Below are 54,946 nucleotides of genomic sequence, written 5' to 3'. Positions count from 1 at the left end.
GCCGCAGCCGGGGCGGGATAGCGCCGCTCGAGCGCCTCGGCGATCCGCTGCAGGCTCTGCGCGGCATCGGCCCCGAGCGCGCCGCTCACGTCCGGCCCTCGCCGTCCTGCACCGCAGCCCCGTCCTCTTCCTCGTCATCGTCAAACCAGAGGCCCTGGGCGCGCAGCTCCTTTTCGCGGACTTTCTCGCCGCGCCGCACGAGAAGGATCGAAATCTCGTAAAGCCCGTAGACCACCGTGAAGAGGATCACCTGGGTGATCACGTCGGGAGGTGTCACGATGGCGGCCAGCACCAGAATGCCCACCACCGCGTATTTGCGCACCGACGAAAGCCCCGCGGCCGAGACCAGTTCGGCCTTGCCCATCAGCGTCAGCAGCACCGGCAACTGGAAGCACAGCCCGAAGGCCAGGATGAACTTGATCGTCAGCGAGAGATACTCCTGCACCGATCCGTGGAAGGTGATGCCCGCGGTTTCCGAAGCGCCCCCGCCATCGGCCCCGAGCGAGCCGACCTGCTGGAAGCCCAGGAAGAAATCGAAGGCCAGCGGCGTGATGATGAAATAGGCGAAGGCCCCGCCGAGGATGAACATGAAGGGCGAGGCCAGCAGGAAGGGCAGGAAGGCGCGCTTTTCCGAGCGGTACAGCCCGGGCGCGACGAAGCGCCAGAGCTGGAAGGCGATGAACGGAAAGGCCAGCGCAAAGCCGCCCACCAGCGAAATCTGGATCGCGACGAAGAAGCCTTCCTGCAGCTTGATCAGGTAAAGCCCGCATTCCTGCCCGCGCTCGGCCAGTGCCGAACAGATCGGATGGGTCAGGACGTTGAAGATCGGATTCCAGACCGTGAAGCAGGCCACCATCGCCGCGACGAAGGCCGCCAGCGCATAGATCAGCCGGGTGCGAAGCTCGGCCAGATGCTCGATCAGCGGCGCCGAGGTATCATCGATGTCATCGCTGCTCATGCGTCGCTCGTCTTGTCGGAGGTCGGCCCGGGCGTGTCTCCGGGGGCGGCCGCGCCTTCGGCGGCGCGGTTGGCCGCGCCCTTCTCGGCCATCGCCTTGCGGATCTTCTCGGCCTGGGCGGCGCGCTCTTCGGTCATCTGCGCGGTCGCCTCACCGGCCTTGGTCTCACCGGCCTTGGCCTCACCGGCCTTGGGCAGCTTCGGCTCCCATTTCTCGAACCGGTCGGCGGCCTCGTTCAGGCGGTCGAGCCCCAGCTTGCGCGGATTGGCGATGTCCTTGAGATCGTTGACCGTATCCTTGACGCCCGCCTGATCGGCCGCGTCATCCATCGCGCGCTGAAACTCGCGCGCCATGTTGCGGGCCTTGGCGGTAAACCGGCCCAGCGTGCGGAACATCGCGGGCAGGTCCTTCGGCCCCACGACGATCAGCGCCACGATGCCGATCAGCAGCAGTTCGGTCCAGCCGATATCGAACATGGGGTCAGGCTCGCGACAGGCGGATTACGCCTTGTCCCTTTCGGTCTCGGGGGTGACGTCACGGGCGGAATCGAGGCTTTTCTGGGCCTCTTCGGTCTCTTCCTTGACGCCCTTCTTGAAGGCTGTGATGCCCTTGCCGACCTCGCCCATCAGCGACGAGATCTTGCCGCGCCCGAACAGCACCAGCACGACGACGGCGATCAGAAGCAGGCCGGGAAGGCCGATATTATTCAGCATGGTCTTCTCCCTCGGGGCGCACCGCCCCTCCAGCGACACAGGTGTCACACATCTATTGAGTCTTGCCGCCGGTTCAAAGACCCATTCGCCCGGTTGACCGCGATTATTTGCCCCCGCCGTCTCCGATGCCAGAGGGACCTGCGCGCGTCGGCCCCCTTGCAGGCGAGCGGGGAATCCTTCCACTCTCGCGGGCGTGGCAGAGGGGCCCACGGCAAGCGGATGGAGACGACCGGATGCACAGCGAAGACGTGAACGGCAAGGTTCTGGAACACTGGAACTGCGACGACCTGCAGGCGGCAATGGCCGCGGGCGAGGTCGTGACGATCGATGTGAGAACGCCGCAGGAATACATGTTCGAACATATCAAGGGCGCCCTGCTGCTGCCGCTGTCGGGCTTCGATCCGGCCTTCCTGCCCGAGGGCGGCGACAAGCGGCTGGTGTTCCATTGCGGCTCGGGCGTGCGCTCGCGCAAGGTGGCCGAGGCCTGGCTGGCCGCGGGTCATGACCGAGTCGCGCATCTGGAAGGCGGATTCGCCGCCTGGAAGGCCGCGCTCAAGCCCTATGTCGGCACCGACATGGCCACCGGCGCGCCGGTACCGGTGAATGTGAAGGCCGGCTAAGCCCGGCCGCAGAACCCGACACCCCAGGCACCGGGGCCGACCGGCATCAGGCGGCACGGCCCCCGCCCTCTCGGGGAAAGACGAAACAGCGGTCGCGACGGATCGTCAGCCACATGGGCGTGCCGGGCTGCGGCAGGAAGACCGCGGGCACCGTGGCGCGCAGCGCCGATCCGTCATGGTCCATGCGGAACTCGACCAGGCTTTCCGACCCCATGAAACGGGCGCGTTCGACGCAGGCGCGCGCCGCCACCCCCTCTTCGGCGGTGGGATTCGGTCCGCGCCCGTTGCGGTCGAAGTCGATCCGCAGATGCTGCGGCCGGATGATGATGTCGACCTCGGCGCCATCGGCCATGCCGGGGGTCAGGAACTTGCCAAAGGGCGTTTCCGTCAGCAGGTTCTGCACGCGCCCCCGGATCACGTTGATGTCGCTGAAGAAAGCGGCCGCCGCCCGGTCGACGGGCGCGTTGTATATATTGTAGGGCGCGCCCTGCTGGACGATCCGCCCGCCGCGCATCAGCGCGATCTCGTCGGCCATCCGCATCGCCTCGTCGGGCTCGTGGGTGACCAGCAGAACCGCCGCGCCCTCGTCCTTCAGCACCTGCAGGGTCTGGTCGCGAATTTCGTCGCGCAGCCGGTTGTCGAGCCCCGAGAAGGGTTCGTCCATCAGCATGATCTTGGGCCGGGGCGCCAGCGCGCGGGCCAGCGCCACGCGCTGCTGTTCGCCGCCCGACAATTCGTGCGGATAGGCGTCGATGAACCGGCCAAGCGCGACCCGGTCCAGCAGATCCTCGACCCGCGCCCGCCGCGCGGCCTTGGGTCCGGTCAGCCCGAAGGCCACGTTTTCGGCCACGCTGAGATGCGGAAAGAGCGCGAAGTCCTGAAACATCAGCCCGACCGAGCGGCGCTCGGGCGGCAGGCGAAAGACGGTGTCGCAGACCAGTTGCCCGTCGATCCGGATCTCGCCCGCATCCTGCCGGTCGACCCCCGCAATGATCCGCAGCGTCGTCGACTTGCCGCAGCCCGAGGGCCCCAGAAGGCAGGTCACCTGCCCCGGCAGCACGGTCAGGCTGACATCGTCGACGACCTTGCGGCCGCCGAAGACCCGGTCGATGCGGCGGATATCCAGTCTCGGGATCGTATCGGTCGGGTCCGGGTCCGGGGTCGGACGGGCGGTCTGCAGCGTCACAGGGGCCTCGCGCTATTTCCGATGGAAACTATCGGATTTGCCCCTGTGCTGGCAATGCCCGGATTGGTCAAAGGGCCGCGCGCGGGCCGGATCGCTGTCGGCGAAGGTGTCGGCGGACCGTAATGCGCCGCGCGCTCAGCCGCGGCAGTAGGATTGCGACCGGGTCCAGGCGGCGATTTCCTCGCGCTTGGACGAAACCGTCATCGGCCCCCAGTCGGCGGCGACACCGCGGCCGGAGGCCGCGACCACGCCGTCGCGGGCGACCGCGCTGGCGGCGATCCGCACGGCACAGCGCAGATTCGCCTCGCCATCGGTCAGGGCCGACCCGCTGGTCGCGGCACAGCCATGATAGCGCGCGGTCGCGGGCGAGATCTGCAAGAGCCCGAACCAGCGGCCGCCGCCGCCGACCGCGGCCTCGTTCCAGGTGCTTTCATGCTTGGCCAGCGCCGAAAAAAGCCCCGCCCAGAAGGCGCGGCGCTGCGCCGGACGGGCCTTGGCATAGGCCGGGCACCAGGCGTCGATATCGGCGGGAACGGTCTCGGTCAGCCCGCCGCCATACAGCGTCAGCGCGTCGAGGCTTGCCCGTGTCCAGTCCGTCGCTTCCGGCATGTGGTCCCACCGCATCGAGGGGAGACTGCGCCCCCGGTCCGCGATATCGGACTGATCACAGGCGGCGGTCAGCGCGAGAAGGCACACAAGCAGGAACAGACGCATCGGAACTCCGGAGGATACGCCGGTCCTTCAGTCCGGCGTTTCCTTATCCTCGGGATCGTCCTGCGGGGCAACGAATTGGGCATAATCTGCGCGGATGCCCGCCGAAACAGTGGCGAGTTCCCGCCGCCGGAGCCATTTCCCCCGGCTCTCCAGCTCTCGCGCGATCTCCTCGATGAAGATGTCGAGATCCTCCAGGGACCGCGCAGTGATGATCCCGCCACTCCGCATGACCGGACGTCCGGTCCATCTGGCCCCGGCATTTTCAAGATCGGTCCGGATCGCGGGATGGGAGGTCACCGCGACGCCCGAGATGGCCCCAACCTCGACCAGCAGCCAGGGCGCATGGCAGATCGCGGCGACCATCCGGCCGCCGGACAGGAACTGGTTCACCAGCCGCACCGCCGCGAAACTCGTCCGCAGCGCCCCGGAATTGAGCTGACCGCCGGGCAGGACGAGGCCGTCGTACTCGTCGGCGTCGACATGGGTCAGCGGCATCGTTGCCTCGATTTCAGCAAACCAGTTGCCGTCTCTCCAGCTGGTGACGCTTGCCCCTCCGGGGGTCGCAATATCGACCCGCGCGCCCATGTCGCGCAAGCCGGTCACCGCCGCTTCCAGTTCCTCGTGCTCGACCCCGTCGGTGGCGAGGACGAGCACTGCGGCCGATTTCATTGTATTCTCCTGTCGGTTAAAGAGGTCCGGTCGGCGGCACGCGCGACACCCGGTGGCCAAAACGACCAGTGCGCCAATCTAGCACATAGGTTAACGTAGCGTAACCCTCGCGACGGACCAGAGCCTATCACTTTAAATCGCCCGCCTGCTGCGGCCGGGCGGCCGGATCATCCCCTTGCCCGCGCCCGCCCCCTGCCCTAAACATGCGCCCTGCCGCAGATGAGGATGCCGCCATGCTTGACCTAACCTTCGAGCCCCCCAAACCCAAGGTGATTTCCGGCGCCAAGGCCGAATGGGAACTGGTGATCGGCCTCGAGGTCCATGCCCAGGTGGCCTCGAACTCCAAGCTGTTTTCGGGCGCCTCGACCGGCTTCGGCGCCGAGCCGAATTCGCATGTCGCCTTCGTCGACGCGGCGATGCCGGGCATGCTGCCCGTGATCAACGAATTCTGCGTGGCGCAGGCGGTGCGCACGGGGCTGGGGCTGAAGGCCGAGATCAATCTCTTTTCGGCATTCGACCGCAAGAACTACTTCTATCCCGACCTGCCGCAGGGCTATCAGATCAGCCAGCTTTACCACCCCATCGTGGGCGAGGGCGAGGTGATCGTCGACATGGGGCCGGGCATCGCCCGCCGGGTGCGGATCGAACGCATCCATCTGGAACAGGACGCGGGCAAGTCGATCCACGACATGGACCCGAACATGTCCTTCGTCGACCTGAACCGGACCGGCGTCGCGCTGATGGAGATCGTCTCGCGCCCCGATATCCGAGGCCCCGAAGAGGCGGCCGCCTATGTCGGCAAGCTGCGCCAGATCCTGCGCTATCTGGGCACCTGCGACGGCAACATGCAGAACGGCAACCTGCGCGCCGATGTGAACGTCTCGATCTGCCAGCCCGGCGCCTACGAGAAATTCCGCGAGACCGGCGATCCGTCGTTTCTGGGCACGCGCTGCGAGATCAAGAACATGAACTCGATGCGCTTCATCCAGGCCGCGATCGAGTACGAGGCCCGGCGCCAGATCGCCATCGTCGAGGATGGCGGCACCGTCGATCAGGAAACCCGGCTTTACGATCCCGACAAGGGCGAGACGCGCTCGATGCGCTCGAAGGAAGAGGCGCATGACTACCGCTACTTCCCCTGCCCCGACCTGCTGCCGCTGGAAATCGAGCAGGCCTGGGTCGACGAGATCGCGGCCTCGCTGCCCGAGCTGCCCGACGCCAAGAAGGCGCGTTTCGTCACCGAATTCGGGCTGACCGAATACGATGCCAGCGTGCTGACGGCCGAGGTCGAATCCGCCGCCTATTTCGAGGCGGTGGCGCAGGGCCGCGACGGCAAGGCGGCCGCCAACTGGGTCATCAACGAACTGTTCGGCCGTCTGAAGAAGGACGACCGCGACATCACCGACAGCCCGGTCAGCCCGGCTCAGCTGGGCGGCATCCTCGATCTGATCGCGGCGGGCGACATCTCGGGCAAGATCGCCAAGGACCTGTTCGAGATCGTCTATACCGAAGGCGGCGACCCGGCCGAGATCGTGGCGGCGCGCGGCATGAAGCAGGTCACCGATCTGGGTGCCATCGAGAAGGCCGTCGACGAGATCATCGCCGCGAACCCCGCCCAGGTCGAGAAGGCCAAGGCGAACCCGAAACTTGCCGGCTGGTTCGTCGGTCAGGTGCTGAAGGCCACCGGGGGCAAGGCCAACCCGCAGGCCGTGAACGAGATCGTGGCCCGGAAACTGGGGTGATCCATGCCCGTCCTTTATGAGTACCGGGTCCTTCCGGCCCCCGAGCGCGGCCGCCGCGTGCGGGGCGCCAAGGGCCCGGCAGAACGCTTTGCCCATGCCCTGGAAGACGCCATGAACGAGATGGCGGCCGAGGGCTGGGAATATGTCCGGGCCGAAAGCCTGCCCTCGGAAGAACGCCAGGGGCTTTTCAGCGGCAGCAGCCGGACGGTGCGCAACGTGCTGGTCTTCCGACGCCCGCGCGGCGCGGGCGCGGGACAGGACGCAGCCTTCCGCCATGGCAGCCCCGAAGAGATCGCGACGGCCGCGGCCGCCTCGGTCCACGCCCTGCCGGAACGGACCTACCCGCCGCTCGGCGCGCCCTCGCGCGGGCCGGTGCCCCGGCCCGACCGGCCGCTTGGCGGCGCCCGGCCCTGGAACGACGAGGACTGAGCCCCTTGTGTCGGGAAAAACCGGGACGCCGCGTCTAGACGGCGATTTCCAGCGCCAGCGCGTGGATCCGGCCCATCAGATCGGGGCCAAGCGCCTTGTGGACCGCGCGTTCCCGCGCCACGCGCGACATCGGCGCGAAAGCCGGGGCCGCGATCTTCACGCGGAAATGGCTTTCGCCGCCCTCCTGATACCCCGCGTGATGGCGGTGGCGTTCGCTTTCGTCCAGCACTTCAAGCTGCGTCGGCTGGAACGCGCGTTCCAGGCTGTCGCGGATTTGATCTGCTCGGCCCATTTTTCTCCATCGCCCCCTTCATTCTCATCTTCAAGTGACTAAACTCTCGGGTCCGAGTCGAAAAGGTGCTGCCATGACCAAGACCGATCCCTTCGGGTTCGACATTTCCGTATCGGCCGACAAGAAGCGGCGCACCCGGGGCCGCCGGGGCATGTCGGGCGCCTTCGAGACCTCGCGGCGCAAGTGCGAACATCCCGGCTGCGAGCTGGACGGCCAGTACCGCGCACCGAAATCGCCCGACCAGCTCGACGAGTATTTCTGGTTCTGCAAGGATCATGTGCGCGAGTACAATCTGAAGTGGAACTTCTTCAACGGCGCCACCGAAGAGGAATACGAGGCCCAGATCGACAAGGACCGGGTCTGGGAGCGCGAGACCCAGCCCTTCGGCAATCGCGACGAACAGCGCGCCTGGGCGCGGCTCGGGGTCGACGACCCGCATCAGGTGCTGGGCGAGAACGCGACCCGCAACCCCGGCAAGACCGGCACCACGACCCGGCGGCTGCCGCCGACCGAGCGCAAGGCGCTGGAAATCCTCGAGGCGCAGGACAGCTGGACCAAGGCCGAGATCCGCAAGCAGTACAAATCGCTGGTCAAGGACCTGCACCCCGACATGAACGGCGGCAACCGCGCCGACGAGGAACGCCTGCAAGAGGTCGTCTGGGCCTGGGACCAGATCAAGGACAGCCGCAGTTTCCGCTAGGCAGGCGCGAAGGTCAGGCTGACCCCGTTGATGCAGTGCCGCTTGCCGGTGGGCGGCGGCCCGTCATCGAAGACATGCCCCAGATGGCTGCCGCAACGGCGGCAATGGACCTCGGTCCGGACCATGAAGAAGCTGCGGTCCGGCCGGGTGCGGACGGCGTCTGGCAAGGACCGGGTGAAGCTCGGCCAGCCGGTGCCGCTGTCGAACTTGTCCTTTGATGCATAAAGCGGCAGATCGCAGCCCTTGCAGTGGAAGACCCCGTCGCGATGTTCGTCGTTCAGCGGGCTGGTGAAGGCGCGCTCGGTGCCCTCCTCGCGCATCACCCTGTATTCGAGAGGGCCGAGCCGTGCCCGCCACTCGGCCTCGCTGCGCATCACCTCGAACCGCTCTTCGGCGGCGGCGGCCGGGCGAACAAGCGCCGCCCCGGCGGCGCCCAGCAGAACCCGGCCCAGAAATAGGCGGCGGAACATCCTTTCCTCCCCTTGGTGTTCGTCCAACGTCCCCTGGCATAGCTGGCGCGGCCGCCGCGCGGGGCAAGCTCACGAGAAGTCACGATCGGCGGCCCGGCGCAGCCCCCGATCCGGCCTGCGGTCCGGGCGGCCATGGGGTCCTGCCCCTTGCACCCCCCCGAGATATGTTCCAAGACGGCGGGAGACGACGCCAATCCGACGGGGCCAGGATGACCAGTGCAGTGAAACCCACCGAAGAGATCTCGGTCCGCGAGGTCTTCGGCATCGACACCGACATGATCGTGAAGGGGTTCGAGACGCCGACCGACCGGGTGCCCGATCTCGACCCGACCTACAAGTTCGATCCCGATACCACGCTGGCGATCCTTGCGGGCTTTACCCATAATCGCCGGGTGATGATCCAGGGCTATCACGGCACCGGCAAGTCGACCCATATCGAGCAGGTCGCCGCCCGGCTGAACTGGCCCTGCGTGCGGGTCAACCTCGACAGCCATATCAGCCGGATCGACCTGATCGGCAAGGATGCGATCAAGCTCAAGGACGGAGTCCAGGTCACCGAGTTCCAGGAGGGCATCCTGCCCTGGGCGCTGCGCAACCCCTGCGCCATCGTCTTCGACGAATACGACGCCGGCCGGGCCGATGTGATGTTCGTGATCCAGCGGGTGCTGGAGGTCGACGGCAAGCTGACGCTTCTGGACCAGAACCAGGTGATCACCCCCCACCCCTATTTCCGGCTGTTCGCGACGGCGAACACCGTCGGTCTGGGCGACACGACCGGGCTTTATCACGGCACCCAGCAGATCAACCAGGGCCAGATGGACCGCTGGTCGCTGGTCGCGACGCTGAACTACCTGTCCCATGACGCCGAGACCGCGATCGTTCTGGCCAAATGCCCGCATTACAACACCGACAAGGGCCGCAAGCAGATCGGCCATATGGTGACCGTGGCCGATCTGACCCGGACCGCCTTCATGAACGGCGATCTCTCGACGGTGATGAGCCCGCGGACGGTGATCGCCTGGGCGCAGAACGCCGAGATCTTCCGCAGCGTGGGCTTTGCCTTCCGGGTGACCTTCCTGAACAAATGCGACGAGCTTGAACGCCAGACCGTGGCCGAGTTCTATCAGCGCCTGTTCGACGAGGAACTGCCCGAAAGTGCCGCGAGCATGAGCCTGGGGTAAGACCGTGCATATCGGGCTGATCGGCGGGATCGGTGTCGCGGCGACGGTGGTCTACTACCAGCGCTTGACCGCCGCCGCCGACCGGCTCGGGGTGCCCCTGCGGCTGACCATCAGCCATGGCGACATCCACAGCCTGATCCGCAACAATCTGGACGATGCGCGCGAGGCTCAGGCCGCGATCTTCGCGGACCGGCTGGCCGGGCTGAAGGGCGCGGGCTGCGACTGTGCCGCGCTGACCTCGCTGGGCGCGCATTTCTGCTTTGACGAGTTGAAACGGCGGGGTGTGCTGCCGCTGGTGTCGGGCGTCGCGCCGCTTGACGACGAGTTCGCGGCGCGGGGGCTGCGCCGGGTGGGTCTTCTGGGCACGCAGGTGGTGATGGAGACCCGGCTTTACGGCCAGTTGCGCCGCACCGAGGCCGTCGCGCTCGATGCCGAGGCCGAGGCGCTGGGCCGGACCTATCGCGAGATCGCGGTGGCGGGACAGTGCGATCCCGACCGGCGCCGGGTGCTTCAGGACGCCGGGCGGCGCATGGTCGAGGATCTGGGCGCCGAGGCCATCGTGCTGGCGGGCACCGATCTCAACCTCGCCTTCGACGGCACCGATCCGGGCTATCCGGTGATCGACGCGCTCGACGTGCATGTGGCGCTGCTGGCGCGGCTTGCGGCGGGTGCTGTCGCGCTGTCCGATGTGGCGGCCTGAGACGCGCCCGCTTCGCATCGCGGCGGCGGCGTTGACCGCCTGTCTCGCCGCCGTCGCCCCTGCCCCGGCCCGGACCGCCGACCCGGCCTTTCCCGCTATCGACTGTGCCGCGCTCTGGTACGCCACCGCCGATTTCCGCGCCCGCTACGCGCTGGCCGAAGGGTCGCCTGACGAGGCCCGCGCCATGGCCCGCGCCTTTCGCGACGCGGGCGTCGCGCTTACGGACGACCCGGAGGCGGCAGTCGATGCGCGCATCGACAAGCTGCGCCCGATCTACCTGCTGCTGATGAGGCGATACATCCTGGACGGGAATCGCCGCGCACGCGACCAGTATGTCCGCCTGTCGGGCCTCTGCGACGATTTCGGCCGCGAGAAGGCCCTGCCCGGCCACCGGGTTCCGGACCGATAGGCCGGCCCGTCCCTTGCCGACAAGGCGGATGGCCCCGGGCCATGACAGCATGTTTACATCACTCGTATATACATCTTGACGCAGCGTCGATCTGTCATACCATTGTCATATGGAAAAGGCAGGCACACGCATAGCGGGAATCGCCCTAATTCTGGCGCTGGCGGCCACCGCCGCGGCTGCCCGCCCCGCGACGCCCGGCACCCCCTGGAAGCGGGCCGAGCTGTTCGCCACCTGCTCGGGCCGCCTTGCGGCCGTGTCGGCGCGCCAGCAGGCGGTCGACGATCCGGCCTGGCCCCGCACGATGGACCAGCGCGACATGTTCAACCTGATGCTCGAGGCGACCCTGCCCGAGGCGATCCGCTTCGGCGTGCCGAAGGACGAACCCGTGCTGTGGCGCTCGGCCGGCTGGACCGAGATGGCGGGCCTTCTGGCCGATATCGCCTACAGCTTCGACAGCGGCCGCGCCGACCGGGCGCGCGCGGCGCTGGCCGACCGGATGTCGGATTGCACCGGGCTGCTTCTGGGCGGCTGAGCCGGAACGACCGTCTTTCCCCGCGCGGCCACTGGCCAATTCCGGTCAACCTTTCTAGATTGACCTCCGCAAGCCACGCGGACACTGCCCCATGACCAAACCCACCGACAATCCCGCCGATCCGTTCAAGAAGGCGCTGGCCGAGGCCACCAAGGTCATGGCCGACGATCCCGATCTGGGCATCAGCTATTCGGTGGACCCGCCGGGGCTGACCGATGACGCGGTGCGGCTGCCGCAGGTCTCGCGCCGGATGAGCCGCGACGAGGTGCTGCTGGCGCGCGGCACGGCCGACGCCTTTGCGCTGCGCCACAAGTATCACGACAGCACCACCCATTCGCGCTATCGCCCCTCGGGGCAGATGGCGCGCGATCTCTACGAGGCGATGGAGATGGCCCGCTGCGAGGCGGTGGGCGCGCGCGTCATGCCCGGCACCGCCAGCAATATCGACGCGATGATCGGCGCCGAGGCCGCGAAGAAGGGCTATGCCCAGGCCCGCGAGGCAAGCGAAGTGCCGCTGCCGGTCGCGGCGGCCTATATGGTGCGCCATCTGGCGACCGGCCGCCCGCTGCCCAAGGGCGCCGATCAGGCCATGGAACTGTGGCGCGGGTTCATCGAGGAGCAGGCCGGCGCGGCGCTGGACGGGCTCGACCATGCGCTGGCCGATCAGGCGGCGTTTGCGCGGCTGTCCCGCAAGGTGATCGCCGATCTGGGCTATGCCGATCAGCTGGGCGACGACCCCGACGCCGATCAGAACGACGACGAGGACAGCTCGGCCGAGACCGAGGAAGACGCGCCCGAGGAATATGGCGAGGAGGAAAGCCAGGACAGCGACGAGGCCGATGCCAGCCCCGAGCAGTCCCAGGACGACATGCAGGACGCCGCCCAGGCCCATGTCAATCCTGACGATGTCAGCGACATGGAGATGGGCGAAGAGACCGAGCTGCCCGAGGGCGACGCGCCGCTGGAACCGCCACCGCCCGCGCCCCATTCCGAGGCCGATCCCGAATACAAGGTCTTCACCGCCGCCTTCGACGAAGAGATCGGCGCCCAGGATCTGGCGGAACCGGCCGAGCTGGAACGGCTGCGCGCCTATCTGGATCAACAGCTCGACCCGCTGAAGGGGGCGGTCGGCCGTCTTGCCAACAAGCTGCAGCGGCGGTTGCAGGCCCAGCAGAACCGCAGCTGGGAATTCGACCGCGAGGAAGGCATCCTCGATGCCGGGCGTCTGGCCCGCGTTGTGGCGAACCCGACGACGCCGCTCAGCTTCAAGGTCGAGAAGGATACCGAGTTCCGCGATACCGTGGTGACGCTGCTTCTGGACAATTCGGGCTCGATGCGCGGGCGGCCGATCTCGATCGCCGCGATCTGCGCCGATGTGCTGGCGCGCACGCTTGAACGCTGTCAGGTCAAGGTCGAGATCCTTGGCTTTACCACCCGCGCCTGGAAGGGCGGGCAATCGCGCGAACAATGGCTGGCCGAGGGCCGTCCGCAAGGCCCGGGCCGCCTGAACGACCTGCGCCACATCGTCTACAAGAATGCCGATGCGCCCTGGCGGCGGGCGCGCGAAAATCTGGGTCTGATGATGAAAGAGGGCCTGCTGAAGGAAAATATCGACGGCGAGGCGCTGGAATGGGCGCACAGGCGGATGCTGGTGCGGCCCGAGGCGCGCAAGATCCTGATGGTGATCTCGGACGGCGCGCCGGTGGACGATTCGACCCTGTCGGTCAATGCCGCCAATTACCTTGAAAAGCACCTGCGCGACGTGATCGCCATGGTCGAACGCCGCAAGGCGGTCGAGCTGATCGCCATCGGCATCGGCCATGACGTGACGCGCTATTATCAGCGCGCCGTGACCATCACCGATGTCGAACAGCTGGCGGGCGCGATGACCGAACAGCTGGCCGCGCTGTTCGACAAGGACCCCCGCGCCCGCGCGCGGATGTTCGGGATCAGGAAGGCAAGCTAGATGTTCCAGAGCTTCGACAGCAGCACCCGTCCCGAGGACGGCCCGGTCCGGCTGGCCCGCCTGCGCGAGGAAATGGCCCGCGAGGGGCTGACGGGTTTTCTGGTGCCCCGCGCCGATGCCCATCAGGGCGAATATGTGGCGCCCCATGACGACCGTCTGGCCTGGCTGACGGGCTTCACCGGCTCGGCCGGGATCGCCTGCATCCTGATGGACCGCGCCGGTGTCTTCATCGACGGGCGCTATCGGGTACAGGTCAAGGCGCAGGTCGATCTGGCGCATTTCACGCCGGTGCCCTGGCCCGAGACGAAACCCGGCGACTGGCTGAAGGCGGCGCTGCCGCAGGGCGGCGCGGTCGGGATCGACCCCTGGCTGCACACGCCGAAAGAGCTGGACGCGCTGACCGAGGCGCTGGCGGGCACCCAGGTCTCGATCCGCGAGACGCCCAATCTGGTCGACCGGATCTGGGCCGACCAGCCCGCCCCGCCGCAAGGCCCGATCGCGCCCTATCCCGAGGATCTGGCGGGCGAATCCCACGCCGACAAGCGCGCCCGGATCGGGCGGCTGCTGGCCGAGGCAGGGCAGAGTGCGGCCGTGCTGACCCTGCCCGATTCCATCGCCTGGCTGCTGAACGTGCGCGGCGCGGACATTCCGCGCAACCCGGTGCCCCATGCCTTCGCGATCCTGCATGACGACGGCCGGGTGACGCTTTATGCCGATCCGGCCAAGGTGACCGACGCGCTGAAGGCCCATCTGGGCCCCGAGATCACTTTGCGCCCCGCAGGCGCCTTCGGGCCGGGTCTGCGCAGCCTTCTGGGCCGGGTCCGGGTCGATCCGGCTTCGGCGCCCCTGTGGGTGCTGCGCCAGCTCGAGGATGCGGGCGTCGAGGTCGCGCTGGCCGAAGACCCCTGCATCCTGCCCAAGGCGCGCAAGACAGCCGCCGAACTGGCGGGCGCGCGCGCGGCCCATGCCCGCGACGCGGTCGCGATGATCGAGTTCCTGGCCTGGATCGACGCCGAGGCGCCGCAGGGCGGGCTGACCGAAATCGACGTGGTGCGCGGGCTGGAAGAGTTCCGCGCCGCGACCGGCAAGCTTCGCGACATCAGCTTCGAGACCATCGCGGGCGCGGGGCCGAATGGCGCCATCGTGCATTACCGGGTGACCGAGGCCACAAACCGCCGCGTCGCGCCGGGCGATCTGCTGCTGGTCGATTCGGGCGCGCAATATCTCGACGGGACCACCGACATCACCCGCACCGTGGCCATCGGCCCCGTCCCCGAAGACGCGAAGGCGCCCTTTACCCGGGTGCTGAAGGGCATGATCGCGATCTCGCGGGCGCGGTTCCCCAAGGGGCTCGCGGGCCGCGATCTCGATGCGCTGGCGCGCAATGCGCTCTGGCAGGCCGGGCAGGATTACGACCATGGCACCGGCCATGGCGTCGGCGCCTATCTGTGCGTCCATGAAGGGCCGCAGCGCATCGCCCGGATCTCGACCGTGCCGCTGGAGCCCGGGATGATCCTGTCGAACGAACCCGGCTATTACCGCGAGGGCGCCTTCGGCATCCGGATAGAGAACCTGATCGCGGTCGAGGTAGCCCCGGCATTGTCGGGCGGCGACGACCGGCGGATGCTGTCCTTCGAGACGCTGACCTGGGTGCCCATCGACCGTCGGCTGATCGCCCCCGAGATGCTGGATGCGGGCGAGCGCGCCTGGCTCAACGCCTATCACGCCGAGGTCGCGCACCGGGCCGGGCCGGATCTCTCGGACCGGGCGCGGGCCTGGCTGACCGGGGCGACGCTGCCGATCTGACCGGCGGCCCGACCGGCCCCGTCCGACCGGTCGAAGAGACCGCGGGCCCGGGCGGAACTGGACAAGACAAAGCCAAGCATGACAGAACGGCGGCGCAAAACCTGCCGCCGTGAGGCATCCGACAGGACCGAGGGAGAACACGCATGTCCGACCATATCACGATCCACAAGGCCGAGGGGGCCTGGGTGGTCCGGGCCGGAGGCGCGGTGATCGCCGAAAGCCGGAACGCACTGGAACTGTCCGAGGGCAGCCTGAAGCCCGTCATCTACTTCCCGCGCGAGGATGTGGCGATGGCCTTCCTCGACCGCTCGGACAGCCGGACCACCTGCCCGCACAAGGGCGTGGCCAGCTATTTCACCCTGCGCGCAAAAAGCTACGACATCGAGGACGCGGCCTGGTCCTACGAGGATCCGAAACCGGGCCTCGAACGCATCGCGGGGCATCTGGCCTTCTATGCCGACAAGGTGACGGTCGAACAGCTTTAGGCCCGTTCGCCACAGGGACACCTGCCGCTCAGGAATGCTCCTCGGCGGCGGTCATCGCCAGCGCCCGCGAATAGGCGCGCAGCGCATCGACATGGAAAAGCGCGCCCATCAGCGCGGGCTCGCCCCCGTCGGCGGGGCGGGCCACCACCGGCACGAAGCCGTGGCCCCATTTCTCGAAGACCGGCAGCGCCTCGACCAGGGTCGCATCCGCCTCGAACATCACCCCCTGCCCGATCAGTTCCGCGCAGGCCGCCTCTGACGGCGCGCCGGCGCTGTCCTTCGCGCGCATCAGCACGCCCGCGGTGAAGGCCGCCAGCAGATAGGATTGCGGCCCCGCCGCCAGCCGCTTGCCGCGCCGTTCCAGCTGGGTCAGGAAGAAGGACCGGTTGACGAGGCGGCTGGCCAAAGCGGTCGACAGCGACACCGCCACCATCACGGCAAGCCCCGTTTGCCAGTCGCCGGTCATCTCGAAGACGATCATCGTGGTCGAGATCGGCGCGCCCAGCACCGCCGCCGCGACCGCCCCCATCCCCGCCAGCGCATAAAGCGTCTCGGCCCCCGAGACATTGGGAAAGGCCGCCGTCGCGACATAGCCGAAGGCGAGCCCGGTCAAAGCCCCCACCATCAGCGAGGGCGAGAACACGCCGCCGCCCATCCGTCCGGCCATGGTCAGCGACACGGCCACGCATTTCAGCAGGCAGAACACCACCGCCTCGTGAAAGATCAGCGTCCCCGTCAGCGCGGCCGAGGTGGTCTCGTACCCGACGCCGATGATATGCGGAAACCAGATCGCCATCGCCCCGAGGCCCAGCCCCGAGACCGCTGGTCGCAGCCAGCGCGGCATCCGGGTCTTGCGCTGGACCGCGTCGCCGATCCCCTCGGCCCAGAAGATCGACCGCATCAGGATCACCGCGACCAGACCGCAGACCAGCCCCAGCAGCAGAAAGGCGGGCAGTTCGCCATAAAAGGCCAGCCGGTCGTCCTGCGGCAGGGTGAATTCCGGCACGCCGCCGAATTCAAGCCGGTTGATGACCGTGCCCGCCACCGCCGCCACGGTGATGGGCGCGAAGGCATGGACCGCGAAATGCCGCAAGACGACCTCGAGCGCGAAGAGCGTGCCCGCGATCGGCGCGTTGAACGAGGCCGAGACGGCGGCCGCGACGGCGCAGCCCAGAAGGTCGCGCCCGGTGATGCCGTCGGCATGAATCCGGTTCGACACCCAGGTCGCGACCACGCCCGCCATATGCACCACCGGCCCCTCGCGACCGGTCGAGCCGCCCGAGGACAGCGTGATCAGCGAGGCCAGCGCCGAGGCGATCCCCGCCTTGACCTCGACCCGGCCCTCGTTCAGCGCGGCGCCCTCGATGACGTCGGCAACCGAGCGCACCCGCGCATCGGGGGTAAAGCGGTGCAGCACCAGCCCGACCACCAGGCCGCCGCAGGCCGGGATCAGCAGGATCCAGGCCCAGTGCACGGTCTCGGCAAAGCTGTGCAGCCGGTGCGGGTCCTCGACGCCGTAAAGCGCGCCTTGCAGCGCATCGATCCCCAGACGAAAGCCAAGCGCCGCGAATCCCGCCGCCACACCGATGGCCGCGGCAATGAACCAGAATTGGACCTGGGTCGGCCCATGGACGCGCAGCACACGCATTGCGTCATTCAACAGGCGGAAAAAGCCACCGAGAGTTGTCGATTTCCGCCTTTTCACCCCGTCCTGCCCGGCATTTCGCCTCTTTTGGCCGCGTAGATTTGCCGAGGCTTTTCCCGGCCGCCGCTCTCGCCTAGGGTGCCCGCCGCTGGAACCGTATGGAGTACCCCGATGTCGAAACCGGACGCCCTCACCGAACTCGGGGAAATGCTAGGCGATCGCTTCAGCCGCTCCAAGTCCGATCTGGACCTGCACGGGCGCAATGAAACCTATTTCCCGCTTCTGCCTCCCGATGCGGTGGCCTATCCGGAAAGCACCGAGGAAGTCTCGCAGATCGTCCGGATCTGCGCCGCGCATGGCGTGCCGGTGATCGGCTGGGGCCGGGGCACGTCGCTGGAAGGGCACGCGCTGGCGCTGAAGGGCGGGATTTCGGTCGATTTCAGCCGGATGAACCGGGTGCTGAAGGTCCATCCCGAGGATATGGACGTGGTGGTTCAGCCCGGGCTGACCCGCGAGGAGCTGAACCGCGAGCTGCGCGCGACCGGGCTGTTCTTCCCGGTCGATCCCGGCGCCAATGCCTCGCTGGGCGGCATGGCCTCGACCCGGGCCTCGGGCACCACGGCGGTGCGCTACGGCACCATGCGCGAGAACGTCCTGGGGCTTGAGGTCGTGCTGGCGGACGGGCGGGTGATCCGCACCGGGACGCGGGCGCGGAAATCGGCGGCGGGCTATGACCTGACCGGGCTGTTCGTGGGCGCGGAAGGCACGCTGGGGCTCATCACCGAACTGACGCTGAAACTGCATGGTCAGCCCGAGGCGATTTCGGCCGCAGTCTGCGCCTTCGACGAAATCGGCCCGGCCGTCGATACCGTGATCCAGACCATCCAGCTGGGCATCCCGATGGCCCGGATCGAGTTCGTCGATGCCGCGACCGCCGCCGCCTTCAATTCCTATGCGGGCGCCGAGATGCCCGAGAAACCGCATCTAATGATCGAGTTCCACGGGTCGGCCTCGGCGGTGGCGGAACAGGCCGAAAGCTTCGGCCAGATCGTCGCCGACAATGGCGGCGACGGGTTCAGCTGGTCGTCGCGTCCCGAGGACCGCACAGCCCTCTGGACCATGCGCCACAACGCCTATTACGCCTGTCTGGGGCTGCGCCCCGGCGCGACCGCGCTGGTCACCGACATGTGCGTGCCGATCTCGCGGCTGGCCGAGGCGGTGGAAGAGACCCGCGCCGACATCGCCCGGTCCTCGATCCCCGGGCCGATCCTCGGCCATGTGGGCGACGGCAACTTCCACGCGATCCTGCTGGTCGAGCCCGGCAACGAGGCCGAACTGGCCGAGGCCAAGGCGCTGTCCCACCGCATGGTCGAGCGGGCGCTGCGTCTGGGCGGCACGGTCACCGGCGAACATGGCATCGGCATGGGCAAGCTCGGCTACATGGAAGAAGAACACGGCCAGGCCTGGGAGGTGATGGGCGAGATCAAGCGCGCCCTCGACCCGTCTGCGCTGATGAATCCCGGCAAGATGGTGCCCGGGAACTGACCAAGGGGAACCGAGGCCCGGCCCCCGCTGTCCGAAAGCGCGGGGCCGCCCTGTCACACGGCGCGCGGCGCAGCGAGGCGATCGGCCCCGAAGGCCGGCGGGGACCCGCGCGCAACGCCTTTCGGAACGCAGCGATCCGCCTTTCCGCACTGGTGCCGATGAGGTTTTGCCGCTACACTGCGCCTCAGACCCGGAAAACGGGCATTGACAGAGGCTGATCGAGGCAGTGGCCCATGACGGAGATGGTCTATGGCACCGCGCCCATACGGGCGGGTGAACCCGTCCTGCCGCGCTGGTGGCGGACGGTAGACAAGTGGGCGATGTCCTGCGTGCTGCTGCTGTTCGGCGTGGGCATGCTGCTGGGCCTTGCGGCCTCGCCGCCGCTGGCCGAGAAAAACGGCTTTCCGCCCTTCTATTACGTGGAACGTCAGGCGGTCTATGGCGGGCTCGCGCTGTGCACGATGCTGATCGTCTCGATGTTCTCGCCGACACAGGTGCGGCGGCTCGGGGTCATCGGCTGCGGCGGAGCGCTGCTGGCGCTGGTTCTGCTGCCGCTTTTCGGCACCGATTTCGGCAAGGGCGCGGTGCGCTGGTATTCGCTGGGATTCGGTTCGGTCCAGCCCTCGGAATTCCTCAAGCCCGGCTTCATCATCCTCACCGCCTGGCTGATGGCCGCGGCGCAGGAGGTCGAGGGCCCGCCCGGCAAAACCATGTCGCTGGCGCTGGCCGTGGTCGTCGTGAGCTTTCTGGCCCTGCAGCCCGATTTCGGACAGGCGGCGCTGATCCTCTTTGCCTGGGGGGTGATGTATTTCGTGGCGGGCGCCCCTTTCATGATCCTGGTGGCGGTGGCCGGCGGCGTCGTCTTCGCGGGCACCATCGCCTATGAGAATTCGGACCACTTCGCGCGCCGGATCGACGGCTTCCTGAACCCCGAAATCGACCCGCGCACCCAGCTTGGCTATGCCACCAACGCGATCCGCGAGGGCGGCTTCTTCGGGGTCGGCGTGGGCGAGGGCCAGGTCAAGTGGTCGCTGCCCGATGCGCATACCGATTTCATCATCGCGGTCGCGGCCGAGGAATACGGCCTCGTGCTGGTCGCGGTCATCATCACGCTCTACTGCGCCATCGTGATCCGGTCGCTCTTCCGGCTGCTGAAAGAGCGCGATCCCTTCATCCGGATCGCGGGCACCGGGCTTGCCTGCACCTTCGGCGTGCAGGCGCTGATCAACATGGGCGTCGCCGTCAAGTTGTTGCCCGCCAAGGGCATGACCCTGCCCTTCGTCAGCTATGGCGGCTCGTCGCTGATCGCGGGCGGTATCATGGTCGGCATGCTGCTGGCCCTGACCCGCAACCGGCCCCAGGGTGAGATCACCGACCTTCTGCGCCGGAGGACCCGCGAATGAGCGCCCCGCTTCTGGTCATCGCCGCCGGGGGCACCGGCGGGCACATGTTCCCGGCCCAGGCCCTGGCCGAGACGATGCTGGCGCGCGGCTGGCGGGTGAAGCTGTCGACCGATGCGCGCGGCGCGCGCTATGCGGGCGGCTTTCCCGACGCGGTCGAGATCGAAACCATCGCCGCCGACAGCCCAGACCGGGGCGGTCTTGTGGCACGCGCGGCCTCGCCCATTCGGCTGGGCGCTGGCGTCGCCGCGATGCTGTGGCGGATGCTGCGGGACAAGCCGGCCGTCGTCGCGGGCTTCGGCGGCTATCCCTCCTTCCCGGCCCTGACGGCTGCGACGCTGCTCAAGCGGCCTCGGATGATCCATGAACAGAACGGCGTGCTGGGCAAGGTCAACCGGCTGTTCGCGCCCAAGGTCCATGCGGTCGCCTGCGGGGTCTGGCCAACCGAGCTGCCCGAGGGGGTCGAGGCCTTTCATACCGGCAACCCGATCCGGGCCGCCGTGCGCGAACGCGCGGGCGCGCCCTATATCCCGCCCGGCGACTATCCGATGAGCCTCGTCGCCATCGGCGGCAGCCAGGGCGCACGGGCGCTGTCGGACAGCGTGCCCGCAGCCATCGCGGCCCTGCCCGCCGAGATGCGCGGCTATCTGAGGGTATCGCATCAGGCCCGCGAGGAGGATCTGGACCGCGTGGTCGCGGCCTATGACGCCGCGGGCGTCACGGCCGAGGTCCGGCCCTTTTTCGACGACATTCCCGCCCGGCTGGCCGAGGCGCAGCTGGTGATCAGCCGCTCGGGCGCGTCGTCGGTGGCCGATATAGCCGCCATCGGGCGGCCCGCGATCCTGATCCCCTACCCGCATGCCGCGGGCGATCACCAGACCGCCAATGCGCGGGGCCTGGTCGCGGCGGGGGCCGCGATCCTGATCCCCGAATCCGCCCTTGACCCGGCCGCGCTTTCAGACCAGATCGCCACGGTTCTGGGCCAGCCCAAGGGGGCGATGCAGATGGCCGTGGCGGCGATGCGCTGCGGCAAACCCGATGCCGTCGACGGGCTGGCCGAGATCGTCGAGGCACTGGGCGGAGAAGGAAAATGATGAACGCGGCGACAAAGCTGCCGACCGATGTGGGGCCGATCCATTTCGTCGGGATCGGAGGCATCGGCATGTCAGGCATTGCCGAGGTCCTGTTGAACCTCGGCTACCGGGTGCAGGGCTCGGACCTGAAATCGAGCAAGATCACCGACCGGCTGGCGGGCCTTGGCGCGACCGTCTTCGAGGGCCAGCGCGAGGAAAACCTGGAAAACGCCGAGGTCGTGGTGATTTCCTCGGCCATCAAGCCCGGCAACCCCGAGCTTGACGCGGCGCGGCGGCGCGGCCTGCCCATCGTGCGCCGGGCCGAGATGCTGGCCGAGCTGATGCGGCTGAAATCGAACGTCGCGATCGCGGGCACCCATGGCAAGACCACCACGACGACGATGGTGGCGACGCTTCTCGATGCGGGCGGGCTCGATCCGACCGTCATCAACGGCGGCATCATCCATGCCTATGGCTCGAACGCCCGGATGGGTGCGGGCGAATGGATGGTGGTCGAGGCCGACGAATCCGACGGCACCTTCAACCGGCTGCCCGCGACCATCGCGGTCGTGACCAATATCGACCCCGAACACATGGAGCACTGGGGCAGTTTCGAGGCGCTGCGGCAGGGCTTTTACGACTTCGTGTCGAACATTCCCTTCTACGGGCTCGCGGTCTGCTGCACCGATCATCCCGAGGTGCAGGCGTTGGTCGGCCGGGTGACCGACCGCAAGGTGGTGACCTTCGGCTTCAACGCCCAGGCCGATGTGCGCGCGGTGAACCTGCGCTATCGCGCGGGCCAGGCCGAATTCGACATCGCGCTGCAGACCGAAGACATGCTGATCGAGGGCTGCACGCTGCCGATGCCCGGCGATCACAACGTCTCGAACGCGCTCGGCGCGGTGGCGGTCGCCCGCCATCTGGGGCTGAAGGCCGACGAGATCCGAGGCGCTTTGGCGGCCTTCGGCGGGGTCAACCGGCGCTTTACCAAGGTGGGCGAGGCCAACGGGATCGCCATCATCGACGATTACGGCCACCACCCGGTGGAAATCGCCGCCGTGCTGAAAGCCGCGCGGCAAGCGACGGAAGGGCGCGTCATCGCCGTACATCAACCGCACCGCTACACGCGGCTGCATTCGCTGTTCGACGATTTCTGCACCTGTTTCAACGAGGCCGATGTGGTGGGCATTGCCGAAGTCTATGGCGCGGGCGAAGACCCGATCCCGGGCGCGACCCGCGACGATCTGGTCGCCGGGCTGATCCGGCACGGCCATCGCCATGCCCGGGCCATCCTTTGCGAAGACGATCTTGAACGGCTGGTGCGCGAGCAGGCCGGGCCGGGCGACATGGTGGTCTGCCTCGGTGCGGGCACGATCAGCGCCTGGGCCAACAACCTGCCCGTGCGGCTGAGGGATAAGGGAGCGGACGGAGCGGCATGATTCCCTATCTGGTCATAGCAATCTGCGGCGCGGCGCTGGTGGCGGGCGTGCTGGGCCTGCGGGCGCTGAGGCGCACCTCGCCCTCGATCACCGCGGCGGTCCTGCTGACCGCGGCGGTGGTCGCGGTGTCGCTGGTTCCGACCGGCGATCTCTTCGGCCCCGAGGCCGCCTTGGCCGGGCCGTTCCGCGAATCCGCCACGTTGCTGATCGACCTGCCCGCGGGCATCGGCGGCGCGCTCGGGGCACTCTCGGGCGACAACCGGTCCGAAGGCGGCGCAGAATGATCGCGCGCAGGGTCAGGGGCCACACCGTCCCGGCCCGCCCGTCCGCCCCGCCTCCGTCCGCCCCGCCTCTGGCCGCACGCGCGACCGGCGGCACGCCATCCGCCAGTCGCCCCGCCAGTCCTCGCCACCGGGCACGGCCCGACAGTCCCGCCACCTCGGTCCGAAAGGCCCCGAAATGACCCTCTCGCTGATTCTCGCCTGTCTCTGGGTGCTGGTCGCGACCGCGGTCGGCCTTTTGCCCGAAAAGCTCCACTGGCCAGGCGCCTATGCCCTGATCGCCACCGGCATCCCGCTGGTGGGCTTCGTGACCTACCAGAGCGGCCCGGTCTGGGGCCTCATCGCCCTGGCGGCGGGGGTGTCGATCCTGCGCTGGCCGCTGATCTACCTGGGCCGCAGCCTGACCAAGCGCAGGCGCAGCCATACCGGCGAATGACCGGGCCGACGCTCCTTCTGGCCTATGCCAGTTGGGCCGTCGGTCCTGTCGTCGCCTATGCAGCACTCGGCCACGGGCTCAAGCGCAGCGCCATCGGGTTCACCGTGCTCTTCGGTCTTTACACCACCGCCGTCTGGCTGATCTGGGGCGGCTTGCAGCTTCAGAAGGCCAGCGGCGGCGGCGGCCTCGCCCCCATCGCGGTGCTGGCGCCCTGGGGGGGCGTTGCGGTGCTGTCGGCGCTGTTATATGCGCTCGGCGCATGGATCGGAGACGGCGAATGACCCCAATGCCCGCGACGCGCGGCACGCTCACCCCCGGCCGGAGCCTGGCCGACCTGACCTGGCTGCGCGTCGGTGGCCCGGCCGATTGGCTGTTCCAGCCCGCCGATATCGAGGATCTGGCCGCCTTCCTTGCCGCCTTGCCGCCCGAGATCCCGGTCTTTCCGATGGGCGTGGGCTCGAACCTCATCGTCCGCGACGGCGGACTCAGAGGCGTGGTGATCCGGCTCGGCCGCGGCTTCAACGCGATCTCGGTCGCGGACGGACAAGTGACGGCGGGCGCCGCGGCGCTCGATTCCTTCGTGGCGCGTCAGGCGGCGGCGGCGGGGGTCGACCTCAGCTTCCTGCGCACCATTCCGGGCGCCATCGGCGGCGCGGTGCGGATGAATGCGGGCTGCTATGGGCGCTATCTCGCAGATGTCTTCGTCTCGGCCCGCGCGGTCACGCGCCAGGGCGAGATCGTGACGCTGGCGGCCGAAGACCTGAACTTCCGCTACCGCCAGACCGACCTGCCCGAGGGCTGGGTCATCGCCGAAGCCGTGCTGGCCGGGCCCCCGGGCGATCCCGAGGCGCTGGCGGCGCGAATGGCGGACCAGCTGGCGCGCCGCGACGCCTCGCAGCCCACCAAAGAGCGAACCGCCGGATCGACCTTCCGCAACCCCGCGGGCCACAGCTCGACCGGTGCGGCAGATGACACCCACGAGCTGAAAGCCTGGAGCCTGATCGATGCTGCGGGCTTAAGGGGGCTTCGCAAGGGTGGCGCGCAAATATCTGAAAAACATTCGAATTTCCTGATCAACACTGGCGGCGCAACGGCGGCGGATCTGGAAGGGCTTGGCGAGGACGTCCGAAAAAGGGTTTTTCAATCCTCGGGAATACAGCTAGAATGGGAGGTACTGAGGGTCGGCGAACCGGCCCCGGTCGAACCATAAGCGCGCGGAGCGAAAAGGCCCGCGCAACACGAGGCAGCACCAGTGGCGGGCGAGTCGAGCAGGACAGCCCCCCGTGTGGCGGTATTGATGGGTGGCCCCTCGTCGGAACGCGAGGTGTCGCTGTCGTCCGGGCGCGAATGCGCCATCGCCCTGCGAGGGGAAGGCTTCGACGTGATCGAGGTGGATGCCGGGCAGGACCTGCCCGAGCAGCTTCGTGCGTCTGCGCCCGACGTCGTCTTCAATGCATTGCATGGCCGCTGGGGCGAGGATGGCTGCGTCCAGGGCCTGCTGGAATGGCTGCGCCTTCCCTATACCCATTCGGGCGTGCTGGCCTCGGCCCTGGCGATGGACAAGCAGCGGTCGAAAGAGGCCTATCGCTCCGCCGGGCTGCCGGTGGTCGAAAGCCGTCTGGCCTGCAAGGCCGAGGTCTCGGCGCGCCATGTCATCGCGCCCCCCTATGTGGTCAAGCCCAACAACGAGGGCTCGTCGGTCGGCATCCATATCGTCCATGAGGCCGCCAACACCCCGCCCCAGCTTGGCGCCGAGATGCCCGAGATCGTCATGGTCGAAACCTATGCGCCGGGCCGCGAGCTGACGACCACGGTGATGGGCGACCGGGCGCTGACCGTGACCGACATCCTGACCGACGGCTGGTATGACTATCACGCCAAATACGCGCAGGGCGGCTCGCGCCATGTGGTGCCCGCCGATCTGCCCGGCGAGATCTTCGCGGCCTGCCTCGACTTCGCGCTGCGCGCCCATGACGCGCTGGGCTGCCGGGGCGTCAGCCGGACCGATTTCCGCTGGGACGACAGCCGCGGGCTCGACGGGCTGGTCCTGCTGGAAACCAATACCCAACCCGGGATGACCCCCACCTCGCTGGCGCCCGAACAGGCCGCGCAGTGCGGGATTTCCTTCGGCCAGCTCTGCCGCTGGCTGGTGGAGGACGCCTCATGCGACCGCTGAGCCCGCCCTCGTTCCGCGATCCCGCGCCGTCGCGATGGGCCTATCGCGCCCAGCGGCTGTGGCTGACGCCCTTCGTCCGCAAGGCGGTGCTGAAGGGGCTGCCGCTGGTGGTGCTGGCCGCGATCCCGGCGATCTGGCTGGCCGATGCCGACCGCCGCGCCGCCATCGGCGACAGCCTTGCCGAGTTCCGCCGGGACATCGAGACCCGGCCCGAATTCATGGTCAAGCTTCTGGTCATCGAGGGCGCCTCGGCGCCGATCGACCGCGAGATCCGCGCCACCGTGCCGCTGAACCTGCCCGCCTCGTCCTTCGATCTGGACCTCGAGGCGATGCGGCAGGCGGTCACCGCGCTCGATGCCGTGAAATCGGCCGAGCTGCGGATCCGGTCCGGCGGCGTGCTGGAAATGAAGATCCAGCAGCGCGAGGCGGCGCTGGTCTGGCGCAGCCGCGACGGGCTGAGCCTGCTCGATGCCGAAGGCCGCCGCGTTGCCGCGCTCGACAGCCGCGAATCCCGCGCCGACCTGCCCCTGATCGCGGGCGATGGTGCCGAAACGGCCGCGCCCGAGGCGATGGCGCTGTTCGCCGCCGCCGCACCGATCTCCGAACGGGTGCGCGGGCTCGTGCGCATGGGCGAACGCCGCTGGGACGTGGTTCTGGACCGCGACCAGCGCATCCTTCTGCCCGAAACCGGCGCGGTCGCGGCGCTGGAACGGGTGATCGCGCTTGAGGACGTGTCGGGCATGCTGGCACGCGACATCGTCGCGGTCGACCTGCGCAACCCGTCGCGGCCGACGCTGAGGCTTGCGCCGGCCGCCATCGAAGACTTCCGGAAAATCCAGACAACACAGGCAGGAGCGGTGAATTGATGACGGACCTCTATCACTCGCAGCGGGCGATGCGGCGGATGCGCAAGCTGGCGATGGACCGGGGCGTGATCGCCATCCTCGACGTGGGCAGCTCGAAAGTCGCCTGTCTGGTGCTGCGCTTCGACGGCATCGCGCCGCGCGGCGGGGTCGAGCAGATGGGCGCGCTGGCCGGGCAGTCGCGGTTCCGGGTGATCGGTGCCGCCACCACCCGCTCGCGCGGGATCCGCTTTGGCGAGATCCACGGCATGAACGAGGCCGAACGCGCGATCCGCACGGCGCTGCAGGCAGCCCAGAAGATGGCGCAGGTCCGGGTCGATCAGGTGATCGCCTGCTTCTCGGGCGGCGAGCCTCGCTCCTACGGGCTCGACGGTCAGGTCACGGTGCTGGACGATGCGGTCGCCGAACAGGATGTTGCCCGGGTGCTGGCCGCCTGCGACATGCCCGAGATCGGCGCGAACCGCGAGGTGCTGCATGCCCAGCCGGTGAATTTCGCGCTGGACCATCGCTCGGGCCTTGTCGATCCGCGCGGCCAGGTCGGCCACCGGCTGGCCTGCGACATGCATATGCTGACGGTCGATGGCGGCGCGGTGCAGAACCTCGTCCATTGCATCAAGCGCTGCGATCTGGAACCGGCGGGGCTGGCCTCGTCGGCCTATGCCGCAGGCATCTCGGCGCTGGTCGAGGACGAACAGGAACTGGGCGCGGCCTGCATCGACCTGGGCGGCGGCGCGACCGGGATCTCGATCTTCATCAAGAAGCACATGATCTATGCCGACAGCGTGCGGATGGGCGGCGAACATGTGACCTCGGACATTTCGAAGGGGCTGCATGTGCCGCTGTCGACCGCCGAGCGGATCAAGACGCTTTATGGCGGCGTGGTCGCGACCGGCATGGACGACCGCGAGATGATCGATCTGGGCGGCGACAGCGGCGATTACGAGACCGACAGCCGCTCGGTCAGCCGGGCCGAGCTGATCGGGATCATGCGCCCCCGGGTCGAGGAGATCCTCGAAGAGGTGCGCGCGCGTCTCGACGCCGCGGGCTTCGAGCATCTGCCGAGCCAGCGGATCGTCTTGACCGGGGGCGGCAGCCAGATCCCGGGACTTGACGGACTGGCCGCGCGAATCCTCGGCAACCAGGTCCGGCTCGGCCGGCCGCTTCGGGTGCACGGGCTGCCGCAATCGGCGACCGGCCCCGGATTCGCGGCGCTGGTGGGCTTGTGCCTTTTCGCCGCGCAGCCGCAGGACGAATGGTGGGATTTCGAGATGCCGATGGATCGGTATCCGGCCCGATCGCTGAAAAGGGCCGTCAGATGGTTCAAGGAAAACTGGTGAACGCAAGATATCGGGTGATCGGCAAAATCTCGCGGACAGCTGTCAAGCCGCATATGGATTTTGTGGTATTAAAGCGTTTTTTCCGTGACGATCACGCACTAGTTGCGTAGGATAAGACTAGATTTTGCGTAGAACGGCCCCCGGGCCACAAAGAAAACAGCAGGCGGACCAAACCTATGGCACTAAACCTCACCATGCCTGAGCAGGAAGAGCTCAAGCCGCGGATCACGGTGTTCGGCGTCGGTGGCGCCGGGGGCAACGCCGTCAACAACATGATCGAGAAGCGTCTGGAAGGCGTCGAGTTCGTGGTGGCGAACACCGATGCCCAGGCGCTTCAGCAATCGAATGCGCAGGCCCGGATCCAGATGGGCGTGAAGGTGACCGAGGGTCTCGGCGCCGGGGCCCGTCCGACGGTGGGCGCGGCTGCGGCCGAGGAATCGATCGAGCAGATCGTCGATCATCTGGCGGGCGCGCATATGTGCTTCATCACCGCCGGGATGGGCGGCGGCACCGGCACCGGGGCTGCTCCGATCATCGCCCAGGCGGCGCGCGAGCTGGGGGTTCTGACCGTCGGCGTGGTGACCAAGCCCTTCCAGTTCGAGGGCTCCAAGCGGATGCGTCAGGCCGAGGACGGCGTCGAGAACCTGCAAAAGGTCGTCGACACGCTGATCATCATCCCCAACCAGAACCTGTTCCGGCTGGCCAACGAGAAGACCACCTTCACCGAGGCCTTCTCGATGGCCGATGACGTGCTTTATCAGGGCGTGAAGGGCGTGACCGACCTGATGGTCCGTCCGGGCCTGATCAACCTCGACTTCGCCGACGTGCGCGCGGTGATGGACGAGATGGGCAAGGCGATGATGGGCACCGGCGAGGCCGATGGCGAGGATCGCGCGATCCAGGCCGCCGAGGCGGCGATCGCCAACCCGCTGCTGGACGAAATCAGCCTCAACGGCGCCAAGGGCGTGCTGATCAACATCACCGGCGGCTACGACCTGACGCTGTTCGAACTGGACGAGGCCGCGAACCGCATCCGCGACGTGGTCGATCCCGATGCCAACATCATCGTCGGCTCGACCCTCGATCCGGACATGGACGGGCGGATGCGCGTGTCGGTCGTGGCGACCGGCATCGACGCGGCCGCGCGGACCGAGGACATTCCGCTGCCCCGCCGCCCGATGCGCGAGCCGCTGCGCCGCGCCGAGGTGCAGGACGCCCCGGCCGCCGCACAGCCCGCACATGTGCAGGCCCCGGCCCAGCGTCCCGCCGCCGTTGCCGCCGTTCGCGAGCCGGTGGTTCAGGAGCCGGTCGAGGAACCCTCGCTCTTCTCGAGCTTCGATCCGGCCAATGCCGGGCCGAACGCCGAGGATCTGGTCGAGACGGCCCGCGGCGGCGCCGATCTGCCCCCGCCCGCCTACCAGCCGGCCGAGGAGCCCGAAGCCGAAAGCTTCGTCGCGCCGCGTCCGCGGTCTCCGGGCGAGCCGACCCCCGAGACGCTGGCCCGCCTGCGCGCGGCCGTCGCCAAGACCCCGGCCCGCCAGCCGGTTCAGGCGACGATGACGGCCGGGCAGCCGGACGATCAGCGGGGCGACAAGGGCCGGTTCGGCATCGGGTCGCTCATCAACCGGATGTCGGGCCATGCGCCGGAGCAACCCGAGCGGAGCCCCCACACCTACCGCCAGCAGCCGCCGCTTTATAGCCGCGGGCCGGCGGCCTATCAGGAAGAAGAGGATCTGGACCCCGATCAGGAACGGATCGAGATCCCGGCCTTCCTGCGGCGTCAGGCGAACTGACCGCCGCCCGCCCGGGGGGCGCCATGGGCGCAGCTTTGCAGATTGCGAGACTGGGGCCGGTTCGCCGGCCCCGTTTTCGTTTCGCCCCCTCGCGTGTTCGTGCGGAAGTGACGCAACGTCAGATTGAAACACGCCATCCGGGGTGCAGAATTTTCCATTTCATTTCAATCCCCTGCAAGGCAGGCGAGTTCTCGCCGACCAGGCCGGGCCGTTGTTTCAGACCGTTGCAATGTTTGAATTGAGCAGACCGGGGCGGGCCTCTACATCCAAGATGCCGGGACGTGCGAAGCCCGGATCAACCGAGAGCAGGTCCGAAATGCAGACGACGCTGAAATCCCCGATCACCTTCACGGGCACCGGCCTTCACACCGGGCGTCCGGTGCGCCTGACGATCCATCCTGCCTCTGCCGAATACGGATTGTGGTTCCGCCGCACCGATATCGACGGGCCCGATGCGCTGATCCCGGCGCGCTGGGATGCGGTCGAGCCGTCGCGGCTGTGCACCAAGCTGGCCAATGGCCGGGCCTCGGTGATGACCGTCGAACACCTGATGGCAGCGCTTGCCGGCTGCGGCGTGCATAACGCGCTGATCGAGATCGACGGCCCCGAAGTGCCGGTGATGGACGGATCCTCCGCGCCCTTCGTGCAGGGCATCCTGTCGCGCGGCCTGCGCCGCCTCGCGGCCCCTGTCCGCGTGCTGCGCATCCTCGAACATGTCGAGGTGTCCGAAGGCGACGCCCGCGCCAGCCTCGGCCCGGCCGAGACGTTCGAGATCGACTTCGAGATCACCTTCGCCGATACCGCAATCGGCCATCAGGCCCGGCGGCTGAACATGGCCAATGGCGCCTTCGTGCGCGAGCTGTGCGACAGCCGCACGTTCTGCCGCAACGCCGATGTCGAGGCGATGCGCGCGGCCGGTCTGGCGCTGGGCGGCACCTTCGACAATGCCGTCGTGTTCGATGGCGACAAGGTCCTGAGCCCCGGCGGGCTGCGTCACCGCGACGAACCCGTGCGCCACAAGATGCTGGATGCGCTGGGCGATCTGGCGCTCGCCGGCGCCCCGATCCTGGGGCGTTATCGCGGCGAACGCGCCGGGCATGCGCTGACCAACCGTCTGCTGCGCGCGCTTTTTTCGCAGCCCGGGGCGTTCCGGCTGGAAACCTGTTCGCCCGACCAGGGCGCGGTCCTGCCCGGCTTCGGCGTCAATTCCGCCGATCTGAAGGCCGTTGCCTGAGCGCTGCAGTTTCCGCGCCAAAGGCGTTTTGCACCGGATTTTTCTGTGCTAGGACAGCCCCAAGGCCCGGAAGGAGTGCGCATCAAGCACCGGTCGCGGGCAGCGTTTGAGGACGGGGTAACGGGCAGATGGCGACAGGCAGCAGGCGCATCGGAGCGGTAGCGGCAATCTTGGTGCTTTCGCTCACGGCGGCCTGCGACCCGATCGGGTCGCGCAAGCCGCCGCCGCTCGAATCCTACGACGCCCCCGCGATCTACCAGATGGCCGAGACCAAGCTGGAGAAGGATCGCGACCTCGAGGAGGCCGCGCGTCTTTATGGCGAGGTCGAACGGCTTTATCCCTATTCCGAATGGGCCAAGCGCGCTCTCATCATGCAGGCCTATACCTATCATCAGGCCAAGGATTACGAGAACGCCCGCGCCTCGGCGCAGCGCTATATCGACTTCTATCCGGCCGACGAGGATGCGGCCTATGCCCAGTATCTGCTGGCGCTGAGCTATTATGACCAGATCGACCTCGTGGGTCGCGACCAGGGCCTGACCTTCCAGGCGCTGCAGGCGCTTCGGACCGTGATCGAGCGCTATCCGGACAGCGAATATGCCCAGTCCGCGATCCTCAAGTTCGACCTCGCCTTCAACCATCTGGCGGCGAAAGAGATGGAAGTCGGCCGGTTCTATCTGAAAAGAAAGAACTATGCGGCGGCGGTCAACCGGTTCCGGGTCGTGGTCGAGGACTTCCAGACCACCACCCACACCGCCGAGGCGCTGTACCGGCTGATCGAGGCCTATCTGGCGCTGGGGCTCGACAGCGAGGCGCAGACGGCCGGCGCGATCCTCGGTCACAACTTCCAGAGCACCGACTGGTACGCGGACGGCTACAAGCTGCTGCAGGCCAAGGGTCTGGAACCCGAGGCCAAGGGCGACGGCTGGCTCAGCACGATCTACCGGCAGATGATCAAGGGCGAGTGGCTCTGATCCGAGCGCGGGACCTGGGGTGATGCTGCGCAGTCTCGACATCCGGGACATGCTGATCATCGACCGGCTGGAGCTTGCGTTCCGGCCGGGGCTGAACGTGCTGACCGGCGAGACCGGCGCTGGCAAGTCGATCCTTCTCGATTCCCTGGGCTTCGTCCTGGGCTGGCGCGGCCGCGCCGATCTGGTGCGCACCGGCGCCGCCCAGGGCGAGGTGGTGGCGGTGTTCGAGCTGCCCGCCGGACACCCGGCCCGCGAGGTGCTGGCCGAGGCCGGGCTCGAGGCCGGGGACGAACTGATCCTGCGCCGGGTCAACAGCGCCGAAGGCCGCAAGACCGCCTGGGTCAACGACCGACGGGTCTCGGGCGAGGTTCTGCGGGCACTGTCGGACACGCTTGTGGAATTGCACGGCCAGCAGGATGACCGCGGGCTTCTCAATCCGCGCGGCCACCGTCAGCTGCTGGATGCCTTCGGCGGGCTCGACGCCCAGCTTGACGCCGTGCGGGCCGCCTGGCGCGCCCGCTCCCGTGCCGACCGCGCGGTCGCCGAGGCCGAAGCGCAGCTGGCCGCGCTCCGCGCCGAAGAGGATTTCCTGCGCCACGCGGTCGCCGAGATGACTGCTTTGGCGCCAGAGCCCGGCGAAGAGGCCGAACTCGACGCCCGCCGCCGCACCATGCAGGCGGCCGAGCGCATCCGCGAGGATATCGCCCGCGCCCATGCCGCCCTCGGCACCGGCGAGGGCGCCGAGGGGCGGATGGGCGACGCGCTGCGCTGGCTCGAGGGTGCGGCGGACCGGGCCGAAGGACTGCTCGAGGCGCCGCTGGCCGCGCTCTCGCGCGCGCTGATCGAGCTGGGCGAGGCGGTGCAGGGGGTGGAGGACTGCCTCGAGGCGCTCGATTTCGATCCGGGCGCGCTGGAAACGACGGAAGAGCGGCTTTTCGCGATCCGGGCGCTGGCGCGCAAGCATGGCGTTCTGCCCGACGATCTGGGCCGTCTGGCCGAGGACCTTCAGACCCGGTTGACGGCGCTCGATGCCGGCGAGGGCGATCTGGCCGGGCTGCGGCGGGCGGCAGAGACCGCGCGGGCGGCCTTTGACACGGCGGCGGCGGCGCTGAGCGAGGCCCGCCGCGCGGCGGCAGTCCGGCTCGACGCGGCGATGGCGGGCGAACTTGCGCCGCTGAAGATGGAACGGGCCATCTTTTCGACCGGGATCGCCGAGGCCGAGCCCGGCCCGGAGGGTCGCGATGCGGTGGCCTTCACCGTGGCGACCAATCCGGGCGCGCCCGCGGGGCCGCTGAACCGGATCGCGTCCGGGGGCGAGCTGTCCCGGTTCCTGCTGGCGCTGAAGGTCTGCCTCGTGCGGGGGGCAAGCTCGCTGACGCTTATCTTCGACGAGATCGACCGCGGTGTCGGCGGGGCCACGGCCGATGCGGTTGGCCGGAGGCTGGCAGCCCTGGCGGGCTCGGCCCAGGTGCTGGTCGTGACCCATTCGCCCCAGGTCGCCGCGCAAGGCGATCATCACTGGCGTGTGGAAAAGCGTGTCGAGGGGGACGTGACGCTGTCGACCGTGACGCCCCTCGATGCCGCGGCGCGGGTCGATGAAATCGCCCGGATGATGTCGGGCGACACCGTGACCGATGCGGCGCGGGCCGCGGCGCGGGCGCTTCTGTCCTCTTGAGAGTCAAAGGCCCGGGCCAGGCGCGATTTTTCTGCGAAAAATCGGGGCCGGGGCGCGCGGGCGGTCAGTTACCGCCCTGCCCGGCCTCGATCTTGCGCCAGCGCGCGACGTTGCGATTATGCTCGTCGAGGGTCTGGGCGAAGGCATGGCCGCCCGTCCCGTCGGCCACGAAATAGAGATAGTCCGTGGTTTCAGGGTTCAGAGTGGCCTCGATCGAGGCGCGGCCCGGATTGGCGATGGGCGTCGGCGGCAGGCCGTCGATCAGATAGGTATTGTAAGGTGTCTGCCGCGCCAGTTCGCTTTGCCGGATGCCGCGGCCGAGCGGGGCCTTGCCGTCCGTCAGCCCGTAGATCACGGTCGGATCGGTCTGCAACCGGATGCCCCGTTCCAGCCGGTTCACGAAGACACTCGCGACCCGGCGGCGCTCGTCCGGCACGCCGGTCTCCTTCTCGACGATCGAGGCCAGAACCAGCGCCTCTTCCTTGCTGGCCAGCGGCAGCCCCTCGGCGCGCGTCTCCCAGAGCCGGTCCAGAAGCGCGCTTTGCCGCTCCGCCATCTCGGCCAGAAGGGTCCCCCGGTCCATCCCGGGCGTCACTTCGTAGCTGTCCGGGGCAAGGCTGCCCTCTGCCGGAACCTCGGCAATCTCGCCCTTGAGAAACGCCGCCTGTTTCAGTTCCTCGACCACCTGCCAACTGGTCACGCCCTCGGCCAGCGTCACCCGGTAGCGCAGATCGGGTTCGGCCATCAGCGCGTCATAGCCCTCGGGCACCTCGCCCGCCCGGGGGTCGAAGGCCAGCACCTCCTCATAGCGCCCGGTCGCCGGATCAAGCGTCCGGACCTGCAGCTCGGCGCTGGCGATGCCGATCCGGAAATTGACATCCGTGCCGCAGGTCGAGCGGCCCGCGCGGGTCACCAGATCGACGATCTCTTCCATCGAGGACTGGGCCGGCAGCAGGAAGCTGCCCGCCTTCAATTCGGCATCCTTGCCCGCATAGCGCGCCCCGAGCCGGAAGATCAGCGGATGGCTGACGGCCCCCTCGCCGCCCAGATCGCGCGACACCCCGGCCATGGTCGAGCCCGGCTCGACCCGCAGGCAGATCGCGGTCTCAAGCGGTCCCGGCGCGGCATATTTCTGCTTGGCCCAGATCACCAGGCCGCCCGCCAGCAGCAGCACCACGATGAACAGCGTCAGCGCGTTCGAGGCGACAGCCTTCCACATCAGCGGTCCCCGCGGCCCATCACGAGCGACGCATTCGTGCCGCCGAAGCCGAAGGAATTCGACAGCGCGACGCCGATCTCGCGCCGGACCGCCGCCTTGGGCGCGAGGTCGATCCGCGCCCCCTCGGGCGGCGTGTCGAGGTTCAGCGTGGGCGGCGCCACCTGGTCGCGCAGCGCGAGGATGCAGAAGATGGCCTCGACCGCCCCCGCAGCCCCCAGAAGGTGGCCGATCGAGGATTTGGTCGAGGACATGGTGGTGCGTTCCGCAGCCTCGCCCAGCAGCCGCTCGACCGCGCCCAGCTCGATGGTGTCGGCCATGGTCGAGGTGCCATGGGCGTTGATGTAGTCGATATCGGACGGGGCCAAGCCCGCGCGCTTCAGGGCCGCCTGCATCGAGCGGAAGCCGCCATCGCCATCCTCGGCCGGCGCCGTGATGTGATAGGCGTCGCCCGACAGCCCGTATCCCAGCACCTCGGCATAGATCTTCGCGCCGCGGGCCTTGGCGTGTTCCAGCTCCTCGAGGATCACGACGCCCGCGCCCTCGCCCATCACGAAGCCGTCGCGCGCGGCATCCCAGGGCCGCGAGGCGGTCTCGGGCGCATCGGCGCGCTTGGTCGACAGCGCCTTGCAGGCGTTGAAGCCCGCGATCCCGATCTCGGAGATCGGGCTTTCGGTGCCGCCCGCCACCATCACGTCGGCATCGCCCCACTGGATCAGCCGCGCCGCATCGCCGATGGCATGCGCCCCGGTCGAGCAGGCGGTCACCACCGCATGGTTCGGCCCCTTGAAGCCGAAGCGGATCGAGACCTGACCCGAGGCGAGGTTGATCAGTGCCGAGGGAATGAAGAAGGGCGACACCCGGCGCGGCCCCTTCTGCTGGATCAGCACCGCGGTATCGGCGATGGCATTCAGCCCGCCGATGCCCGAGCCGATCATCACGCCGGTGCGCTCGCGCTCGGCCTCGGTCTCGGGCACCCAGCAGGAATCGGCCACCGCCTGGGTCGCCGCCGCCATCGCGTAGAGGATGAAATCGTCGACCTTCCGGCGCTCTTTCGGCTCCATCCAGTCATCCGGGTTGAAGGTCCCGTCGGAGCCGTCGCCGAACGGGATCTCGGCGGCATAGGTCGTGACCACACGGCTTGCATCGAAGCGGGTGATCGGACCGATGCCCGACTGTCCCGCCAGCAGGCGCTTCCAGGTTTCCTCAACCCCACAGGCCAGCGGGGACACCATCCCCAGCCCGGTGACAACCACACGACGCATATGCCTCTCCTCGCTCTTGGCCCCGGCCCAGGCCCATTCCGGCGATCTGATACAGCGGTTTGGGCGCGATGGGCAAGGGAGCGGCTGTCCCAGCGGCGTTTTCGGCAAGCCACCGCGGCGATGGCAAACATTCGTCAACGGATTGCCGCAATACTTCGCTCTGCTCGCCGACAAAGGATGACACGCGCCATGGGACCCGGTCGCGCCATGTCTGTCTTGCCGCTCATCGCGCTGACCGCGCTTTTCCTGCTGACCGGGGCTCTGACCGGCGGCAGCGCGCTGCGCGCGGCGCCGCCCTGCCCGATGCATGACTGGCTGGTCTGGATCTATGTCGAAGGCGAAACCCTCGGCCGCGACGGACCCGGGCTGATCCGGCTGGATCACGCGCTGAAGCTGTCCGGGGCGGTCAAAAGCGCCGATACCGAACGCCTGTCGCGCCTGATGGGCAAGGTCGGTCTGGACGACGGGTTGCCGGTGGTCGCCGATTATGTCGGGCTGGTGGGTCAGCGGCTGAGCTTCGCGCCTCCCGAACCGGACACCCAGGAGGTGGCGCAGCGCATGCAGGGCTATCTGCAGGACCTGCGGTGCGGTGCCGATCCCGGCTGGCGGGCCGATCTGACCCTGCCCGAGACCGGCCCACCCGGGACCGAAGCCCGGCCGGTGCAAGCGGCCGGCGTGCTGTCCGAAGGCGCGGAGGGCGCACCCGATGCCGAGGACGCCCCGTCCGCGGCCCATGCCGTGGCGGCCACGCCAGAGCATTCCGCGCAGGGGGCCGAGCCCGCGACGCCACCCGAGACGTCTCCTGACAGCGAACTGGAGGCTCCGTCCGCCTCCCGTGGCGGTGCCGCCACCAGCACCGAGGCCCTGAAAGCCAAGCCCGGCTTCTCCGAAGACGCCATCAGCGACGGTCAGGTCGGCACCCGTCTGCCGTCGATGCTGAAACAGCCCGCGGCCGCCGGGCCGTTGCGCTGGATCCTGATGGGCGGCGTCGGGCTCGCCATTCTGGCCGCGATAGCCGGAACGGTGCTGGTGCTGCGCGCCCGGCTTCGACGCAAGGCACCGCGCACGGCCTGCCACATGAACGCGGTGCTGCGCCTGCCCGACAGCCGTTGCCCGACCGTTGCCGTCGACATCAGCCCGAACGGTGCCAAGCTCAATCTCACGACCGAACCTGAACCCGGCTTGCGGGGCACGCTGGAACTCAGCGGAGTCGAGGTTCCTTGCCGCATCGCCTGGTCGACTCATTTCTTCGTCGGGCTGGTCTTTCTGCGCACTCTTGAGAAGGCCGAGTTCGAAACCCTGTTGCACTGGCACCGCTGGGACAATGCCATTGAAACCGACAAGCCGGGTCAGGCAAAGACACCGAAGCGCGCCGAAGCGCCGGCCAGATCGCCTGGCGGTCCCCCGGCCGCCGCGACGGGCTCCGCCGGGGGCGGCCGCCCGCTCAAGGCATAGGCATCTCGGCCGCCTTCCTTTCCGCCGACAAAGCTTCGACCGGCCACCCGCTGGTCCGCCGGAAGAACCAACGTCAGGATTGGCGCTCCGGGGATTTGGGCCGGGCCAGGGCCAGGCGTCGCACTCCGAAGGGAGGGCCCCCACTCCGGCCGCCCAGCCGTACCGTCACGCGCGCCCCGAAGGAGCCGAACGGGACGTTCTCTGTCAGCCGAGTCCCCAGCGGAGACCGTCCCGGAGGTCATGGGGTGGTCTGTTCTGGCTCTGCCGCCGACCAACGACCCACCCTGTCCGGCAAAGGCGCCGTGACGGACGGTCTTCGCGAAGAGCGCCCGGCGTCGCATGGCGGCCGCCGCGCTTTCGCTTGGGCAGAGACGGGTCGGGCCTGCCGGAAGCCATCCCGGCACCGGCCCAACGGCCCGGCCCCGTCACTGCCGAGCCTGCCCACCGGCCTTCCGGGGGCGACCCGATCTAGGCTCGCGACCGGACAGCCCCCTTACTCGGTCCGATCCGTTCGATCGGAAGGGCCGTCGCCGAAAGTCCGGATTCGGTCTGGGGGACGTCGTTCCGGCCCTCGAGCCGCCTCACGCGCCTGTGGCCGGACGGGCCTTGCAGGGAGACCGCCAAACCGGCCAGACCACCGCCCCGGCTTTGACGGACGTGCAACCGCGAGGTCGGCGGATGCCGCATGCCAGGACGAGATTGCGAAGAAACCTTCCCCCGGGGCGGCCGCCCGGCCGCAGAGGTCACGCCGGACGGAGGCCCCGGATCTGCCCCGGCGAAATGCCGCGCCCGGGCATACAGGGGCGGACAGATCGCGGTCTGTCTCACATGAAAAAGGCGGCGCCCCGGGGGCACCGCCTTCTGATCCGTCAGAGGATCGGAGCCGCTCAGGCGGCGTCCTGGATGAACTTCACCGCGTCGCCGAAGGTCTGGATGGTTTCGGCCGCGTCGTCCGGGATCTCGATCCCGAATTCTTCCTCGAAGGCCATGACCAGTTCCACGGTGTCAAGGCTGTCCGCGCCCAGATCGTCGATGAACGAGGCGTTCTCGGTCACCTTGTCTTCCTCGACGCCCAGATGCTCGACGACGATCTTTTTCACGCGGTCCGCGATGTCGCTCATTTCCATTCCTCACATTTGCTCAGGCAGCGAGCCCGTCTTGATGCTGTTGGCCAGGAGAGGCCCTTTTCCCCGCGCGGGCGCGGGAGATGCAACGCGCGGGGTGCCCCCCGGCAAAAACTGCGCCGCCTATAACACATCGTTTACACGACGCAAACGCTTTCGCGTCGCAGGCGGCGGCGGGGTCAGACCATCACCATCCCGCCATTCACATGAACTGTCGCGCCGGTGACATAGCCCGCCTCGGGGCTGGCCAGATAGACCACGGCGGCGGCAATCTCTTCGGGGGTGCCCATGCGTCCCATCGGCACCGCGCCGAGGATTCCCGACTTCTGCTCGTCGGTCAACTTGTCGGTCATCGCGGTCTCGATGAAGCCGGGCGCCACGCAGTTGACCGTGACCCCGCGCGAGGCCAGTTCGTGCGCCAGCGACTTCGAAAGGCCCACAAGACCGGCCTTGGCCGCGCAGTAGTTCGCCTGCCCCGGATTGCCGGTGGTGCCGACCACCGAGGTGATGTTGACGATCCGGCCCCAGCGCGCCTTCATCATGCCGCGCATCGCACCCCGGCACAGCCGCATCGCCGCCGTCAGGTTGACGTCCAGCACCGACTGCCAGTCCTCGTCCTTCAGCCGCATGAACAGCATGTCGCGGGTGATGCCGGCATTGTTCACGAGGATGTCGAGCCCGCCCATGGCCTCGGCCGCGGCCTTCGGCAGCGCCTCGACGGCCTCGGGGTCCGAGAGGTTGCAGGGCAGCACATGGGCGCGCTCGCCGAGGTCTGCCGCCAGCTCTGCCAGCGGTGCCTCGCGGGTGCCCGACAGGCCGACGGTCGCGCCCTGCGCATGCAGCGCGCGCGCGATGGCGCCGCCGATGCCGCCCGAGGCGCCGGTCACCAGCGCGGTCTTTCCGGTCAGATCGAACATGTGGTCTTTCCTCCGTTCAGGCCGCGGCGTTCAAGCCGCCGCGTTCATGCTGTCGACGGCCGCGGTCACCTCTTCGGGCGAGCCGACCTGCCGGGTCGCGACCTCGCGCGCGATGCGCTTGACCATGCCCGACAGCGCCTTGCCCGCTCCGATTTCCCAGATGTCCGTGACGCCCTGCCCGGCCATCCAGGCGACGGATTCGCGCCAGCGGACGGCGCCGGTCACCTGCTCGACCAGCAGCGCCCGGATCATCGCCGGATCGGTCTCGCCGCAGGCGCGCACATTGGCCACGACCGGCACCAGCGGGGTCTCGATCTCGACATCGTCCAGCGCCTCGGCCATGGCGGTCGCCGCCGGCGCCATCAGCGCGCAGTGGAAGGGCGCCGAGACCGGCAGCATCACCGCACGCTTGGCGCCGCGCGCCTTGGCCAGCTCGACCGCACGCTCGACGGCCGCCGCATGGCCCGAAATCACCACCTGCGCCGGGTCGTTGTCATTGGCGGCCTGCACCACCTGCCCCGCCGCCGCCTCGGCCGCGATCTCGCGCACCGCAGCCAGATCGAGCCCCAGCAGCGCCGCCATCGCGCCCTCGCCGACCGGCACCGCCGCCTGCATCGCCTCGCCGCGCAGCCGCAGAAGCCGCGCGGTATCCGCGAGGCTGATCGCGCCCGCCGCGCACAGCGCCGAATATTCGCCCAGCGAATGGCCCGCCACGAAGGACGCGGCCGTCACCGACACGCCCTCGGCACCAAGCGCCGCCATCGCCGCCATCGAGGTCGCCATCAACGCCGGTTGCGCATTGCGGGTCAGCGTCAACTCGGCCTGATCGCCCTGCCAGATCAGCGCCGAGAGGCTTTCGCCCAGTGCCTCGTCGACCTCTTCGAACACGGCCCGGGCCTGCGGATAGGCGTCGGCCAGGGCCTTGCCCATGCCGATCGTCTGCGCCCCCTGGCCCGGAAATACGAATGCACGCATCGAATGCCCCTTGCCCTCACTTGTCTGGGCGTCGATCTAACGGCTTGGACCGGGCTTGCCAAGCGCGCGCGGACCGCGAGGGCGCCTCGCGCCGATCAGCCGCGGCGGGCAAGGAAGTCGGGGCCGCACAGATCCTCGACCTCGCGGGCCTCGATATTGGCGACGTTGCGCCGGACCCGGGCGGCGTGGCGGCGGGCCTCGACCGACTGGTTCGAGCCGCGCGCGATCTTGGCCGCCAGCTCCTGTTCCGAACGGGTATAGTAGTGATTGAGCTGCAGGTGATCGGCCGAATAGAAGGCCGGATCGGCGCGGCCCTTGTGGTCGGTCTGCTCGCCCCGGTCGTTCCAGGTGACGGCTTTCCCGCCGATCCAGACGCTGTGCACCTTGAGCGCGGTCACCCGCGTCGCATCGACCACCGTCTTGAAATTGGTCACCCCGCGCGCCCCGCTGAGCGGGTCGGCCGCGCGGCGGGTATAGTTCGCGACAATCCCGCCCTCGGGCGGGGCGTCATGGCCATTGCGGCCGAAATTGTGCCAGGGCAGCGTCACCGAGGGGATGTCGCCCAGATGGGCGAGCGCGGCGTCGAGGCTGTCGGCGCGTTTCGGCACCAGAAACTCGTCGGCATCGATGCAGGCCATCCAGCGATGGGCGCCCCCGAAATTGCGCAAGGCATGGGCATAGGCCAGCACCTGATTGTGGATCTCGCGCCCCGACCGTCCGTCGATCAGCTTCTGGTCCCAGGGCAGCAGGGTCAGCCGGTCGCCCAGAGCGGCGGCCAGTTCGGCGGCGGTGCCGTCGGTAGAGCCGTTGTCATAGGCGTAGACATGGGCGGCCCCGGCGGCGCGGTGGAAGCGTGCCCATTCGCCGATATGGCGCGCCTCGTTCCGCACGATCAGCACGATGGCCAGCCCTGCGCGGCCGGGCCGGGCCGCGGGTGGCGCGAAGGACAGTTTGGTGATCGGCCGCTTGAAGAACCCGCGCATGCTCGCTCCGGACAGACTGGACCGGCGCGACACTAGCGGGACGGCGGCCGGGATGCCAGCCGCCGTCCCGCCTGCCGGATCAGTTCGCGGCCTTGCCCGCCTCGATCGAGATATGGACCTCGACCTCGTCGCTGACCGCGGGCACGTATTCGCCCATGTCGAAGTCAGACCGCTTCAGCGTCGTGGTGGCGGCAAAGCCCAGCCAGTCGCGGTTTTCCATCGGATGGGTGCCGTGCCGGGTCAGGGTCGCGTCCAGCACCACCGGTTTGGTGATCCCGTTCAGGGTCAGATCGCCGGTGATCTTCGCGGTGTCGTCGCCGGTGACCTCGATATCGGTCGAGGTGAAGGTCACCAGATCGTTGTTCGCCGCGTCGAAGAAAGCGTCGGACATGAAATGCTCGAACCGCGCGTCCCAGCCGGTGAAAAGCACCTCGGTCGGGATCGAGACCGACACGCTGGAGGCCGCCGGGTCCTCGGCATCGAAGGCGATCTTGCCCTGCCAGCCCGAAAACAGGTTCCAGGTGGTCGAGAAGCCGAGATGTTCATAGGAGAACAGCACCTGGCTGTGGCCGGGATCGAGATCGTAGTCGACCGCGTCTGCGGAAGCCGGCAGCGCAGTCAGGGCGACAAGGGCGGCGGCAGCCGCGGCGTGGATCGGGTTCATGGACAACTCCTGTTCGTAGGTCGGATCCTTGGGTCGCACCGCCCGGGGGCGGTCCGCTGTGGCAGAGGTCGTCTTGCCCGCCACTCTGCGCAACTGCACAGAGACCCACAGACTCTGTTCGGCTCCGAACAGAGGTCATGGGCGCGAAACCCTGGCCCCGGCGCCCGACGCAGCCAGGCCCGCGCCCGGGTTGCATCGGGTGGCAATCCCTGTATAAGGCGCAGGTCCTTCCGACCGAACGGTATCCGGTGCGGCCTCTCGTGGGCGGGACGGAAGGTGTCGCAAGACCTCGCCCTTTGAAGTGCACCTGCAACAGAACTGGAGTATGCATGCCGCTTTACGAGCATGTCTTCATCGCGCGCCAGGACCTGTCCAACGCGCAGGCCGAAGGCCTTGTCGAACACTTCTCCACCGTCCTCGCGGATAACGGCGGCAAGGTCGTCGAAAGCGAGTACTGGGGCGTCAAGACGATGGCCTACAAGATCAACAAGAACCGCAAGGGCCATTACGCCTATCTGCGCACCGACGCCCCGGCGCCGGCGGTGCAGGAGATGGAACGCCTGATGCGGCTGCACGAGGATGTCATGCGCGTTCTGACCGTCAAGGTCGATGCCCATGAGGAAGGCCCCTCGGTGCAGATGCAGAAGCGCGAAGAACGCGGCGACCGCCGCGAGCGCCGTTGACCGTCCGCCTGAGCAAAGGAGCCTGAACCATGGCCGCAAAACCGTTTTTCCGCCGTCGCAAGGTCTGCCCCTTCTCCGGCGACAACGCGCCGAAGATCGACTACAAGGACACCCGTCTGCTGCAGCGCTACATCTCCGAGCGCGGCAAGATCGTGCCCTCGCGCATCACCGCCGTCTCGGCGAAGAAGCAGCGTGAACTGGCCCGCGCCATCAAGCGCGCCCGCTTCCTCGCCCTGCTGCCCTACGCCGTGAAGTAAGGAGCGACCCCATGCAAGTGATCCTTCTGGAACGCGTGGCCAAGCTTGGCCAGATGGGCGAAGTCGTCAACGTCAAGGACGGCTATGCCCGCAACTTCCTGCTGCCGCAGGGCAAGGCGCTGCGCGCCAACGCGACCAACATCGCCCGCTTCGAGGCCGACAAGGCCCAGCTCGAGGCGCGCAACCTCGAGACCAAGAAAGAAGCCGAGGCGCTGGCCGGGAAACTGGACGGTCAGCAATTCATCGTGATTCGCTCGGCCTCTGACGGCGGCGCGCTTTACGGCTCGGTCACGCCCCGCGACATCTCGGACGCCGCGACCGAGGCCGGCTTCACTGTCGACCGCAAGCAGGTCGTGCTGGCCGGTCCGATCAAGGAACTGGGCCTGCATACGGTCCATGTCCTGCTGCACCCCGAGGTCGATGTGACCGTGGCGGTCAACGTCGCCCGCTCGGCCGAAGAGGCCGAACTGCAGGCTTCGGGCAAGTCGATCCAGGAACTGGCCGCCGAGGAAGAAGCCGCCGCCGAGTTCGAGATCCAGGAACTGTTCGACGATATCGGGTCGGCCGCGTCCGACGACGAGGACGACGAGCAGGCCTGATCGCCCGCGACACCTGTTGCACGCCTTTGAAACGCGCCGTCCCTTCGGGGGCGGCGCTTTTCGTTTGCGGGCCAGCCCGATCCGAGCGGCGGGTCCCCTTCCGCCCCGATGATGAAGCTATGACGCGGATCAGGATACAATCGCCTCGATTTTGATAGCTTTATTTCCCGGAGGAAGAAAATGTTGCCCGAAAGTTCCGTTGAAGACATCCGAGAGTCCGGCCGCGTCATCACGCCGGCCGCCGAGGCCGACAAGACCAAGCTCGGTCCGCTGAAGGACCTTCCCGGCCGCTGGAGCAACGACGCCCTGCCCGGCCGCGGCTGGAACATCATCGCCCTGCCCTTCTTCGAAGGCCCGTTCAAGTACCGCCTGCTGATGAACCAGTATAACGAGGACCTGACCTTCGAGATCGCCGATACCGGGGTGCCGAACCGCGGCATCGAGACCGCCGCCGCCGGGATCAGCGGCGACCAGTTCGTCGTCGCGCTGGACTATCAGCAGGTGACGACCCAGATCGCCGCCGCCGACTTTCCCGAAAGCGGGCTGAAGGCCCGGAACGAGACGCCGATCCATCACGAGCCGGGCCTGTTCCTGCACATGACCAACAAGGCCAGGTCGGACGAGGCGCTGGGCACCTTCGACGTCGCGCGGCTGGGCACCATCCCGCACGGGGATTCCGTGCTGGCGCTGGGCACTGTCAAAAAGAGCCTCGGCATCCCGCCGATGAGCGGCCTGCCGGTCGGCTCCCGTCTGGGTCACACCGTGCTGGACGAAGTGCTGAAGCCGGTCGACGAGGCCAACCGCAACGACTATGTCGCGCCCTACCGCCATTTTCACCACGCCCCGTTCAAGGGCACGCTGGCGGGCCTTCCGGACTTCCCGGGTTTCGAGCCGGTCGATACCACACGGCTGCTGCGCGAGGCGATTGCGGGCGAGACCGTGCTGGAAACCACCGTGCTCGATTTCGACACCACCATCGAAAGCGGCGGCATCCTGAACATTCCCTTCGTGGTCGACGAGGCCAATGCCACCTCGATGCGCTCGATCTTCTGGATCCACAAGGTCAAGGGCAACAGCCCCGACAAGCCGCGCATGCTGCTGCAATATGCGCAATTCGTGTTCCTGGACTTCTTCCCGCGCGGCGACGGCTCGCCGGGGCTGATCCGCTGGCCGCACATCTCGATCAACACCATGGAAAAGGTCGAGGACGACCCGAAGCCCATGTACGCCATGGTCCGCGACGGCAAGTTCGACAGCAGCGTCGCCTGATCGCCCCACGACCGGGCGCGCAAGAAAAAGGCCGCCCCGGGGGGCGGCCTGTCCTCTCCCTGGCCTCCGGAGTTCCCGGAGCCGCGGGTCTTATTCTTCTTCGAGCTTCTCGACAGCGGCCTGCAGCTCGTCCTTGCTGACCGGCTTTTCGGTCACGTCGGCCAGTTCGAAGACATAGTCGACGACCTTGTCCTCGAAGAGCGGCGCCCGGATCTGCTGCTGCAGCGCCTGGTTCTGGCGGACATATTCGAAGAACTGACGTTCCTGACCGGGGAACTGGCGCGCCTGGGCCAGAACCGCCTGGGTCATCTCGTTGTCCGACACCGACACCTCGGCCTTGCGGCCGATCTCGGCCAGAAGCAGGCCCAGACGCACGCGGCGTTCGGCGAGCTTCAGATGCTCTTCGGTCGGCTCGATGGCGCCATGGTCATGGCCGTGATCGTCGGGATGCTCTTCGTGATACAGCTGGTGGGCGATCTGCCCGGCCTCGGCCTCGAGCAGGCTCGGGGGCACCTCGAAGCTCACCGCCTCGTCCAGCGCGTCCAGCAGGGCGCGTTTCATCACGGCGCGGGCGGCACCGCCGAATTCGGCCTTCAGACGCTCGGCCACCTGGCCTTTCAGCGCCTCCAGATCCTCGGCGCCGAACTGCTTGGCCAGATCGTCGTCGATCTCGGCCGATTTCGGCGCCTTGACCGCCTTGACGGTGACGTCGAAGGTGGCTTCCTTGCCCTTGAGGTTCTCGGCCCCGTAGTTTTCCGGGAAGGTGACGGTGACGGTCACCTCATCCTCGGCCTTGGCGCCGACCAGCTGATCCTCGAAACCGGGGATGAAGCTGTCCGAGCCCAGAACCAGCGGATAATCCTCGGCCGAGCCGCCCTCGAAGGGCTCGTCGCCCAGCTTGCCGACGAAGTCGATGATGACCTGATCGCCTTCCTTGGCCTTCGAGCCCTTGCGGCGGTCGGTATAGGTCTGGGCGGTGGCGGCCAGCTTTTCCAGAGCCTCGGTGATCTCGGCATCGGCCGGTTCCACCACCAGCTTTTCAAGCTTGATCGCCTTGAGGTCGGTTTCCGGGATCTCGGGCAGCGCCTCGTAGGTCATCTCGACGGTGACGTCATCGCCGGGCTTCCAGTCCTCGTTGGTCATCTTGACCTGGGGCTGCATCGCCGGGCGGTCGCCGGTTTCCTCGAAATGGCTGCTCATGGCGCCGTCGATGGTTTCCTGCATGGACTCGCCCATCAGACGCTCGCCGAACTGCTTTTTCAGCAGCGGCATCGGGACCTTGCCCTTGCGGAAGCCCTTCATCTCGATCTGGGGCTGGGCCTCGGCGAGCTTCTCGTTGACCTTCGCCTCCAGTTCGGCGGCGGTCACGGTGATCGTGTAGCCGCGCTTCAGGCCGTCTTTCAGGGTCTCGGTGACCTGCATCTGCGTATCGTCCTTCTCATCCATTCGGGGCGGGACCGGCGGGGAGATCCCCCAAGGCCAGGCGGCGCCAGCCCCAACATTCGACGCCGGTCGTTCGGAAACAACCATATGATTTCTTCGTTTCCGGGGCACGGGTCCGGGTACAGGGGTACGCCGGTCGGTTACACCGGGAAACGCTTCCGGCGCCTTCTACGCGAGCCCGCCCCGTGGGGCAAGGGGCTCGACGGCCCGAAAGGCAGACCGACACGCGGCCCGGGCGGGCCTTCGCCCCCGGGCGGCGGCGCCCTGTCCGGCAGGGGCCGGATCAGAGCCCGTAAAGATCGGGGAAGCTGACCTTGCCGGTCCAGGAGGGATAAAGAAAGCTGCCCTCGTCGGTGTCGATCGACACACAGCGCGACAACAGCCAGTTGCGGGCCGCCGGGCCATCGGCGCAGGCGTCGATCTCGCCCAGCGAGCGGCCGAGCGACAGGAAGCCCGCGACGATGGCCGAGGCCGCCGAGCTGCCGCCGAAGCGGCAGAAATACGACCCGAACTCGCGCAGCCCCTCGGGCGGCTCGTCGCTGGCATAGGGGCTGTAGGAATAGCCGTGGCGGCCCGGCACGTCGGTCGAGACGATCTCGAAATGCGAGAATTTGCGGTTGTCGTTATGGGGCGGGCACAGCCGGTCGGCAAAGCGCGCCTGCTGCTCGTCGAGCCGGACCGAGACCCGGTCGAAGGTTTCCGCGTCGTTGCTGGGCGCCAGCAGCGTCGCGCCCGCCACCTGCGAATAGCCCGCGACCATGCCCTTGGCATTGGCCGCGCCGACCGCGATGACGCCGTTATGTTCGCTGGCCAGATTGGCCGGATAGATGCCGCCGCTTTCCTGCGAATTGCCCGCCGCGCAGATGACGGGGCGGCGCATCGAGACCGCTACGATCAGCCGGGCGAGTTCATCCCAGAGCGCGCGCTCGCGCGGCGGGATCTCGACCTGGGTCGCAAGCGCGCCCAGATCCTCGCCATCGAGATCGACGCTGGCCAGTTCGGGCACGATCCGCCCCGGATCGGGGATCGAGCGCGGCAGCAGCACCACATCGGCGCCGATGATCTCGGCATACAGGAAGGCCAGGATCAGCATTTCGGGATCGGTGTCGAAATTTGTCGAGATCGGCACCAGCTCGCAGAACGGATCGACGCCCGCATAGGGCAGCGGCACCGAAAGCGCCTGCGCGCCCGCGCCGCGATACTCGGCCGCGATCTCGACCAGCGCCGGACGCGCGCCGACGAGCCCCGCGATGGCGGTGCCATGGTTCGAGAAATCGGGCGAGGTCGCGGGCGCCACGCCGTTCACATGGGCGATGGCCCCGGGCGACAGCCGGTCAACCAGCTCGCCCAGCAGCGCGCGCGTCTCGGGCAGATCGTCGGCCACGGTGGTTGCCAGATTGGGCAGATCGAGCGTCAGGCGGTGATCGCCCGGATGGCAGGGAAAGGCCCCGAGCCGGTTCGAGAAGAAGTCGATGGCCAGATCGCGCGCGATCGCGGGCACGAGGCAGGGATGATCGACCGCGACCGAGGTGTCGATCACCGCCACGCGGCTTTTGCGGCCCTTGCAGGGCTTGGGCCCGTCGCGCAGCAGGCCCAGCACGCCGATGCTTTCCAGATGCCAGAGCGCGGCATAGTCGTCATAGATCTCGCGGCCCTGCGGCCGGCGGGTATCGTCACCGAACATCTCAGATCCACTCCTTCTGGGCGGCAAGCATCTGGTCCCGGCACACGACCTCCAGGACCGGCAGGATCATCCGGGCTAGGTCATGCCCCGCCCGCGTGTCGCTGGGATAGTGCAGCCCCGCCCATTCGCGGTTCTCGGCCACCCGGCGCGCGGCGACGAAGACCTCGGAACTGGCCGGATGCTCGGGCACGATCCGCGACAGCACGAAGGCGACCGAAAAGGACTGGAACGAGTGGTTCGACGGATAGGAGGCATGCGCCGGGATCGGCAGGAACGGCCTGAGGCGCGGCTCGACATTGTTGGGGCGCAGGACGTCGAAGCGTTCCTTGTAGCGCAGGCCGATCTCGTCGCACAGAAGCAGCACCAGCAGCACCAGACCGATGGTCGCCGAATAACCCGACCGCCCCTCGATGCCATAGGGGCGCAGATAGGCCGACAGTTCCAGCCGGCTTTCGCGCAGGATTTCCTCGCGGCGCATCGCCTCTTCCCCCCGCCGGAGCCGCACCTGCTTTTTCAGTAGCTCGATGGCTTCGGCGCGCAGCTGGTCAAGCGCAGGCGGCAGCGCCACCGGCAGGTCGATCCATTTCGGCTCCATCCCGTACAGCGCCGCGCGTTCCCGCCAGGGCTCCAGCGTCAGCTGCGCGCCATCGGTATCGGCGCCGCTTTCGCGGTTCTCGCTGGCATTCCGGTTGCGGTTGCGGTTCCGGTTGCGATTGCGGTTCCGGTTCAGGCTGGACCGGTTCATCGCCAGAAGCGTCGACAAGGACCCGCCCGCCGCCGCCTCTCCGGCGTCGAAGCCGGGAAATCCGGCATCGCTCAGGCTGCCCCCCGCGCCTTTCAGCACAAGACCGGTCGTCGAGACGACGAATTCGGCCTTCTTCAATATCTCCAAGGAATTGCTCACCTTTCCCCCCTCAACATCCGGCACGGGCAAGGCCCTCCAGAACATGGTCGCAGGCCTCGCGGCGCGGCAGCCGGAACCGCATTTCGCGCGTTTCGCGGTCGGCGAAACCGGGATCGAGCGCCAGCAGATCGGCGCGCAGCGTCTCGGCCGCGTCGCCCTCGCCCAGATGGCCCAGCGCCGCCAGCGTGTAGCGCATCGCCGCGTTGAACCGCGGCTGCTTGACCAGCGCGCAGCGGCCAAGCTGGACCGCGCGGGCGTGATCGCCCGTCAGCATCGCCACCATGCAGGCTGTGGTCTCGTAGGTATAGCTGATGGGGCTGTACTTGCCGAGATTGACCGCCCGTTCCGAAGCGGCGCGGGCGCGGTCGAGATCGCCGCAATAAAGCTCGTGCAGCGCCAGATGGTCCCAGACAAAGGCCTGCATCGGGTTCAGCTTGACCGCGCGGCCGAAGATCTCGGCGGCGATGTCGTGGCGGTCCAGCACGAAGCCCATGACATGGCCGATGCAGGCCAGCGCAATCGAGTTGAACGGATTGTCCTGCAGGATGTCCATCGCCAGCGCCTCGGTCCGCTCGCGCCGCTCGGCGTCCCAGCCGCCGATATTCTCGCCCAGCGCAAAGGAACTGGCATAGGCGCTGAGGCTCGGGAACAGGCTGTTCTCGGTGCGCTCGTTCAGCCGGTCCAGAACCTCGGTCGTCGCCTGCATGCGCGCGGGGTCGAGGTCGAACATGCCCGCCAGCACGCCATAGCCGATCAGCGCGCTGTAGTCGTTGCGGATGCCGGTCGGGCCGTCGCGGGTGCTGCCGATGATCTTGGCCATATGGTCGACATTCTGCGCCACGAACTGGTTGGTCAGCGCGAATTCGTCCTCGTAGAAATCCTTCTGCCGGGTCTGCATCGACTGGCTGAGCACCAGCGAATTGGAGCCGTTCTCGTAGACGAGGAAACTGACCGAGACGGTGTCGCCCACCACAAGCGTGCGGGTCCGGATCAGGAAATCGGGTTCGCCCTGGCGCGGTTCGGGCGCGCCCGCCCCCGCCTCGCGCAGATCGACGATCTGCACCGGGTGATAGTCGCGCAGCGCGCGGGCCACGGATTCGATGATGTAATCGCCGATGAAGGCCCCGCTTCTCAGCCCGCCATGGACGATCCCGGGCAAGAGCCCGATCTCGATCCCCCGCGGCATCCGCCGCGCGGCGGGCGCGGCCGTCGGGCGCGCGGGTCCGGTGGGGAGTCCGGCCTTTCGGGCTGCGGGGCCGCCCGACCCGATCTCGTCGCGCAGCCGCGCCCAGGCGGACCGCTCCAGCGTCAGCCAGTCCTCGAATTCCTCGTCGGGAATGTCGAGCCCTTCCAGCAGGTCGGCGCCCGAGTCCACCCCCGCCGGCAGCCGCCCGCCCCCCTCGCGGATCGCCCGAAGATCGACCCAGAGCCGGTCGAGATCGAGGCAGAGCGCGTTACGGTCCGTGGTCAGGAGCGTATCGTCCACCGCCTTCAGCGCGCGCTTCAGTTCATAGACCGACTGGCGCAGGCTGCCCGAGGCGCGGCCCTCGTCGCTTTCGCTCCAGAGCTTGTCGCGCAACCAGATCCGCGTGCGCGTGCCCCGCGGCGACAGCGCCAGCAGCGCCAAAAGTGCCTGCGCCTTGCGGCTTTTCGGCGTGATGTCGCGCCCCTCGGCATCGGTCAGGCAGAGCGCCCCCAGCAGGTGCAACCGCGCGTTTCCGCTTCCTGTCTCCCTCCCGGTCATGTCCGTCCCCCCAGACGTCAGCGACAGGCCCGGCGGGCCCCGGATCCGGGGCCCGCGCTCCGATTCGAATGTCAGACTCGAATTGGTCTTGATTTAACGCTAACCCGGTTCCGTCAGGCCATCGTTAATTTTCCGGTAGCTTTCGGCCTGCGCGCCTGGCCGTCAGGGACGGCCCGCCTGCGGCAAAGCGTACCCGCCGCGCGCTTCTCAGCCTGTCGTCAACCCGCTATAGGCGGTCCGAGGACGAAGGAGACCGCCAGCCATGCCCGAGCTTTCCCCCGAACGCGGCGAGCCCGTGATCCGCACCATCGCCATGCCCGCCGACACCAACCCGGCGGGCGACATCTTCGGCGGCTGGCTGATGTCGCAGATGGACCTTGCCGCGGGCAGCGTGGCGGCGCGGGTCGCGCGCGGGCGCGCCGCGACCATCGCGGTCGAAGGCATGCAGTTTCTCAAGCCGGTGAAGGTCGGCGACGAGGTCACGCTTTATGCCAAGCTGGTCAAACGCGGTCGCAGCTCGATGACCATCGAGGTCCGGGCCTGGCACCGGCCGCGCTGTCAGGAATGGAGCGAACAGGTCACCAAGGGCCTCTTCACCTTCGTCGCCATCGACGACTCGGGCCGGTCGCGCCCCCTGCCCGACCCGGTTCAGGCAGGCTGAGACGGCCCGCAAACGGCCGGGGCGGCTCAGAACGCCTTGAAGGTCAGCGTGGTCAGCGACCGGTCAATGCCCGGAATGTCCAGCAGCCGGTCATTGACGAACTTGCCCACATCCTCGGATTTCGGGATGTAAAGCTTCATCAGCAGATCGTAATCGCCGCTGGTCGAGTAAAGCTCGGAATGGATCTCGCGCAGCACGATCTCTTCGGCCACCTCATAGGTCTTGCCCGGGCGGCAACGCAGTTGCACGAAGACGCAAGTGGTCATGGGCGGCTCCTTCTCGGCTGATGCCGCGCAAACCTACCAGAGCCCCGGGCACCTTCAAGCCGCAATCGCCCGTGCCGCACGGCCCCCCTCTTGGCCCGGCGCCCGCCCGCGCCTATAAGCGGCCCGGACCCACTGGCGGAGGCACCCATGCGGACGGCGAAGATCACGCGCAAGACGGCCGAAACCGACATTTCCGTCGAGATCGGCCTCGACGGCACCGGACGCTACGACATCGCGACCGGCGTCGGCTTCTTCGACCACATGCTGGACCAGCTGGCCCGCCATTCGCTGATCGACATGACCGTGCGCTGTCAGGGCGACACCCATATCGACGACCATCACAGCGTCGAGGATGTGGGCATTGCCCTCGGTCAGGCGCTGGCCAAGGCGCTGGGCGACAAGCGCGGCATCCGCCGCTACGGGTCCTGCCTCCTGCCGATGGATGATGCGCTGGTGCGCGCGGCCCTCGATCTGTCGGGGCGACCCTATCTGGTCTGGTCGGTCGATTTCCCGACCCAGAAGATCGGCGGCTTCGACACCGAACTGGTGCGCGAGTTCTTCCAGGCACTGTCGACCCATGGCGGGATCACGCTGCATGTCGACGGGCTGCACGGGATCAACAGCCACCATATCGCCGAAGCGGCCTTCAAGGCGGTGGCGCGCGCGCTGCGCGACGCGGTCGAAACCGATCCGCGCAAGGCCGATGCCATTCCGTCCACCAAGGGGGCGCTTTAGAGAGATGCTGACCGCCATCGTCGATTACGAGTCGGGCAACCTGCATTCCGCCCAGAAGGCCTTCGAGCGTGTCGCCCGCGAAACCGGGGCGGGCACGGTCGCGATCACCTCTGACCCCGACACGATCCGACGCGCCGACCGCGTGGTGCTGCCGGGCGACGGGGCCTATCCGGCCTGCCACCGCGCGCTGTTCGATCATCGCGGCGTCTTCGAGGCCATTGAAGAGGCCGTGGTCGCGGGCGGGCGGCCCTTCCTCGGGATCTGCATCGGCATGCAGATGATGGCCAGCCGCGGCCATGAATACGAGGAAACCCCGGGTTTCGACTGGATCGGCGGCGAGGTGGTGCGGATCGAGCCCGCCGAGGCGCATCTGAAGGTGCCGCATATGGGCTGGAACGATCTGGTGCTGGACGCGGCGCACCCGGTTCTGGACGGCATCGCGACCGGCGATCACGCCTATTTCGTCCATTCCTACCAGTTCCGCGTCGCCGATCCGGCGCACCGGCTGGCGCATTGCGACTATGGCGGCCCGGTCACCGCCATCGTCGGGCGGGGCACCATGGTGGGCACCCAGTTCCACCCGGAAAAGAGCCAAGCGACCGGGCTGCGGCTGATTGCCAATTTCCTCGGCTGGGCGCCCTGAACCTGAGCGCCCTGAACCCTAACCTTCGGGAAAGACCCGCCGCGCCAGCAGCACCCGCGACAGCGCGGTCACGAAACAGAGCGCGCCGAAGCCCCAGGCCAGCGGCGCGAACCAGGACGGGATCAGACAGATCGCGACGAAGAAGGCGATGGTTTCGGTCCCTTCCAGCAACCCTCCGGTGAAATAGAGCGACTTCACGCCACGCGCGCGGGTCTCCATCTTGCGGCGTTCGGCCAGGATCGCAAAGCCGAGGAAGGTGGCACCGTTCACATAGAAGCTGGTCAGCAGGAAAGCCCCCGCCGCCCCGTTCGCGGCCGGGTCGAGCAGCACGAAGCCCAGCGGCACCGCGCCATAGACCAGGAAATCGGCAACGATATCGAGATAGCCGCCGAAATCGGTCTTGCGGCTGGCCCGCGCCACCGCGCCGTCAAGCCCGTCGGCCAGCCGCCCGGCCAGCATCGGCCAAAGCGCAAGCCCCGGCACCCCCAGCGCGATCAGCCCCGCCGCCGCGAGCCCGAGGCCGAGCCCCGCCAGCGTCACCCCGTCCGCCGTGACCCCCCGCGCCGCCAGCCGCTGGCCCAGCCTATCGAGCGGCGGGTCGATCAGACGGCGCATCATCCCGTCAAGCATGCCTGTCCCCCTTCTGCCGCGCCCCAGACTGCCGCCGCAGGGCGCCCGGCCGCAAGCCCCGACAGGGCCCGGTCCCGGCCCGATCCCGCCGAATCGGACGGGTCCCCCGCCGCAAAGGGAGGGACGCTGCGCGCACAGGTTACCGAAATGATCGCTCCACTTGTCTTGAGCACCCGACGTCCCAATGGCTTACCGGATCCTGAGCGTGGCCCATGACGCCCGCGCGAAAAGATCGCCTTAGGGCAGTTACTCTAGATCTGATTGCATTCGAGTTCGGGAAAGGGTGTCCCATGTCCGCTGTCTTCAAGAAGATCCCCGTGCGGATCTACGCCATCGTTCTGTTGTCGCTGGCGCTTTCGTCTTTGCTTTTTGTCTTGCTGATGTCGCGTGCCACGGATCTGGCCTACAAGATCCGCGAAGCCGAACTGCACGATCTGACCGGACAGGCGGTCAGCCTTCTGGAAGACCTCGACCGGCAGGTGACGGCCGGTGAAATCGGCCTCGAAGAGGCCCAGGCGCGCGGCCAGGCGCTTCTGACCTCGCTGCATTTCGGCGAGTCCGGTTACATCTTTGCCATCGACCACGACCTTGTGGTGCGGGTGCATCCGACCATGCCCGACTGGGTGGGCACCAGCCAGGCCGACTATTCCGACGTCAACGGGCTGAAGATCTTCCAGGAGATGCGCAAGGTCGCGCAAGCCGACGGCAAGGGCTGGATCAGGTACTGGTTCAAGAAACCGGGCGCGACCGAGGCCGAGATGAAGGTCAGCTTCATCGAGGACTTCAAACCCTGGGGCTGGATGGTCGGCACGGGGGCCTATGTCGCGGATATCGAGGAAGAACTTGCCGCGATCCGGACGCCTGCCATTATCACGCTCGTGATCGGCATATTGCTGATGGTGGCGGTTTCGACCGTGCTGATCCGCAGCGTCACCGGGCCGCTTGCGGCGTTGGTGAAATCCATGGGCGATGTCGCCAATGCGCGCTACGATGCCGACATCCCCGCGGCAAAGCGCCAGGACGAAATCGGCGTTCTGGGGCGCGATCTGGCCGCGTTCCGCGACAAGCTCGCCGAGTCCGAACGGCTTGCCGCCGCCCGCGAGGAGGACCGCCGCGAACAGGAACGCGTGGTGACCGATCTGGGTGTGGGGCTGCGGGCGCTGTCCGAGGGCGATCTGACCCGGACCATCGACACGACCTTCGCGCCGGCCTACGAACAGCTGCGTCAGGACTTCAACGCCACCGTCGACACGCTGAACGCGCTGATGGGCGAAATCGTCGAGAACTCGACCGAGATCACCACCCGCGCCGAGGAAATCAGCGGCGCCTCTGACGACCTGTCGCGCCGAACCGAGAACCAGGCCGCCACGCTGGAAGAGACCGCCG

At 68.0% G+C, this 54,946-nt stretch carries 58 protein-coding genes (1 of these 58 cut by a window edge); 35 read left to right on the top strand and 23 right to left on the bottom strand.

Features of this window, described 5'->3' with window-relative positions; genetic code table 11:
* The 4 genes in view from BYZ73_RS09480 to tatA are tightly spaced (at most 24 nt apart) and all read right to left on the bottom strand, a layout consistent with a single transcriptional unit that may run on beyond the window.
* A protein-coding gene (locus BYZ73_RS09480) for an ATP-binding protein (RefSeq protein WP_112315767.1) crosses the window boundary here: on the bottom strand, positions 1-89 show its 5' portion. 772 nt of this gene lie to the left of the window's left edge; the window shows 89 of its 861 coding nt (coding positions 1-89); it begins with the start codon at positions 87-89; its stop codon lies off the left edge, out of view.
* The gene (gene tatC, locus BYZ73_RS09475) at positions 86-958 is read right to left on the bottom strand and encodes a twin-arginine translocase subunit TatC (protein WP_112315766.1); all 873 of its coding nucleotides are present in this window, start codon (positions 956-958) and stop codon (positions 86-88) included. Before tatC ends, BYZ73_RS09480 begins: the two co-directional genes overlap by 4 nt.
* On the bottom strand, positions 955-1,434 hold the full coding sequence (gene tatB / locus BYZ73_RS09470) for a Sec-independent protein translocase protein TatB (RefSeq protein ID WP_112315765.1): 480 nt from the start codon (positions 1,432-1,434) through the stop codon (positions 955-957). Before tatB ends, tatC begins: the two co-directional genes overlap by 4 nt.
* A 24-nt stretch (positions 1,435-1,458) precedes the next feature.
* On the bottom strand, positions 1,459-1,671 hold the full coding sequence (tatA, locus tag BYZ73_RS09465; RefSeq protein WP_075786522.1) for a twin-arginine translocase TatA/TatE family subunit: 213 nt from the start codon (positions 1,669-1,671) through the stop codon (positions 1,459-1,461).
* Between the two features lie 233 nt (positions 1,672-1,904).
* Here tatA and BYZ73_RS09460 point away from each other — a divergent pair, with 233 nt between their 5' ends.
* Positions 1,905-2,291, top strand: a complete 387-nt coding sequence (locus BYZ73_RS09460; protein WP_108027775.1) for a rhodanese-like domain-containing protein — start codon at positions 1,905-1,907, stop codon at positions 2,289-2,291.
* A 46-nt stretch (positions 2,292-2,337) separates the two neighbouring features.
* Here the strand turns inward: BYZ73_RS09460 and BYZ73_RS09455 are convergent, their stop codons facing one another.
* The 3 genes from BYZ73_RS09455 to BYZ73_RS09445 form a co-directional block, all read right to left on the bottom strand.
* Positions 2,338-3,477, bottom strand: a complete 1,140-nt coding sequence (locus tag BYZ73_RS09455; RefSeq protein WP_245943108.1) for an ABC transporter ATP-binding protein — start codon at positions 3,475-3,477, stop codon at positions 2,338-2,340.
* Between the two features lie 135 nt (positions 3,478-3,612).
* Entirely contained in the window at positions 3,613-4,191 is a 579-nt protein-coding gene (locus tag BYZ73_RS09450; RefSeq protein WP_112315764.1) for a transglycosylase SLT domain-containing protein, read from the bottom strand.
* 27 nt (positions 4,192-4,218) lie between these two features.
* Complete coding sequence (locus tag BYZ73_RS09445) at positions 4,219-4,860, bottom strand: DJ-1/PfpI family protein (RefSeq protein ID WP_112315763.1); 642 nt, start codon at positions 4,858-4,860, stop codon at positions 4,219-4,221.
* Positions 4,861-5,093: 233 nt separating this feature from the next.
* Between BYZ73_RS09445 and gatB the strand changes: the two genes are divergently transcribed.
* Together gatB and BYZ73_RS09435 are read left to right on the top strand one after the other, a co-directional pair.
* Complete coding sequence (gatB, locus tag BYZ73_RS09440) at positions 5,094-6,602, top strand: Asp-tRNA(Asn)/Glu-tRNA(Gln) amidotransferase subunit GatB (RefSeq protein WP_108027779.1); 1,509 nt, start codon at positions 5,094-5,096, stop codon at positions 6,600-6,602.
* A gap of 3 nt (positions 6,603-6,605) precedes the next feature.
* Positions 6,606-7,031, top strand: coding sequence for a DUF4177 domain-containing protein (locus tag BYZ73_RS09435; protein ID WP_108027780.1), 426 nt, complete (start codon positions 6,606-6,608; stop codon positions 7,029-7,031).
* A gap of 34 nt (positions 7,032-7,065) precedes the next feature.
* Here the strand turns inward: BYZ73_RS09435 and BYZ73_RS09430 are convergent, their stop codons facing one another.
* On the bottom strand, positions 7,066-7,323 hold the full coding sequence (locus tag BYZ73_RS09430; protein ID WP_108027781.1) for a BolA family protein: 258 nt from the start codon (positions 7,321-7,323) through the stop codon (positions 7,066-7,068).
* A gap of 73 nt (positions 7,324-7,396) precedes the next feature.
* On the opposite strand from BYZ73_RS09430, the gene BYZ73_RS09425 reads away from it, so the two are divergent.
* Positions 7,397-8,023: a J domain-containing protein gene (locus tag BYZ73_RS09425; protein ID WP_075786529.1), complete on the top strand. Its 627-nt coding sequence runs from the start codon at positions 7,397-7,399 to the stop codon at positions 8,021-8,023.
* Here the strand turns inward: BYZ73_RS09425 and msrB are convergent.
* Positions 8,020-8,493 (bottom strand): peptide-methionine (R)-S-oxide reductase MsrB, encoded by a 474-nt coding sequence (msrB, locus tag BYZ73_RS09420; protein ID WP_108027783.1) that lies wholly within the window; start codon positions 8,491-8,493, stop codon positions 8,020-8,022. The genes BYZ73_RS09425 and msrB overlap by 4 nt on opposite strands.
* A 209-nt stretch (positions 8,494-8,702) precedes the next feature.
* Here msrB and cobS point away from each other — a divergent pair, with 209 nt between their 5' ends.
* The 7 genes from cobS (at position 8,703) to BYZ73_RS09385 (ending at position 15,572) form a co-directional block, all read left to right on the top strand.
* Positions 8,703-9,674, top strand: coding sequence for a cobaltochelatase subunit CobS (gene cobS, locus BYZ73_RS09415; RefSeq protein WP_108027784.1), 972 nt, complete (start codon positions 8,703-8,705; stop codon positions 9,672-9,674).
* 4 nt (positions 9,675-9,678) lie between these two features.
* A complete protein-coding gene (locus tag BYZ73_RS09410; protein WP_112315762.1) occupies positions 9,679-10,374 on the top strand; it encodes an aspartate/glutamate racemase family protein in 696 nt (231 codons plus the stop codon).
* A 31-nt stretch (positions 10,375-10,405) separates the two neighbouring features.
* Entirely contained in the window at positions 10,406-10,783 is a 378-nt protein-coding gene (locus tag BYZ73_RS09405) for a hypothetical protein (RefSeq protein ID WP_146176279.1), read from the top strand.
* Between the two features lie 109 nt (positions 10,784-10,892).
* Positions 10,893-11,315 carry a hypothetical protein gene (locus BYZ73_RS09400; RefSeq protein WP_108027787.1) on the top strand — a complete coding sequence of 141 codons (423 nt, stop codon included), beginning with the start codon at positions 10,893-10,895 and terminating at the stop codon, positions 11,313-11,315.
* A 91-nt stretch (positions 11,316-11,406) separates the two neighbouring features.
* Positions 11,407-13,281, top strand: a complete 1,875-nt coding sequence (gene cobT, locus BYZ73_RS09395; protein WP_112315760.1) for a cobaltochelatase subunit CobT — start codon at positions 11,407-11,409, stop codon at positions 13,279-13,281.
* A complete protein-coding gene (locus BYZ73_RS09390; protein ID WP_112315759.1) occupies positions 13,282-15,087 on the top strand; it encodes an aminopeptidase P family protein in 1,806 nt (601 codons plus the stop codon). It abuts the gene before it with no gap.
* Positions 15,088-15,230: 143 nt separating this feature from the next.
* The gene (locus tag BYZ73_RS09385) at positions 15,231-15,572 is read left to right on the top strand and encodes a DUF427 domain-containing protein (protein ID WP_075786538.1); all 342 of its coding nucleotides are present in this window, start codon (positions 15,231-15,233) and stop codon (positions 15,570-15,572) included.
* Between the two features lie 28 nt (positions 15,573-15,600).
* Here BYZ73_RS09385 and BYZ73_RS09380 read toward each other — a convergent pair whose 3' ends face one another.
* On the bottom strand, positions 15,601-17,220 hold the full coding sequence (locus BYZ73_RS09380) for a chloride channel protein (RefSeq protein WP_112315758.1): 1,620 nt from the start codon (positions 17,218-17,220) through the stop codon (positions 15,601-15,603).
* Positions 17,221-17,388: 168 nt separating this feature from the next.
* Between BYZ73_RS09380 and BYZ73_RS09375 the strand changes: the two genes are divergently transcribed.
* From BYZ73_RS09375 to recN, 15 genes are all read left to right on the top strand, one after another.
* Positions 17,389-18,762, top strand: coding sequence for an FAD-binding oxidoreductase (locus tag BYZ73_RS09375; protein ID WP_112315757.1), 1,374 nt, complete (start codon positions 17,389-17,391; stop codon positions 18,760-18,762).
* A 233-nt stretch (positions 18,763-18,995) separates the two neighbouring features.
* Positions 18,996-20,165 carry a peptidoglycan glycosyltransferase FtsW gene (locus tag BYZ73_RS09370; protein WP_112315756.1) on the top strand — a complete coding sequence of 390 codons (1,170 nt, stop codon included), beginning with the start codon at positions 18,996-18,998 and terminating at the stop codon, positions 20,163-20,165.
* Entirely contained in the window at positions 20,162-21,256 is a 1,095-nt protein-coding gene (locus BYZ73_RS09365) for a UDP-N-acetylglucosamine--N-acetylmuramyl-(pentapeptide) pyrophosphoryl-undecaprenol N-acetylglucosamine transferase (protein WP_112315755.1), read from the top strand. The genes BYZ73_RS09370 and BYZ73_RS09365 overlap by 4 nt, the downstream gene beginning before the upstream one ends.
* Positions 21,256-22,674: a UDP-N-acetylmuramate--L-alanine ligase gene (gene murC, locus BYZ73_RS09360; protein ID WP_112315754.1), complete on the top strand. Its 1,419-nt coding sequence runs from the start codon at positions 21,256-21,258 to the stop codon at positions 22,672-22,674. Before BYZ73_RS09365 ends, murC begins: the two co-directional genes overlap by 1 nt.
* Positions 22,671-22,958, top strand: coding sequence for a hypothetical protein (locus tag BYZ73_RS09355; protein WP_108027795.1), 288 nt, complete (start codon positions 22,671-22,673; stop codon positions 22,956-22,958). The genes murC and BYZ73_RS09355 overlap by 4 nt, the downstream gene beginning before the upstream one ends.
* Positions 22,959-23,133: 175 nt before the next feature.
* Entirely contained in the window at positions 23,134-23,391 is a 258-nt protein-coding gene (locus BYZ73_RS09350; protein WP_108027796.1) for a DUF2484 family protein, read from the top strand.
* Positions 23,388-23,672, top strand: coding sequence for a hypothetical protein (locus BYZ73_RS09345; protein WP_112315753.1), 285 nt, complete (start codon positions 23,388-23,390; stop codon positions 23,670-23,672). The genes BYZ73_RS09350 and BYZ73_RS09345 overlap by 4 nt, the downstream gene beginning before the upstream one ends.
* A complete protein-coding gene (gene murB, locus BYZ73_RS09340) occupies positions 23,669-24,601 on the top strand; it encodes a UDP-N-acetylmuramate dehydrogenase (RefSeq protein ID WP_112315752.1) in 933 nt (310 codons plus the stop codon). The genes BYZ73_RS09345 and murB overlap by 4 nt, the downstream gene beginning before the upstream one ends.
* Positions 24,602-24,688: 87 nt before the next feature.
* Complete coding sequence (locus BYZ73_RS09335) at positions 24,689-25,567, top strand: D-alanine--D-alanine ligase (protein ID WP_245943107.1); 879 nt, start codon at positions 24,689-24,691, stop codon at positions 25,565-25,567.
* The gene (locus tag BYZ73_RS09330) at positions 25,555-26,433 is read left to right on the top strand and encodes a cell division protein FtsQ/DivIB (protein ID WP_108027800.1); all 879 of its coding nucleotides are present in this window, start codon (positions 25,555-25,557) and stop codon (positions 26,431-26,433) included. The genes BYZ73_RS09335 and BYZ73_RS09330 overlap by 13 nt, the downstream gene beginning before the upstream one ends.
* The gene (gene ftsA, locus BYZ73_RS09325; RefSeq protein WP_108027801.1) at positions 26,433-27,767 is read left to right on the top strand and encodes a cell division protein FtsA; all 1,335 of its coding nucleotides are present in this window, start codon (positions 26,433-26,435) and stop codon (positions 27,765-27,767) included. The genes BYZ73_RS09330 and ftsA overlap by 1 nt, the downstream gene beginning before the upstream one ends.
* 176 nt (positions 27,768-27,943) lie before the next feature.
* A complete protein-coding gene (gene ftsZ, locus BYZ73_RS09320) occupies positions 27,944-29,560 on the top strand; it encodes a cell division protein FtsZ (protein WP_108027802.1) in 1,617 nt (538 codons plus the stop codon).
* Positions 29,561-29,876: 316 nt separating this feature from the next.
* Positions 29,877-30,794 (top strand): UDP-3-O-acyl-N-acetylglucosamine deacetylase, encoded by a 918-nt coding sequence (lpxC, locus tag BYZ73_RS09315; protein WP_112315750.1) that lies wholly within the window; start codon positions 29,877-29,879, stop codon positions 30,792-30,794.
* 128 nt (positions 30,795-30,922) lie between these two features.
* Complete coding sequence (locus BYZ73_RS09310; protein WP_112315749.1) at positions 30,923-31,768, top strand: outer membrane protein assembly factor BamD; 846 nt, start codon at positions 30,923-30,925, stop codon at positions 31,766-31,768.
* Between the two features lie 22 nt (positions 31,769-31,790).
* Positions 31,791-33,443: a DNA repair protein RecN gene (gene recN, locus BYZ73_RS09305; RefSeq protein WP_112315748.1), complete on the top strand. Its 1,653-nt coding sequence runs from the start codon at positions 31,791-31,793 to the stop codon at positions 33,441-33,443.
* A 64-nt stretch (positions 33,444-33,507) separates the two neighbouring features.
* Here recN and mltG read toward each other — a convergent pair whose 3' ends face one another.
* Together mltG and fabF are read right to left on the bottom strand one after the other, a co-directional pair.
* Positions 33,508-34,662, bottom strand: a complete 1,155-nt coding sequence (gene mltG, locus BYZ73_RS09300) for an endolytic transglycosylase MltG (protein WP_112315747.1) — start codon at positions 34,660-34,662, stop codon at positions 33,508-33,510.
* Positions 34,662-35,924 (bottom strand): beta-ketoacyl-ACP synthase II, encoded by a 1,263-nt coding sequence (fabF, locus tag BYZ73_RS09295; protein WP_112315746.1) that lies wholly within the window; start codon positions 35,922-35,924, stop codon positions 34,662-34,664. The genes mltG and fabF overlap by 1 nt, the downstream gene beginning before the upstream one ends.
* Positions 35,925-36,113: 189 nt before the next feature.
* Here fabF and BYZ73_RS09290 point away from each other — a divergent pair, with 189 nt between their 5' ends.
* Positions 36,114-37,379, top strand: coding sequence for a PilZ domain-containing protein (locus BYZ73_RS09290; protein ID WP_181498014.1), 1,266 nt, complete (start codon positions 36,114-36,116; stop codon positions 37,377-37,379).
* Positions 37,380-38,266: 887 nt separating this feature from the next.
* Here the strand turns inward: BYZ73_RS09290 and BYZ73_RS09285 are convergent.
* The 5 genes from BYZ73_RS09285 to BYZ73_RS09265 form a co-directional block, all read right to left on the bottom strand.
* Positions 38,267-38,500, bottom strand: coding sequence for an acyl carrier protein (locus BYZ73_RS09285; RefSeq protein ID WP_075786557.1), 234 nt, complete (start codon positions 38,498-38,500; stop codon positions 38,267-38,269).
* Positions 38,501-38,682: 182 nt separating this feature from the next.
* Entirely contained in the window at positions 38,683-39,420 is a 738-nt protein-coding gene (gene fabG, locus BYZ73_RS09280; RefSeq protein WP_108027809.1) for a 3-oxoacyl-[acyl-carrier-protein] reductase, read from the bottom strand.
* 30 nt (positions 39,421-39,450) lie between these two features.
* Positions 39,451-40,395 (bottom strand): ACP S-malonyltransferase, encoded by a 945-nt coding sequence (fabD, locus tag BYZ73_RS09275; RefSeq protein ID WP_108027810.1) that lies wholly within the window; start codon positions 40,393-40,395, stop codon positions 39,451-39,453.
* A gap of 95 nt (positions 40,396-40,490) precedes the next feature.
* Entirely contained in the window at positions 40,491-41,378 is an 888-nt protein-coding gene (locus BYZ73_RS09270; protein ID WP_112315744.1) for a glycosyltransferase family 92 protein, read from the bottom strand.
* Positions 41,379-41,457: 79 nt separating this feature from the next.
* Positions 41,458-42,042: a YceI family protein gene (locus tag BYZ73_RS09265; RefSeq protein ID WP_112315743.1), complete on the bottom strand. Its 585-nt coding sequence runs from the start codon at positions 42,040-42,042 to the stop codon at positions 41,458-41,460.
* A gap of 329 nt (positions 42,043-42,371) precedes the next feature.
* Here BYZ73_RS09265 and rpsF point away from each other — a divergent pair, with 329 nt between their 5' ends.
* The 4 genes from rpsF to BYZ73_RS09245 all read left to right on the top strand — a co-directional run bounded on the left by rpsF (position 42,372) and on the right by BYZ73_RS09245 (position 44,850).
* The gene (gene rpsF, locus BYZ73_RS09260; RefSeq protein WP_075786562.1) at positions 42,372-42,725 is read left to right on the top strand and encodes a 30S ribosomal protein S6; all 354 of its coding nucleotides are present in this window, start codon (positions 42,372-42,374) and stop codon (positions 42,723-42,725) included.
* A gap of 29 nt (positions 42,726-42,754) precedes the next feature.
* Positions 42,755-42,982 (top strand): 30S ribosomal protein S18, encoded by a 228-nt coding sequence (rpsR, locus tag BYZ73_RS09255; RefSeq protein ID WP_005982441.1) that lies wholly within the window; start codon positions 42,755-42,757, stop codon positions 42,980-42,982.
* A gap of 11 nt (positions 42,983-42,993) precedes the next feature.
* Positions 42,994-43,581, top strand: a complete 588-nt coding sequence (gene rplI / locus BYZ73_RS09250; protein WP_112315742.1) for a 50S ribosomal protein L9 — start codon at positions 42,994-42,996, stop codon at positions 43,579-43,581.
* 183 nt (positions 43,582-43,764) lie between these two features.
* A complete protein-coding gene (locus tag BYZ73_RS09245) occupies positions 43,765-44,850 on the top strand; it encodes a heme-binding protein (protein ID WP_181498013.1) in 1,086 nt (361 codons plus the stop codon).
* 90 nt (positions 44,851-44,940) lie between these two features.
* On the opposite strand, the gene tig is transcribed toward BYZ73_RS09245, so the two are convergent.
* The 4 genes from tig to BYZ73_RS09225 form a co-directional block, all read right to left on the bottom strand.
* A complete protein-coding gene (gene tig, locus BYZ73_RS09240) occupies positions 44,941-46,272 on the bottom strand; it encodes a trigger factor (protein ID WP_112315848.1) in 1,332 nt (443 codons plus the stop codon).
* A gap of 304 nt (positions 46,273-46,576) precedes the next feature.
* Positions 46,577-47,977, bottom strand: a complete 1,401-nt coding sequence (locus BYZ73_RS09235; RefSeq protein ID WP_112315741.1) for a S8/S53 family peptidase — start codon at positions 47,975-47,977, stop codon at positions 46,577-46,579.
* A gap of 1 nt (position 47,978) precedes the next feature.
* Positions 47,979-48,881 carry a phosphatase PAP2 family protein gene (locus BYZ73_RS09230; RefSeq protein WP_245895755.1) on the bottom strand — a complete coding sequence of 301 codons (903 nt, stop codon included), beginning with the start codon at positions 48,879-48,881 and terminating at the stop codon, positions 47,979-47,981.
* A 10-nt stretch (positions 48,882-48,891) separates the two neighbouring features.
* Positions 48,892-50,625, bottom strand: a complete 1,734-nt coding sequence (locus BYZ73_RS09225; protein ID WP_146746280.1) for an AfsR/SARP family transcriptional regulator — start codon at positions 50,623-50,625, stop codon at positions 48,892-48,894.
* 262 nt (positions 50,626-50,887) lie between these two features.
* Between BYZ73_RS09225 and BYZ73_RS09220 the strand changes: the two genes are divergently transcribed.
* Entirely contained in the window at positions 50,888-51,286 is a 399-nt protein-coding gene (locus BYZ73_RS09220; RefSeq protein ID WP_108027817.1) for an acyl-CoA thioesterase, read from the top strand.
* A gap of 26 nt (positions 51,287-51,312) precedes the next feature.
* On the opposite strand, the gene BYZ73_RS09215 is transcribed toward BYZ73_RS09220, so the two are convergent.
* On the bottom strand, positions 51,313-51,552 hold the full coding sequence (locus tag BYZ73_RS09215; RefSeq protein WP_075786569.1) for an Lrp/AsnC family transcriptional regulator: 240 nt from the start codon (positions 51,550-51,552) through the stop codon (positions 51,313-51,315).
* Between the two features lie 147 nt (positions 51,553-51,699).
* Here BYZ73_RS09215 and hisB point away from each other — a divergent pair, with 147 nt between their 5' ends.
* Positions 51,700-52,287 carry an imidazoleglycerol-phosphate dehydratase HisB gene (gene hisB / locus BYZ73_RS09210; RefSeq protein ID WP_112315739.1) on the top strand — a complete coding sequence of 196 codons (588 nt, stop codon included), beginning with the start codon at positions 51,700-51,702 and terminating at the stop codon, positions 52,285-52,287.
* Positions 52,288-52,291: 4 nt separating this feature from the next.
* Entirely contained in the window at positions 52,292-52,930 is a 639-nt protein-coding gene (hisH, locus tag BYZ73_RS09205) for an imidazole glycerol phosphate synthase subunit HisH (protein ID WP_108027819.1), read from the top strand.
* A gap of 18 nt (positions 52,931-52,948) precedes the next feature.
* Here hisH and BYZ73_RS09200 read toward each other — a convergent pair whose 3' ends face one another.
* Entirely contained in the window at positions 52,949-53,560 is a 612-nt protein-coding gene (locus tag BYZ73_RS09200) for a CDP-alcohol phosphatidyltransferase family protein (protein WP_112315738.1), read from the bottom strand.
* A gap of 290 nt (positions 53,561-53,850) precedes the next feature.
* Between BYZ73_RS09200 and BYZ73_RS09195 the strand changes: the two genes are divergently transcribed.
* A partial coding sequence (locus tag BYZ73_RS09195; RefSeq protein ID WP_181498012.1) for a cache domain-containing protein occupies positions 53,851-54,946 on the top strand: 1,096 nt, incomplete at its 3' end.

Origin of the sequence: Rhodovulum viride (assembly GCF_003265965.1) — a bacterium.
GTDB classification, from domain to species: domain Bacteria; phylum Pseudomonadota; class Alphaproteobacteria; order Rhodobacterales; family Rhodobacteraceae; genus Rhodovulum; species Rhodovulum kholense.
This window is presented reverse-complemented; position numbering and strand designations above follow the sequence as displayed.

Bases quoted from the DNA above. Each gene is read 5' to 3' on its own strand.
- tatC (WP_112315766.1), bottom strand. From the start codon at position 958: ATGAGCAGCGATGACATCGATGATACCTCGGCGCCGCTGATCGAGCAT.
- tatB (WP_112315765.1), bottom strand. From the start codon at position 1,434: ATGTTCGATATCGGCTGGACCGAACTGCTGCTGATCGGCATCGTGGCG.
- tatA (WP_075786522.1), bottom strand. From the start codon at position 1,671: ATGCTGAATAATATCGGCCTTCCCGGCCTGCTTCTGATCGCCGTCGTC.
- BYZ73_RS09460 (WP_108027775.1), top strand. From the start codon at position 1,905: ATGCACAGCGAAGACGTGAACGGCAAGGTTCTGGAACACTGGAACTGC.
- BYZ73_RS09450 (WP_112315764.1), bottom strand. From the start codon at position 4,191: ATGCGTCTGTTCCTGCTTGTGTGCCTTCTCGCGCTGACCGCCGCCTGT.
- BYZ73_RS09445 (WP_112315763.1), bottom strand. From the start codon at position 4,860: ATGAAATCGGCCGCAGTGCTCGTCCTCGCCACCGACGGGGTCGAGCAC.
- gatB (WP_108027779.1), top strand. From the start codon at position 5,094: ATGCTTGACCTAACCTTCGAGCCCCCCAAACCCAAGGTGATTTCCGGC.
- BYZ73_RS09435 (WP_108027780.1), top strand. From the start codon at position 6,606: ATGCCCGTCCTTTATGAGTACCGGGTCCTTCCGGCCCCCGAGCGCGGC.
- BYZ73_RS09430 (WP_108027781.1), bottom strand. From the start codon at position 7,323: ATGGGCCGAGCAGATCAAATCCGCGACAGCCTGGAACGCGCGTTCCAG.
- BYZ73_RS09425 (WP_075786529.1), top strand. From the start codon at position 7,397: ATGACCAAGACCGATCCCTTCGGGTTCGACATTTCCGTATCGGCCGAC.
- msrB (WP_108027783.1), bottom strand. From the start codon at position 8,493: ATGTTCCGCCGCCTATTTCTGGGCCGGGTTCTGCTGGGCGCCGCCGGG.
- cobS (WP_108027784.1), top strand. From the start codon at position 8,703: ATGACCAGTGCAGTGAAACCCACCGAAGAGATCTCGGTCCGCGAGGTC.
- BYZ73_RS09400 (WP_108027787.1), top strand. From the start codon at position 10,893: ATGGAAAAGGCAGGCACACGCATAGCGGGAATCGCCCTAATTCTGGCG.
- cobT (WP_112315760.1), top strand. From the start codon at position 11,407: ATGACCAAACCCACCGACAATCCCGCCGATCCGTTCAAGAAGGCGCTG.
- BYZ73_RS09390 (WP_112315759.1), top strand. From the start codon at position 13,282: ATGTTCCAGAGCTTCGACAGCAGCACCCGTCCCGAGGACGGCCCGGTC.
- BYZ73_RS09385 (WP_075786538.1), top strand. From the start codon at position 15,231: ATGTCCGACCATATCACGATCCACAAGGCCGAGGGGGCCTGGGTGGTC.
- BYZ73_RS09380 (WP_112315758.1), bottom strand. From the start codon at position 17,220: ATGCGTGTGCTGCGCGTCCATGGGCCGACCCAGGTCCAATTCTGGTTC.
- BYZ73_RS09375 (WP_112315757.1), top strand. From the start codon at position 17,389: ATGTCGAAACCGGACGCCCTCACCGAACTCGGGGAAATGCTAGGCGAT.
- BYZ73_RS09370 (WP_112315756.1), top strand. From the start codon at position 18,996: ATGACGGAGATGGTCTATGGCACCGCGCCCATACGGGCGGGTGAACCC.
- BYZ73_RS09365 (WP_112315755.1), top strand. From the start codon at position 20,162: ATGAGCGCCCCGCTTCTGGTCATCGCCGCCGGGGGCACCGGCGGGCAC.
- murC (WP_112315754.1), top strand. From the start codon at position 21,256: ATGAACGCGGCGACAAAGCTGCCGACCGATGTGGGGCCGATCCATTTC.
- BYZ73_RS09355 (WP_108027795.1), top strand. From the start codon at position 22,671: ATGATTCCCTATCTGGTCATAGCAATCTGCGGCGCGGCGCTGGTGGCG.
- BYZ73_RS09350 (WP_108027796.1), top strand. From the start codon at position 23,134: ATGACCCTCTCGCTGATTCTCGCCTGTCTCTGGGTGCTGGTCGCGACC.
- BYZ73_RS09345 (WP_112315753.1), top strand. From the start codon at position 23,388: ATGACCGGGCCGACGCTCCTTCTGGCCTATGCCAGTTGGGCCGTCGGT.
- murB (WP_112315752.1), top strand. From the start codon at position 23,669: ATGACCCCAATGCCCGCGACGCGCGGCACGCTCACCCCCGGCCGGAGC.
- BYZ73_RS09335 (WP_245943107.1), top strand. From the start codon at position 24,689: ATGGGTGGCCCCTCGTCGGAACGCGAGGTGTCGCTGTCGTCCGGGCGC.
- BYZ73_RS09330 (WP_108027800.1), top strand. From the start codon at position 25,555: ATGCGACCGCTGAGCCCGCCCTCGTTCCGCGATCCCGCGCCGTCGCGA.
- ftsA (WP_108027801.1), top strand. From the start codon at position 26,433: ATGACGGACCTCTATCACTCGCAGCGGGCGATGCGGCGGATGCGCAAG.
- ftsZ (WP_108027802.1), top strand. From the start codon at position 27,944: ATGGCACTAAACCTCACCATGCCTGAGCAGGAAGAGCTCAAGCCGCGG.
- lpxC (WP_112315750.1), top strand. From the start codon at position 29,877: ATGCAGACGACGCTGAAATCCCCGATCACCTTCACGGGCACCGGCCTT.
- BYZ73_RS09310 (WP_112315749.1), top strand. From the start codon at position 30,923: ATGGCGACAGGCAGCAGGCGCATCGGAGCGGTAGCGGCAATCTTGGTG.
- recN (WP_112315748.1), top strand. From the start codon at position 31,791: ATGCTGCGCAGTCTCGACATCCGGGACATGCTGATCATCGACCGGCTG.
- mltG (WP_112315747.1), bottom strand. From the start codon at position 34,662: ATGTGGAAGGCTGTCGCCTCGAACGCGCTGACGCTGTTCATCGTGGTG.
- fabF (WP_112315746.1), bottom strand. From the start codon at position 35,924: ATGCGTCGTGTGGTTGTCACCGGGCTGGGGATGGTGTCCCCGCTGGCC.
- BYZ73_RS09290 (WP_181498014.1), top strand. From the start codon at position 36,114: ATGGGACCCGGTCGCGCCATGTCTGTCTTGCCGCTCATCGCGCTGACC.
- BYZ73_RS09285 (WP_075786557.1), bottom strand. From the start codon at position 38,500: ATGAGCGACATCGCGGACCGCGTGAAAAAGATCGTCGTCGAGCATCTG.
- fabG (WP_108027809.1), bottom strand. From the start codon at position 39,420: ATGTTCGATCTGACCGGAAAGACCGCGCTGGTGACCGGCGCCTCGGGC.
- fabD (WP_108027810.1), bottom strand. From the start codon at position 40,395: ATGCGTGCATTCGTATTTCCGGGCCAGGGGGCGCAGACGATCGGCATG.
- BYZ73_RS09270 (WP_112315744.1), bottom strand. From the start codon at position 41,378: ATGCGCGGGTTCTTCAAGCGGCCGATCACCAAACTGTCCTTCGCGCCA.
- BYZ73_RS09265 (WP_112315743.1), bottom strand. From the start codon at position 42,042: ATGAACCCGATCCACGCCGCGGCTGCCGCCGCCCTTGTCGCCCTGACT.
- rpsF (WP_075786562.1), top strand. From the start codon at position 42,372: ATGCCGCTTTACGAGCATGTCTTCATCGCGCGCCAGGACCTGTCCAAC.
- rpsR (WP_005982441.1), top strand. From the start codon at position 42,755: ATGGCCGCAAAACCGTTTTTCCGCCGTCGCAAGGTCTGCCCCTTCTCC.
- rplI (WP_112315742.1), top strand. From the start codon at position 42,994: ATGCAAGTGATCCTTCTGGAACGCGTGGCCAAGCTTGGCCAGATGGGC.
- tig (WP_112315848.1), bottom strand. From the start codon at position 46,272: ATGCAGGTCACCGAGACCCTGAAAGACGGCCTGAAGCGCGGCTACACG.
- BYZ73_RS09235 (WP_112315741.1), bottom strand. From the start codon at position 47,977: ATGTTCGGTGACGATACCCGCCGGCCGCAGGGCCGCGAGATCTATGAC.
- BYZ73_RS09225 (WP_146746280.1), bottom strand. From the start codon at position 50,625: ATGACCGGGAGGGAGACAGGAAGCGGAAACGCGCGGTTGCACCTGCTG.
- BYZ73_RS09220 (WP_108027817.1), top strand. From the start codon at position 50,888: ATGCCCGAGCTTTCCCCCGAACGCGGCGAGCCCGTGATCCGCACCATC.
- BYZ73_RS09215 (WP_075786569.1), bottom strand. From the start codon at position 51,552: ATGACCACTTGCGTCTTCGTGCAACTGCGTTGCCGCCCGGGCAAGACC.
- hisB (WP_112315739.1), top strand. From the start codon at position 51,700: ATGCGGACGGCGAAGATCACGCGCAAGACGGCCGAAACCGACATTTCC.
- hisH (WP_108027819.1), top strand. From the start codon at position 52,292: ATGCTGACCGCCATCGTCGATTACGAGTCGGGCAACCTGCATTCCGCC.
- BYZ73_RS09200 (WP_112315738.1), bottom strand. From the start codon at position 53,560: ATGCTTGACGGGATGATGCGCCGTCTGATCGACCCGCCGCTCGATAGG.